The sequence below is a fragment of the Okeania sp. SIO2B3 genome (assembly GCF_010672525.1).
Classification (GTDB): Bacteria; Cyanobacteriota; Cyanobacteriia; order Cyanobacteriales; family Microcoleaceae; genus Okeania.
The window spans coordinates 1-57,671 of sequence record NZ_JAAHGH010000001.1 but is presented as its reverse complement, the minus strand read 5'-3'; the positions used below and the strand labels follow the sequence as shown (position 1 = coordinate 57,671).

The following is a 57,671-nucleotide window of genomic DNA, read 5'->3' as shown; positions in this document are numbered from 1 at the left end:
AATACCTCAATTATCACATCTGATTCCTGATTGCTATACTTCTCAGAAAAAGTATTGATTTGTAATTGTTTTAGGATTTTGTAATACAAATTACCAAAAATAATATACTTCCAATGGGACTTCATTTATTAAGTAATAATCATAATAATTCAGTAATGTTTGTAAGGATTATCGGCATTAATCCAAAATATATTATGTCTTTAAAGCCTACTCCCTACTCCCAAGGAAATGTAGCAAAACTTTTGAAAAATGGTATAATTGGTTAGTTATTTCTGGCATCCTGTACTCGGCTATTTATTAGAAGTCAGAGTGAATAGCTTGAATACCATTTTTTAGGTCGGAAATTATCTTTTTTGTCAAAGAAAAATCTGCTTTCAAGGGTGAATAGTCATTTGCCCCTACTACCTTTATTATTCATAATATTCCTTTTTACTCTTAGTATAAGAACTGATAATATCATGTTCGGTTGAAGACTTATAAATAACTTTTGTGAGGAGTTAGGATTCAGGAGGAAAAGAGAAAATATCGGAGGAAAGTAAAGATAATCTTAGTATTTATTTGGTACTATTGGTACTATCGGTACTGTTAGTCCTTAAATTTGATTTATAACTGATAACTGATAACTAATAACTGATAACTGTTTAAGTATGTCTACTAATATATTTAATACTGAACGTTTACTCTTCACTCCAGCAATACCTGAATCTAATGCTATTCCGATTATTTTTGCTTTTCCTAATGAATATACTGTAGGAATAACTAGCCTTGGTTATCAGATTGTTTGGGCAACTTTAGCAATGCGTTCCGATCTACAAGTTAGTCGTTTATTTACTGATATTAATGAACCTCTTCCACCAGAAGTAGAATTATTTGGTTTTTCTATTTCTTGGGAACTTGATTATGTGAATATTTTCAATATTCTGGAGTCTTTAGAAATTCCTATTAGAGCTAAAAATCGTTGGGCAACAAATTATCCAATAGTATTTGGTGGGGGACCTGTTTTAACGGCAAACCCTGAACCTTTTGCTGATTTTTTTGATGTAATTTTATTGGGAGATGGAGAGAATTTATTAGGGGATTTTATTGAAGCTTATAAAGAAATTAGGGGTGCTGAAAAACAGGTACAATTAAAACATTTATCTCAAGTACCTGGGGTTTATATTCCTAGTCTTTATGAAGTAACTTATGAAAGTGTTGATGGTGCTATTAAATCTATTGAACCTATAGATAAAGATATTTCTACTGTGGTGCAAAAACAAACTTATCGGGGTAATACTTTATCTGCTTCTACTGTCGTGACTGAAAAGGCAGCTTGGGAAAATATTTTTATGGTAGAAGTGGTGAGAAGTTGCCCGGAAATGTGTCGTTTTTGTTTGGCAAGTTATCTGACTTTACCATTTAGAAGTGCTAGTTTAGAAGGGTCTCTAATTCCTGCTATTGAAAAGGGATTAACTGTTACAAAACGTTTGGGTTTATTGGGAGCTTCGGTAACTCAACATCCTGAATTTGATAGTTTATTGGATTATTTGAATCAGCCAAAATATGATGATATTCGGTTGAGTATTGCATCGGTAAGAACAAATACGGTGACGGAAAAATTAGCAAAAATTTTAAGTAATAGAGATACAAAATCAATTACTATTGCTGTAGAAAGTGGGAGCGATCGCCTGCGAAAAGTTATAAATAAAAAGTTGGAAAATGAGGAAATTATTGCAGCTGCTGTTAATGCTAAAGCTGGTGGTTTAAAAGCAATTAAATTTTATGGAATGGTGGGGTTGCCGGGAGAAGAAGTAGAAGATTTGGATGCTACTATAGAAATGATGTTGGCTTTGAAAAAAGCTACTCCTGGTTTAAGATTAAGTTTGGGATGTAGCACTTTTGTACCGAAATCTCACACTCCTTTTCAATGGTTTGGAGTTAATTCTCAATCAGAAAAAAGACTGAAGTTTTTGGAGAAACAACTACGGTCAAAAGGGATAGATTTTCGCCCAGAAAGTTATAAATGGTCGATGATACAAGGGTTAATTTCTAGGGGAGATAGAAGGTTATCTAAATTATTAGAATTGGTAAGAAATTATGGGGATTCTTTGGGAAGTTATAAGAGAGCTTTTAAAGAGTTGCGTGGGGAGTTACCAGAGTTGGATTTTTATGTTTTTAATGATTGGAAGTTAGAGCAAATTTTGCCTTGGAATCATATTCAAGGTCCTCTACCAATAACAACTTTAAAGAAACATTTAGCAGAGGCAATAGGGGAAGTCAGAAGTCAGAAGTCAGAAGTCATAAATTAGAAGTTAGAAGTCATTTGCAAGTTCTTGGAAGCAGACTATTCATTATCCCTCAAAAGCTGGAGAAGGTCTTGAAGAATTTGAAAATGAAGAAATTATAGCAGCAATTGTTAATAGTATCTAATAAGTTTCTGTTTGTTACAGTAATAACTAAGATTGTAGTAACTTAATATTACTACCACATATTTTTTAACTTAGAAGTATCTAACAACAAGGAAAAAACATATCTAGTTTCATGGGTAAAGACTGATGGATCAAGATAAAATTATAGTTATCAGCAAATTTGAGTTTTCATAAGAAAGGTTTGTTTTGGCTTGTACTGGTGGATGTTTTCAGTATTTACCTGCTCCTTGGGAGTTTGAAAAACTTTTGCTAAAAACTTTAATAGAATCTAATTCCAAGGAAAAATGGCAAAAGTCACTAACTAATTTTTATCAAGATAATCAGCATGATGATGTTAATCTTTTGGTTTTGGTTTGTTCATTAGGAAAGAATGAGCTAGATTTTCAATATTTTCATAGTGCTTACCAGTCACGTTTAGAACATCTAGATAAAAATTATAATATTCAAAGTAAAAGTAGGCGTAAAGATGCAACAGAAGTCAAAGAAAAAATCAAATCAAGCAAAATTAGAAAAAAAATCAAAGTAGAGGTTATCAGCAATGGCAAAAAAGAAAAAACTAAAGCAATTCTAGAGCCTTATCTTATACCTGAAAATTAACCAAATCTTCTAGGAAAATCCCCTTCATTTTAAATCTAATGAAATTACTTTTTGTTTGCAATTACTCAATCAAAACTATAGCTTATTTTATCCTAGTAAAAACAAGCTATGACCTTGTAGCTTTGCCCCTATTTTTAGAAGCAAAGCGATATGTATTAAAGTTTGAGAATGAATTATCTAGGACAATCACTACCTATAAATATTTAATTGTATTATCTATTATCTCTATTAGGAAATAGGTGTCAAAAGAAAAGCACAACAACTTTGACCTTTAGTTCCCCATCCCACAATTTGCCCATGACTATTAATAGAGCGCGCTTCTGTCAGAACCCAACCGGAGGACGGATCGATCAAATCATTTAGGTCTTGCATCTTATTAACACTATCCCAAATAAAAGCTCTTTGAGCAAATTCTTCTTGCTCCGTATTTATTAGCTTGTCAGAAGAACCAACTATTACACCAGAATCATTAATACTATGAGCTTCACTGTCAAAAAATTGTAAGTTGGCATTATTAGAAATAGTACCAAGGTCTTGAAATTCTTCAGTGTTATTCCACAAAAAAGCTCGGTTATTGTGTTGAGGTACAGAATAAAAACCAATAACCTGACCAGACATATTAAGATCTGAACCTAAAAAACCTGGTAATTCTTGGATATCTTTGTCACCATTCCATATAAAAGTTTTTACGATTAAATCTGAAGAGACAGAATACCCTACTACTTGACCAGAATAGTTAATTGCGTAGGCACTACTTTCTATATCATCAGAAATACTAAGATTTTGTATGCCTTTTGTCTCATCCCAAATAAAAGCTTTTCTTTGACCATTATTGGTGACAGAAAAACCTACTACTTGACCAGAATTATTAATACCATAAGCCTCACTCAAATTATTACTTTTGGCATCAAGGCAATGTATGCCTTTTATCTTATCCCAAATAAAAGCTCTCCGTTGACCACAATCAGATACAGAATAGCCGACTACTTGGCCATAGTCATTAATACTATAGGCACAGCTAGAATCATTGCCAATAGTACCAATATCTTGCATACCTTCTTTAAGGTTCCATACAAAGGCTTGTTTTTGACCTATATCGTTAATTGAATAACCGACTATTTGAGCAGAATCGTTAATATCTTTAGCTACACTTATACCACCTCCAAGTGTTCCTAAGTTAGTCAGATCGTAGTAAGAAGCAGCAGTAGGATTTAATGGTTTTACACGTGGCATCAGTACTTGTACTGAGGCTGGGGATGGTTTGATTTTCAGATTTATAGATTGAGGTAAAATCATAGTCATTTGTTTTGTAATTTATTAGGGGTCATCTACATTTTCGTTTCACTACTTAATTAATCAAGAATCAAATAAGTAATTACGTTCAATTTCATAATAAATCAGCCATTTATGTTAGTCTTTTTTGAGACATTTTTTTGCTCCCATGAAGATTTTTTACTTGAAAGTTTAATCACTTAACTTAAACAACATCATAAATTAATAAGGCTTTTATAGCTATACTTAACTGAATATCTTTATTCCATCTTCATAAAACTAGCAATTATTTTAAATTTGCTTTACCAAATCTTTATAAGATAAATTTGTCAAAAGTATATAATTCTATATCAATTCCAAGTCTGCAATATCTCTAACTTTCTACTGGTCATGTTCGACTTTACTCAAATTGCTATGTTGCTAACTATACATTGTTTTTCTATACAATATTTTTCCGTAAACCCGTAAATTGAATTAGTAGGTTGTGGATTATTAAAAATATATAAAATTGAATTTTAATTAGCAAAACAACTTGTATAAAAAAGTACAATCCATACTTAATTAATAGACTAATTTGCAGAAAGTAAAATTTCTTGAAATAAAAAACTCATCTAACTTTAGAGATGTTGTTGTGTCAGATTAAGTATTTTTGATTAGTTTTTGACATTAGCTTCTACTTCTAGTCTGAGACTAGAGTACTAACCACCAAAAAGCCAAGTAGAGCTGTAACTTCAGGGACAGTTAAAATAGCAATTTGGTAATCGCCTTACAGAGAAGTAGCTCTTACAGTAATACCAATAATGGGTAAAATCAGTGACTATCAAGTGCTGTACTGATAAGCAGAAGGAAGAAGGCTTTACTTTAGTTATCTATGAGAGAAGGAAGAAGGAAAAATCTGGCGTTGTCTGAGCTTTAAGCTTTTGATATCTCCTTAACCTCTCCTTCGACTGCTATATAGCATTACGCAATTATGTTAGGATATTGTTGAAGGCCGAAACTTATGAGAAGTCAACTTTTGAATACATGACTGTCTTGAGTTCGTCTTACCCAACTGTTGGCATAGTCTTTGCGGAAGCAACGGAGACCGACAAATTACGCACTCGATGCATGACTTTTGACTAAAGTCCAGTTTCATTTATTTCACTAATTATTCCTGTTTCTACAATATATCCATTAATATTGTCTAAGTTGAAGAATGCTGCCAAAGCATTAGGAGCAGCAAGAATACCCAAAGTAGACAATACAGTAGTGATCGCTAGATAGCTTTTCATAGAATACATATTTTGGAATACAGTTCTAACCTGAGTTTTTGACTAATATTATGTGCTAACTCCGGGGGAGCTACGCTATTGGATAATTACTGATATACATGATCGCGATCGGCAGTATAAAAAAACACGCTCATACAGTAGATTCCTCGCATAAGAAGTACAGAGATTAACAATTGAATTAATGCAAGTGCGGGCATCTTGCCCGCGATGGGTGTACCTCACCCTTAGTGGAATCTGTATATATTTTCCCTTGTCTCCCATCTCTAAAAATTACTTAAACTCTCTAATCAAGAATCATATACCTTGAATATGGTTCTTGAATATTATTATGGAATAAAATCAGTAATATTGCTGTACTCTCAGGGCCAACTTTACCAAATCTTCATAATTTTATAGTCAAATACACTTAAATTTTAAAGATTTAGTAAAGTTTGGAATAAAAATAGTTCAGAAAACAATAATTGTGATAACTCTTGAGGATTAAGAATGTTGCACTTTCGGTATTCAACGTTAATCAATGCACCAGTTGAAGTTGTTTGGGAATTTCACGAACGTTCCGATATTCTGCAAATTCTGACACCGCCTTGGCAACCAGTCCAAATCATCCGTCGTCAAGGTGGACTGGAAATAGGGGCCATATCAGAATTTCAGATTTGGCTCGGTCCAATTCCTGTGAAGTGGGTGGCCGTACATACAGAGTGTGAAAAATATCGTCTGTTTACTGATGAACAGAAAGAAGGGCCAATGGCTAGTTGGACTCATCGTCATCAGTTTAGTGAAGAAGATGGTAAGACGAGGTTAACTGATGCGATCGCTTTTTCTTTGCCTGGAGATTGGTTAGCGGAATCTTTTTTAGGTTGGTGGGTAGATTCTCGACTAGAGGATATGTTTCGGTATAGACATGATATGACAAAACGGGAATGCGAGTAGGGGAGTGAGGGAGTGGGGGAGTGGGGGAGTGAGGGAGTAGGAGAGCTAGAATATAAGTGCGAATGGTATGGTTCTGGGCTAGTGGTAGTTGATAGATTTTTTCCGTCATCAAAAACTTGCTCTAACTGTGGTCATGTCCAAGATATGCCCTTGGATATGAGAACTTATGATTGCCCAGAATGTGGGTTGTCAATCTTATTGAGATTTAAACGCCAGTATTAATTTGAGAGAGCGAGTGCGTAATTCTGAGGTCTCCTCAGAATTACGCACTCAAGAAATGCGGTCGGGCAAGACCCGTCAATGCCTGTGGATGAGTAACCGCCGACGGCCTCAGTAGAAGCAGGAAGTAAACATTAAAATGTCAATTGTTATGACGTTTTATATCGGTTTTATGAAGCAGCTTTTATTCTGGATTGATATCAAATCCGGTAGCATTGGTATAATTCAAGATTAGGGGAAAATAGTCAATATTGTAGGGGCGTTAACGATAGTTATGCGAAGCAAACGGCCGTTCGCCTATATTTCAATGTTTTTAGATTTAATCAGCAAACCCATTATTAATTATTAATTATTAATTATTAATTATTAATTATTAATTGTTGAATGTAGCTTCTTGTTGATTTGATATTGTAGAGGCATCTGCTGCTAATAGAGGTGAACGTACAGACAAATAAATTAATGGACCTAAAAGTGGAACTAATGCTATCCAATACCACGGATATTTTTTCATTCCTCGCCTGCTCATATCATCTCCTAATAAAGTGGGAAATAATAGACACAATAGACAAAAATCTAGACTCATTACATGAATAAATCTACTACTTTGCCACTGTTGAATAAAATCTTCCCAGTCGCCATTTGTTAAACCGTATATTAGTAATAAAATTGTAGCTAATGTTAAAGAAATTCCTAAAATTCGAGAATCTAAAATATTTAAAAATAAGTTCTTTTTTCCTGAAAAATTTGGATTAGGTTGACGCCATCCTAGATAGGGTAAAATAGCAAATGCTCCGACTCCAAATGATAATGTTGAAAATAACCAAGCTGGTGTTTTTTGTCCTCTGCCATCAAAGAACATTAAACAACTGTAAATCAATGGCCATATTCCCATAATATTAAATAGAGATACAATCAACGGATTGATATTTTCCCATTGACCTGTTGACAATTTTTGAATTAATTCAAAAGTATCTGGTTGGTCAGGAGGTGCTAGCATAAATGCGTAAATGCTAAAACCAATCCAAAGTAACCACAAAGCTATTTTTTTTAACATAAGTTGTTTAATGAAATCTTTTTCTTGCTTTGCTAAAAAGTCAAATTATTTGATGGAATATGATGAAATTTACTGTTGATTTTGCAGCTAATCGATAACTGAATTTTCTAGTCAAACCATTGATTTAATTTTAGTGGATAAAGGTAAAAAATTATCATTTTCCTTATAGGTTTAATACCCCACCGTCAACGGGGGTGCTTAAAATTGTTTGGGGGAGCGAATCGATAAGAAATTTTCTCTCCTGACTCCTGACTCCTGACTCCTGACTCCTTCTTCAATTAAGGTAAAAATCTATCTAAAGCTGACTTTAAAGCTGCCATCTCAACATCAATATCTCCATCTTGAGTTGCCCGGGCAATACAATCAGATAAATGGTTATCTAAAACCATACGAGCTACTCGGTCTAAAGCACCACGAACAGCAGCTATTTGTACTAAGACATCAGGACAAGGACGACTATCTTTGATCATAGTTTTAATTCCTCTAACGTGCCCTTCAATTCTTGATAATCTATTCACAAGACGTTGTAGGGATTCTTCACTATGAACATGAGGATGAGCAGAACAGTTGTGGTTATGTTCCGAATTTGACTCTGCTTTGGCTTGATTATGAGGTAGCTGTTCTTTTTGTTGTTCCTGAGATAACACCATGGATTTTTAGTATAATATAGTTAGGATTAGGATTATTATAACACTAATCCCACTCAGTTAGTCAATCAAACTTTAATGCTATGAAATTGCAGAAATTTTCTCAAATAACTACCAAAATAGCTTCTCAATTATTGGCCATTCTTGTTGTTTTTACTTTAATAGTTACTTGTCTGCCTACCCTTCCAGCAATGGCAGCTTCAAGACTATTCCAAGGATTATCAAATCCTCAGTTATTAGCATTGCAAACTTCACCAGAAAATCTAAATACTAGAAGTAGTAATAGTTTTGTGACAGAGGCAGTCAATAAAGTTGGTTCAGCTGTGGTGAGAATTGACACAGAAAGATTAATTACTCGCCCAACCAATTCTTTTTTTGAAGACCCTTTTTTTGAACGTTTTTTTGGTAGTGAGTTACCAATAGAACCTCCTTCACAAGAATTGTTAAAAGGTCAAGGTTCTGGTTTTATTGTTGACTCGAAAGGCATAATTTTAACCAATGCTCATGTAGTAGATCAAGCTGACAAAGTTACTGTGAGTTTAAATGATGGGAGACAGTTTATTGGAGAGGTAAAAGGAACAGATGAAGTTACAGATTTAGCAGTAGTTAAAGTTGAGACAAAAGGTGAAACTTTACCAGTAGCAACTTTAGGTGATTCTGACTCAGTACAGGTAGGAGATTGGGCAATAGCAGTAGGAAATCCTTTGGGATTTAATAACACTGTTACTTTAGGAATTATTAGTACCTTAAAACGTCCTAGTTCAGCAGTAGGAATTCCTGATAAAAGATTAGATTTTATTCAAACAGATGCAGCGATTAATCCTGGAAATTCTGGGGGCCCTTTGTTAAATGGAATAGGTGAAGTAATTGGGATTAATACTGCAATTAGAGCTGATGCTATGGGTATTGGTTTTGCTATTCCCATCAATAAAGCGAAAGAAATTAAAGATGTATTAGCTCGTGGAGAACAAGTACCTCATCCTTTTGTTGGTATTCAGATGATTACTTTAACTCCAGAAATTGCCAAAGAAAATAATACTGACCCCAATTCTTTTTTAATTTTGCCAGAGGTAAATGGAGTTTTAGTGACAAAAGTATTGTCTGGTACTGCGGCAGAAAAAGCAGGCATTCGCAGAGGAGATGTAATTCTAGAAATTGACAATCAACCAATAGTTAGTGCAGAACAATTACAGAGGAAAGTTGAAGCTGGTGGTGTAGGTCAAAAATTACAGTTCAAAATTCTGAGAAATGGTAGAGAAAAACAGTTATTTGTTGTAAGTGGACAAATGATTTCTTCTGCTCATGTAGTAGATAAAGTTGACACAGTAACTGTGAGTTTGAATGATGTTAGACAGTTTATTGGGGAAGTAAAAGGAACAGATGAAGTTACAGATTTAAAAGAAATCAAATATATACTAGCTCGTGGAGAACAACTACCCTATCCTTCTGTTGGTATTCAGATGATTTCTCTAACACCAGAAATTGCCAAAGAAAATAATGCTGACCCCAATTCTATTTTAATTTTGCCAGAGGTAAATGGAGTTTTAGTAACGAAAGTATTGTCTGGTACTGCGGCAGAAAAAGCAGGCATTCGGAGAGGAGATGTCATTGTAGAAATTGACAATCAATCAATTGTTAATGCAGAACAATTACAGAGAAAAGTTGAAGCTGGTGGTGTAGGTCAAAAATTGCAATTTAACATTCTACGAAATGGTAGAGAAAAACAGCTATTTGTTGTAAGTGGACAAATGATTTCTTAGAATGTAGTAATACAGCAGATTCCAAGTATATGAAGTACAGATATTAATAATTGAATGTTCCCAGTGCGAGCATCTTGCTCGCGTGGGTGTACCTCACCAAGATGGCATCCGTTGTATCTGTTAAGGCAAGAATAGTTAGGGAGCAAGATGCTCCCACTTTTTCTTTGATTTATATATTTATTTATCCATTCTACAAAAAGAATTATAGCAGTCGCCACTATAGTTAGGACATCAGGTAATTATGATGATTTATGACGCGAGCAAGATGCTCGCACTCATTGTTCTAACCCCCTTGGCAGTTGCTATAATGTCAGCTAAAGACTTCGATCACTATACGTTCAACAATTATTAATTATTAATTATTATAAACGTCCCTATTTAATTATTCGTCGGTATCTTTTAAGCTGATTAGTAAAACAGATATACTAGATGTCATAGTTACTCCACTTTCAATAGCTTGACTAATTTTTTTGGTATTTTGATTAGTGCTAATTGATAGGATGCTGAAAACACCTCCAGCAAGAACTGAGATTAATAATTTTTTCTTCGATTTATACATTTTATCTTGTTAAATTATTCAGTTCAAATTTGACATTTTTAATCTAACAAAATTAGCACTCACTGAGAAGTGAAAAAAGTCGAATAATGTAGAAGTAGAAAAATGTAGAAATAAGTAGAAAAAACTGTTTTAAATATCTATTTCCATGGCATTGATATTAAATAATTTGCTAGGGTATAACTGTACTAAAAATTTAGGGAAAATTAAAATTATGGTCAGTTCAGACTATAAAGATAATGAAAAAGAATTTCTCAGGGCTATGGCAGTTAAGTTTTGCTTTTCTGGTAATACGGAACTAGCTTTTTTTGAACGTCTCTACAATACAAATGTGCAAACTTGGGAACAACTGGCGGAGGATTTGAAGCCACAACTGATAGAAAATGCTAAAAAAACAAAAAATGTTGTGCAATTACTGAAAGATTGCTGGAATAACAACATCTACTCATCCCTCACTAAAGAGATGGAAAACGATGGCTATCAATTTAATGGGAAAAACAAGTGGCAGTTTGTTAGAAAATGGTTAGTTGAAGTTAAGTATCCAGAGTGGTTGAAGGAAAAACAAAAGTTGGAAGGACTTTTACAAAGACTACAGTTATTAACAATTTCTGGCCTCTGGGAAGAGTTAAGATTTCGGGCTGTTTCAACTAATAAAATGGGTCCTGTTATCCCAAAGGTTAGCGACATGAATATGTATACACCTGATTCTAATTATCGTAATACTATACCTCCGGGCACTGAGATTAAATTTGAGGTACAGTTGGAACGTCCAGGATATTTAACTCTATTAGAAAAAGGTACTACTGGCGAATTTTTCTGTTTGTCTCCATCATCGCTTTTTGCACCTTATCCTAATTTTAAAAAGGCGAGTAAAGTATTGTTACCAATGGAGGGAGCACCTATAGAATTTTTTGAACTGAGTCTTCAACCTGGGGTTGAGGAGATAATAGTGGCGATCGCTCCTGAACGTCCAAAGTTAGATTGGTTGCCGAAACCAGATCAAGAACCTTTGCAGTTACAGGGAAAGCATTTACAGGAATTTTTGGTATATTTTGAGTGCGAGTCAGACTGTACCTTGTGGTATATGAATTATAAAGTAGCGTAGATGTAGGGTGTGTTTAAGCGAAGCGTAACGCACTAGCAGAGTTTATTGTGATTTCTGACAATGGGAGCTAGACACTGATTTGGCCACGGATGTACGGATTTATTGTTGCTACTGAAAGGTTTAAAACCTGAACTTTGAAGTTTTAAACCTCAACTGATTTAAACTTTTTTATCTATTACATAAAAAATCTGTAAAATCTATAAAATCAACTCATTAAAGTCTGAAAACCAGCTTGTCTGAAATGGCGATCGCAGGTTAAAGCTTGGGTAATATTTGCCTCACGCATAACTACAAAAGAAATACAATCTACTAATCCCCAAGATTGATCTTGGTAACTTTTGTACAAAGTAAATCCTTTGTCAAATAATTGAGGAGTTAACCGAACAATTTCTATTTCTTGGGAACTCAAAAAGTGTTCGATTATTTCAATCGCTTTATCTTTATAATTTCGTGCCAGAGCATTACCAATTTCTAGCAAAATGGCATCGGTACTTAATAAAGGATAGCCATCAAAGCGATCGGCTAATTCCCTAGCTTGTTGGTGGTATTGGTCTCGCTTATTGATTAAAGCTATTACAAATGAGGTATCTACAAATGTTTTATTCGACACTTTTCTCTCCGTTTAGATACAAATCTAAATTAGCAGCAAAATCTTCTGGACCGTCTATTTGTATACTTTTCAATTTAGACATAAATGTAGATTTTTTTTTAATCGGTTTTGCCTCTGCAAACTTTTTAATTAACCAGTAGAGTTCCTCGAAATATTCTTCTGAAATACTCTCTATTTCTGCGTAAATTTTTTCTTTATTGGTCATTGTTTTACTCCATTTAAAAAACGATCGCCTCTATTTCCCGAAAAAGGAATTGAGGGAAAAAATTGCCTTAGATGGGTATTATACCAAATTAAGCTTATGTTAGTAGAAGTTAAGTAACTGTAGGTTGGGTTGAGGGAACGTTAGCGGAGCTTATCCGTAGGATAAACCCAACAACAATAACATTTTGTAACTATTTTGTTGTGCCACTTCTCATAATACTTTTCCAATAAAAGGAGCAAATTAATATGTACAAAATTCTACAAGCAACTTGTCAAAATGGCAATCTGATATTTAGCGAACAACTCAGTCCAGAATTAGAAGGAAAAAAACTTAAGGTGATTTTGGTAGAAGCAGATGCTATTCAGGATAACAAGGAAAGTTTAGTTAGCAGTTGGTCTGGTATTGAAAAGACTCCCGGTGTTTGTGGTGGTGATGCTTGTATTGTCGGTACTCGCATTCCTGTGTGGGTATTAGTGAATTATCGAAATTTGCAAGTAAGCGATGCTGAACTGCTCAAGTGTTATCCTAGTCTGCGTATTTCCGATTTAGAAAATGCTTGGATTTATGCTGAAGCTAATACGGAGGAAATCAAACGCGCTATTCAAGAAAATGAGGAAGCTTGAGCTATGGCACGTTTATATGCGGATGAACAATACCCGCTGCCAGTTAATGTTTAATCAAACATAATACAATTATGTAAATAAGGAGAAACTAATATGAACGAAGAACAACTCGCAGAAGCTTATCTAAATTTAATTTGCCAACTACTAACTTGCCCTAATGGCGAGGTGCATGCAACTTTACACGCTAATTCTCAGTTATTAGACGATGCTTTTGTGAAAGTAATGAAATTGGTGGCAGCTAAAATGGCAGAATATAGGGACAGTAATGCAGAATGGTTGCAAAGCTTTGCTGAACTATTAGGAGAAATGATGGAGGAGTGTAAACAGCTAAATGACCAGGTGATTGAACTCTACAACGCAGGTAAATACAATGAAGCAATACCCGTTGCGAAACAAGTGGCAGCATTAGCACTAGCACTCTGGGGAGAAAGCCATGCCAAGATAGCAACTTCCCTCAATAACCTAGCAGAATTATATAGTTCTCAAGGGAGATACTCGGAAGCGGAGCCATTGTACCAACAAGCCATAGAAATCGACAAGATTGCCTTACCTGCTAATCATACAGACTTTGCTAGAGATATCAATAACCTAGCAGGATTATATAAATCTCAAGGGAGATACTCGGAAGCGGAACCTTTGTTACAAGAAGCTATAGAAATTGGTAAAATTGCTCTGCCTGCCAATCATCCATCCTTCGCAACCTACCTCAGTAACCTGGCAGAATTATATAGTTCTCAAGGGAGATACTCGGAAGCGGAACCTTTGTTACAAGAAGCTATAGAAATCGACAAAATTGCCCTACCAGCCAATCATCCATCCCTTGCTAGAGACCTCAATAACCTAGCAGAATTATATAAATCTCAAGGGAGATACTCGGAAGCGGAACCTTTGTTACAAGAAGCTATAGAAATCGACAAAATTGCCCTACCAGCCAATCATCCATCCCTTGCCAGAGACCTCAATAACCTAGCAGGATTATATAAATCTCAAGAGAGATACTCGGAAGCAGAACCTTTGTTACAAGAAGCTATAGAAATCTTCAAAATTACCCTACCAGCCAATCATCCTGATGTTGGCAAAAGCCTGAACAACCTAGCAGAATTATATCGTTCTCAAGTGAGATACTCAGAAGCGGAGTCATTGTACCAACAAGCTATAGAAATCGACAAAATTGCCCTACCAGCCAATCATCCATCCCTTGCCACTCACCTCATCAACCTAGCAGAATTATATCGTTCTCAAGGGAGATACTCAGAAGCGGAGCCATTGTACCAACAAGCTATAGAAATCTACAAAATAGCCCTACCAGCCAATCATCCATTCCTTGCCACCGATCTCAACAACCTGGCTTTACTATATGAGTCTCAAGGGAGATACTCAGATGCAGAACCATTGTTCCAACAAGCTATAGAAATCTACAAAATAGCCATGCCTGCTAATCATCCTTATCTTGGCAACAACCTGAACAACCTAGCAAAATTATATCGTTCTCAAGGGAGATACTCGGAAGCGGAACCTTTGTTCAAACAAGCTATACAAATCCTCAACAAAATCTGCCTGCCTGCCAATCGTCCTTATTTTGCCAGCAACCTGAACAACTTGGCAGAATTATATCATTCTCAAGGAAGATACTCGGAAGCAGAACCTTTGTTCAAAAAAGCTATAGAAATCGACAAAATCGCCCTACCTGCCAATCATCCATCCCTTGCTATCGATCTCAATAACCTGGCAGGATTATATAAATCTCAAGGGAGATACTCGGAAGCGGAGCCATTGTACCAACAAGCCATAGAAATCGCCAAAATATCCCTACCTGCTAATCATCCAGAATGTGCCACCTACCTCAACAACCTAGCTTTGTTACTAGAAAAAACCGATCGCCCTAAAGAAGCATTCAAACTGATGCTCAAAGCCAGCAAAATCCAAGATAAAACTATCCAGGTTATCTTTGCTTCTAGTTCCGAAGGCGATCGCCTTGCCCATATCCAGCAAGAAGTCAGACCTAGTCTTGAGTATTTCCTCTCCTTTGTTTACAAATATTTCTCCCACTCCCAAGCAGCAAAACAAGCAGCATTAAATCTCGTCCTCAAAAGGAAAGCTCTAACTGCAGCTGCTCTTGCTGCTCAAAACCAAGCAGTATTCAGCGAGCGTTATCCCCAACTCCAAGAGATTTTCCCACAGTGGCGACAAAAGTGCAACCAACTTTTAGCATTTACCTATCAAGTACCCCCACCAGAAAAACTGGAAGCTCACAAACAACATTTAGCTCAACTGCAAAAAGAATGTAATGAGTTAGAAAGACAGTTAACGCGAGAAGTGCCAGAAATTGCCATACAGCAACAAATGGGCGATAGACGGGCAGTAGCTTCAGAGTTACCAGAGGGGGCGAAGTTGTTGGAACTCGTGCGATTTCGAGTCGTTGATTTTCAGAATGATAGTGTGCAGGAGGCGCGGTATCTAGCGTTTGTTTTAACTGCGGGAAAACCTTCTGAGGTGGAAATGATTGATTTAGGAGAGGCAAAAAATATTGATCGCCTAATTTCTACTTACCGAAACTCAGTAATAGAGTTACCATTACCACAAAAGATGATGTGGAATCGCAACTCTACCAAAACACCCGCAAAACATTATGTCTACGACTCCCAACCAGGTAAGCAACTACGAGAGGCAGTTTTTGATAAATTGCGGGATAAATTGGCAGGTTGCAGTCATTTAGTAATAGCTCCCGATGGGGATTTAAACTTGGTGCCATTTCAGATATTGCCAGAGGATGATGAGACAACATTGCAAGATGAGTACAACATTAGTTATGTCAGCGTCGGGCGAGAGTTATTGCGCCGTCGCATCAAAACAAAGGGTAAAGCAAACGAACCATTAATTATCGCCGATCCTAATTTTGATTGGTCTCAGGGCGATCCAGGTATTGCACAACCAGAGTCAAATATGGCTGTTTCTAGTCTGAATGTTAGCCAAATGTTCGGAACTCTTGCCAGTGTAAAATTTGAACGAGTGAAAGCAACCGCTGATTTTGCTCTTACTATTGGACAACAGTTAGGAGTTAAACCTTTCTTGCAAAATGAAGCAACAGGCGATCGCCTACTCAATTGTAAATCTCCCAAACTGCTCATCGTTGCTACTCACGGTTATTACTCCCAGAGAAACGAAGAATATTGGCGTTTGTTGAGAGAGTTGCTGAAATGCTCCCAGGAAAAAGAAGCAGAGATATTAGCAAAAAATTATGGTTTCGTTGATGAAGAGTTTCTGGAATATATTGAAGTGTGGCGAAACGTGGAAGATTTTGATAATGAAATCAGAGAATGGTTGGGAGCGATATATGCTTTGGTGAAACAACAGATAACCGCCACTCCAGTAAAACCCCCAGTTAATAACATCGAATTTGAAACCTTCAAACTAAACCGCCACCAAGCAAAAGTCGAAAACCCGATGATGCGTTCGGCGATCGCTTTTACTGGAGCCAACACCTGGTTTTCAGGCGGCCAATTACCCCCAGATTTCCCAACAATGGTATTTGCTCAAGATATTGCGGGTATTGACCTCTGGTCAACAGACCTCACGATTTTAATTGCCTGTCAAAGCGGGTTAGGAGACGTGCAAACGGGAGAAGGAGTTTTCGGGTTGCGTCGTGCATTTGCCGTCGCTGGCAGTAAAACATTAATAATGAGTTTGTGGAGCGTACCAACATTAGCAACTATGTTATTAATGGAGCAATTTTTAGATTATTTAAAAGCAGGTATTAGTCGTGCGGAAGCATTGAAAAAAGCACAGCAATATATCATTAATATCACCGTTGGAGAGTTACAAAAAAGCCAATTAGGTAGCGATATTTTAGCCGAATTAAAGTTAGGAAATAATCTAAAAATTGACATTCAACCATTAGCTCATCCGTATTTTTGGGGAGCGTGGGTGTGTCAGGGAGAGTAAATTCAGTTATCAGTTATCAGTTATCAGTTATCAGTTTTTAGTAGGGATGTTGTATGCAACATCTAAGCCCCCTAAATCCCCCAATTCTGGGGGACTAGAGCAAGCAAATTGACTCTTGTTACCTTTTTAGTAGGGACGTTGTATGCAACATCCAAGCCCCCTAAATCCCCCAATTCTGGGGGACTTTGAGAAGCAAATTGACTCTTGTTCCCTCCAAAATTTGGGGGCTAGGGGGGCAAATTTCAGTCCTCAAAATTGGGGGACTAGAGCAAGCAAATTGACTCTTGTTCCCCCCAAAGTTGGGGGTTAGGGGGGCAAATTTCAGTCTCCAAAATTGGGGGGCTAGGGGGGCAAATTTCAGTCCTCAAAATTGGGGGACTAGAGCAAGCAAATTGACTATTGTTCCCCCCAAAATTGGGGGGTTAGGGGGGCAAATTTCAGATATCATCTAAATATAATGAGATTTTGTACATGAATCAAATAGGATTGTTATATTAATAACTGGACTTAGGCAAATTCTTAGATAACACGCTATTTGTAGAGGACAAATGCCGTTCGCCCCTACTAGATATCACTGTTTTGCGTAAGTTCTGAATAAAAACAGACTTTCTTTTATAGAAGGTCTCTACTTGAAAAATAGCGGTAAAAATGATGAAGAAAAATCCTACTATCAAAGGCATTTACGAAGTTTGTATAGGTATAACTGAAACCTTATCAATGATTCAATATTGGCAACAATTTGGCTATCGCATCGGGCAAACAGGAGAATTAACTGCTCCCATAGTGAAAAATTTATATGGAGTAAATTCTAATCTGCGCTCAATTCGACTCGAACACCAAAATATAGATCATGGTATAATTCGCCTCATGGCTTGGGAAAACCCCACTAATGAAGGTTTAGAAATGACATCAATGAAAGTTTTGGGCAACCGTTGGGGTACGACCTTAACTGCAGATGTTTTGAATATTCTTAACCATGCTGAGGATGCTCAGTTAGCAGGTTTGCCAATTAAATATACTTTTCCTCAGTGGGAAATGATTTTCAAAATGGAGAAAGGTCGCCCGTTTATCGATCCGGTAGTGGGAGTGCGGGAAATGATGTTACTGCAACCATTAACACGTCAGGTATTGTTTCAACGTTTCAATTATACAGTTCCCGAATATGGCAAAATTAATCATCACTCTACTCTCAAAACCAGTCAATTTACCCATGCGGGTATGGTGGTGCAAGATGATAGCAAAGAAACATTGATGTTTTACGAGGATGTGTTAGGTTTGTTGCGATCGCGGGATGACTCAGAAACTACTTATGAAAGTTCAGAAGCAGGCAGGCAAATTTTTGATTTGCAACCGGGGGAAAAGTTTATAGTTACAACTTTTGACGATCCACGGTCCTCAATAAATTGGCAGGAGGCACGCTCTGGCAGAATGTATATTATTCGATTTCCTGAAGCAATGAAGTTGGAAAGCTGTTTTGAATATTCGCGGCCAGGTTGTTTAGGAATGTCTTTGTATACTTATCGGGTAGAGAATATAAAATATTATTTTGACCGAGTTAAAAATTCAGCAGCAACGGAAGTAACAGATATTGTTGATAACGAGTTTGGCGAACAAAGTTTTTCTTTTGTCGCCCCTGATGGTTATTTCTGGAATTTAGTTAGTAAGTAGGAGGAGTCAGGAGTCATATCATGTCCGGTAGCATCGGTATTGTATAGTGAAGTAAGGAAGAAGGAAGAGGGAAGAGGGAAGAAGGCTTAAAAGCTGAAAAAACGTAAATTTCCTGTAGATATTCACCCTTAGTTTTACACAAACGATACCAGCGGACATTATATCAGGAGGGAAGAAGGGAGAGGAAAAAGTTTTTTGATCGCTCTCTTATGCGGACATGATATAACACACCAAAACCCTATATCTATTGTCAATGCCTAAGTCCTGATGATATTACAGCACTTTTTAGGATAGTGAGGTACAGTTTATTAATTCTCTGTTGCCTGTTGCCTAAAGTCCTAAAATTTTGTACCTCAATAACTCCGAAACTACTGTAAGTTCTGATAGTAATAGTAGGTGGAGACAAAAATCATTAGAACGGGAGCAAGATGCTCCCACTAGACTATACGGTGACAAAAATCATTAGAACTTTACCATTTCAACGCACCACTACCACCACTGTAGGACATTCCATGGAACGTCCCTACAACATTTTGCTTGTGAAGATGTGGTTCATCAATGCGACTATAAACCTCTCCCCATCTCCCCATCTCCCCCACTCCCCATCTCCCTTCAGTATTATTAGTGAGGTATCTCAATTTGAGAAAAGATATACTAGAGTTAATAATAATTATATTTGTGAGTTTTACCGTTAACTCTCAGTTCATAATATGAAACTAATCACATTACATCTTTGTCCTCTGATAAGCTTCGTGTCTCTATTGGGAACAGTTGCTCTTCCTGCTCATAGTCAACCTATTACTCCGGCAAATGACGGTACAGGAACGACTGTAAATCAAAACGGCAATCAATTTAATATTCAAGGCGGTACTCATAACGGCACTAACCTCTTTCACAGCTTCGGTAAATTTAACCTCAACTCCGGTCAAACCGCCAACTTCATCTCCACCCCAGATACCCGTAATATTCTTGGCAGAATTACAGGTGGAGACCCTTCTATAATTAATGGCTTAATTCAAGTTATAGGTGGTAACTCCAACCTTTTCTTAATGAACCCTGCCGGAGTCATGTTTGGCCCTAATGCGAGTCTCAATATTCCCGCTTCCTTCAGCGTTACTACTGCCACAGGTATAGGTTTCAACAGTAATAATTTCTGGTTTCAGGCAATGGGAACAAATGACTACTCAAATTTAGTAGGCAACCCCAGTGGCTACAATTTTAATGTCTCAAACCCAGGCGTAATAGTTAACGAAGGAAATTTAAGTTTAAATCCTGGACAAGATTTAACTTTAGCAGGTGGTACGGTTATCAACACAGGTGAATTATCTACGGTAGGAGGTAATATCACCATCGCTGCAGTTAATGGTGGAGATACATTAAGAATATCTCAACCAGGCCATCTGTTGAGTTTAGATGTATCACCTACTTCTAATAATTTATCAGGACAGTCTATTACACCAACGTCATTACCAGAATTATTAACAGGTGGTGACATACATCACGCCTCATCTGTGGTTATGAATGCTCAGGGTAATTTGGAATTGACCGATACAGCAGGAGTAGCGATAGCCTCTGGTAATATTAATGTATCAGATACCTCCAATGGAAGTATTGGGGGACAGGTGAATGTATTGGGCGATCGCGTGGCAGTTATCGATGCTAATATTAGTGCCAATGGTCTCAATGGAGGGGGCAAAATATTAATTGGAGGCGACTTTCAAGGTAATGGAATTGTTCCCAATTCTCAGCAAACTTTTGTTAACAATAACTCAACTATTTCTGCTGATGCTATTAATAATGGAGATGGCGGTCAAGTCATAATTTGGTCGGATAAGACGACTAATTTTGCCGGGAATATTAGTGCTAAAGGCGGAAACTTTTCTGGTGATGGAGGCTTTGTTGAAATCTCTGGAAAAGAACAATTAATATTTGATGGAAATGTTAATGTTGCGGCAGCATTTGGAGAAACAGGAACAATATTATTTGACCCTAAAAATATTAATATAGGAGAATCAGAAAGTAGCAACGAACCACCGGAGCAAAATGAAGATGATAATGTCACATTTTCTGTAGAAGAAATAGAAGAATTAGAGGGTGAAATAATTCTTCAAGCGGATAATGATATAACAGTTAATGAACCAATAGAAACTTCAGATGCAATAGAATTAAAAGCCGGACGAAATATTAATATAAATGCAGATATAGATACATCTCAAAGCAATAGTAATATTTCTCTATTTGGTAACGACAATAGTGCAAATATTAATAATCGCGACCAAGGAGCAGGTTCAATTAATCAAAGAGAAGGTACAACATTAAATTCTGGTAGTGGCGATATTACAATTAGACTAGGAAATTTAGGTACAAATGGCGATATAAATCTGGCTAATTTAACTACTACTGGTCAACTATTCATCAATGCTGACCAAGGCAATATTAGACAAGTTTCTCCTAATTCTTTAATTACTGCTAATAGAGCAATATTTGAAACTCAAAATTCTGGTGGAGTAGGTTTAGCTGAAACACCTTTGCGAATAGATGTAAATAATTTAGAAGTATTGACAGGGGAACAAGGAATATTTATTGACTCAATAAGTGATTTAACCATTGGTGGAGTTAGCGAAGAAGTAACAGGAATTTCTACTAGAGAAGGCGGTAATATTGAACTAAATATTGATGGGAATTTCACTGCGAATGAAGAAATATCTACATCAGTTCCTGACAGGCAACCAGGAAAAATTACTATTTCTAGTACTGGGAATATTGATACTACTCAAACCACACTTAAGTCAAATTCTGAATCAACTACAGGTGGCGATATTTCGCTCACTGCTGATGGCAATATTCAAACAGGAGATATTAATGCTTCTACCATGGGTAATGATAGAGGTGGAAATATTACCATAAATAGTGGTGGTGAAGTTGATGCAACTGCGGGGGAAATATTTTCTGCTTCTTTTGATGGTGATGGTGGAAATGTAACAATTACCAGTGAGAACGATTTAAAAACTGGCTATATTGACTCTCGTTCAGAGGGTAGTGGTAATGGAGGGAATATTACTCTCGAAAGCACAGGTGGTAATGTTGATACCAGTAGCGAAGAATTAGCGTCTTTTTCAGTTAGAGGAAATGCAGGAAATGTCAGTATTACCAGTAATGGCGATATCAAAACAGCAGATATCTTTTCTTCCGCAGGTGAACCATTAGATGCAGACGGAGACTTAACAAATTCATCACCATTCGAGACAAATAACACTGACTCAAATCAAACTCAGAGTGCAAACGGTAGTGGAGGAGATATTACCCTGACAGCAGAAGGTATTATTGATACTAGCGCAGGAGTCCTGGAATCATTTTCTAGTCTAGGCAATGGAGGTAATATCAGCATCACCAGCAAAGGCGATCTTACTACAGGGGCAGTTTTTTCCACTGCTGGCGACCCTGATGTAGGCGACTCTGCAAATAATAACACTACCAGAACAACACAGACAGAAATAAATAGTGGCAATAGTGGTAATATCAGTATTGAAAGCACAGAAGGGGCAGTAACTATCACCGCAGAAATAGATACTGTTGGCGAGGCAGGAAATGCTGGAGATATTACTATCAAGGCTTTTGGAGATATTAAGACTGAAAGTATTGAATCAAGGACAGGTGGTGGTGAAGGAGGAGATATAACTATTGAAAGTAGAAGTGGTACTGTTGATACTAGGGTTGCTACTATTAATACTATGGGAACTGAGGTAGAAGCAGATGCAGGAATATTTTCTGCTTCTGAGAAAGGAAATGCAGGAAATATTACTATCAATAGTCAAGGAGATGTGAGTACAGGTAATATTAACTCCAGTTCACTGAATGGTCGAGGTGGAAATATTACTCTAGAAAGTACAGGTGGAATTGATACAAGTAGTGGTGAAATATCTTCTTTATCACAAACAGGAGATGCTGGAAATGTTACCCTCGGCAGTAATGGGGATTTGATTACAGGTAATATTAACTCCACTTCACAAAATGGTCAGGGAGGGAATATTACTCTTTTAAGTACCAATGGAAATATTGATACAACTGGCGTTACTGTCGATACCATGGGGAATGAGGAAGTTGCAGGAATATTTTCTGCTTCTGAAGAAGGAAATGCAGGAAACATTACCATCACCAGTAATGAGAACTTGACCACAGGTAATATTGACTCCAATTCAATGAATGGCAATGGTGGGAATATTGCTCTCGAAAGTATAAGTGGAAATATTAATACAACGGGTGGTGAATTAGCTTCTTTGTCACAAACAGGAAATGCAGGAAATGTGACGATCGCCAGTAATAGAGATTTGAGTACAGGTAATATTGACTCCCGTTCAAAAGGTAGTGGTCAAGGTGGGAATATTACTCTAGAAAGTACAGGGGGAAATATTGATACAACAGGTGGTGAAATAGCTTCTTTTTCAGAATTAGGAGATGCAGGAGATGTGACTATCACCAGTAATGGTGATTTAAGTACAGGTAATATTGACTCTCGTTCCAACGGTAGTGGTCAAGGTGGGAATATTACCCTCGAAAGTACAGGGGGAAATATTGATACAACAGGTGGTGAAATAGCTTCTTTGTCACAAACAGGAAATGATGAAGATGTTGAGACAAGTAACGATGATACAGGCAGTGAATTATCTTCTTTTTCAGAATTAGGAGATGCAGGAGATGTCACTATCATCAGTAGTGGCGATCTGAAAACAGCAAATATCAACTCCCGTTCAAAAGGCAGTGGTCAAGGTGGCAATATTACTCTCGAAAGTACAAATGGAAGTGTTGATACAACGGTTGGTGAAATAGTGTCTAGGTCACAAACAGGAAATGCTGGAAGTGTAACTATCAAAAGTCTGAGCGATATTCAGACAGGTAATATTGATTCCCAGACACAAGCAGGTCAGGGTGGAGATATTACTATTGAAAGTACAGGTGGCAGTATTGAAACCTTGGGAACAGACCAAGATGTAGCAGGAATATTTGCTGCTTCTGAGGAGGGGAATGCAGGAAACGTTGCCATCACAAGTAACGGAAATTTGATTACAGGTAATATTGACTCCCGTTCAACTAATAGTCAAGGTGGGAATATTACTTTAGAAAGTATAGGTGCAAATATTGATACCAGTGCTGGTGAAGTCAGGTCTTCTTCCCGTAGGGGTGATGCGGGAACTGTGAGTCTTACCAGTCAGGGTGATATCAAAACAGGAAGTATCCTTTCTTTCGCAGGTCGCGGAACAGATGAAGTCGAAGAATCAGAAGATTCTCAAAACCAGAGTGGCAGCAGTAATGGGGGAGATATTACCCTGAAAGCAGGGGGAGATATTGATACTACCGCAGGAACTAACGATCAATCTAAGTTAGAGTCATTTTCTCGAGAAGGTTCAGGTGGTAATATTAGTCTGGAAGCTAAAGGTGACATTACAACAGGACAAATTCTTTCTACCGCTGGCGACCCCCAAGCAGGTAACCCCGAAGATAATAGTAATATCACACCCCTAACACAAACAGAAATAAATGAGCGGAGCAGTGGTAATATCAGCATTGAAAGTACGGAAGGTGCAGTAACTACAACAGAAGAAATAAATAGCTTTGCCACTTCTGGTAATGGTGGCAGTGTAACTATTAAAAGTCGTGGCAATTTGACCACAGGTGATATTAACTCCCGTTCAGATGTTAATGGTAATGGTGGAAATATTACCCTCGAAAGTACAGATGGAAATATTGATACCACTAACGGCGATCGGGGAATATCTTCTTTTTCAGAATTAGGAAATGCTGGAGATGTTACTATTACCAGTAATGGGAATTTGACTACAGGTGATATTGACTCTCGTTCAGACGGTAATGGTCAGGGTGGCAATATTACCCTCGAAAGTATCACCAGAAATGTTAATACCAGTCAGGGTAGATTATTTTCTTTTTCAGAATTAGGAGATGCTGGAGATGTTACTATTACCAGTAATGGCGATCTGACCACAGGTAGTATTGACTCTCGTTCAGACGGTAATGGTCAGGGTGGCAACATTACCCTCGAAAGTATCACAGGAAAAGTTAATACAACAGGTGGTGAATTATCTTTCTTTTCAGAATCAGGAGATGCTGGAGAAGTCAATGTTACCATCACTTTTGACAATAGTGAATTATCTTCTTTCTCAGAATTAGGAACTGCTGGAGATGTCACTATTACCAGTAGTGGCGATCTGACTACAGCAAGTATTAACTCCCGTTCAAAAGGTAATGGTCGAGGTGGGAATATTACTCTAGAAAGTACAGGGGGAAATATTGATACAACTGGTGGTGAATTATCTTCTTTGTCAGAATCAGGAAATGGTGGAAATGTGACTATTACCAGTAGTGGCGATCTGATAACAGGTGAGATATTTTCCTCAAGTGGCAACCCACGAGGTTCAAATAACAACCCATCCATCTTACCTAGTGAAAACCAACAACAAACAGATAATTCTAATACGGTCGAAAATAGCGGACGTCGCGGGGGTAACATTACTCTAATAGCTGAAGGTGAAATAAATACTACAGCAGGAGTCATAGAGTCATTTTCTCGTCAAGGAGAAGGAGGTGATATTAGCATCGAAGCTAAAGGTAATATTACCACAAGTGAAATCATTTCTTTAGCAGGAGACCCAGAAAATATTCCACCCTCAAGAGACAATACAGAAAACGCCACCATTACTCAGTCTCAGGTTGAGTCAGAAACAGGTAGTCCTGGGGGCGATATTAGCATCCAGAGTTTGGAGGGTAACGTAACAACTCAAGGGGAACTCATTTCTTATAGTAATCAAGGAAATGGAGGTAATGTTAGTATTATCAGTAACGGCGATATTAATATTGCTGGTATTGACTCCCGCGCTGATAATAGAGGTCGTGGTGGTAATATTTTAATCCAAAGTCAAACAGGTAGTATTGACACTATCAATGGTGAGTTAGCTTCTTCTTCCAGAACAGGTGACGGCGGTAATATAGAGATTATCGGTACAGGTAATATTCTAGTAGAAACGATTTTTTCAGAATCAGAAGGTAATGGTAATGGTGGAGATGTGACTATTACAGGTAATAGCAATATCAAAACAGCAAATATTGAATCATTTGCCGGAGGTAGTGGTACAGGCGGAAATATATCTATTACTACTACAGATGGTGCAATAGATACCAGTGTTGGCGAGTTAGTCTCTAGTTCCCAAACAGGGGAAGGTGGAAATGTTATTCTCAGCGCCACAGGAGATATTATTACAGGTTTTATCGAAAGCTTTAGCGGTGCGGGAGCAAGAGGTGGTAATATTACTTTGGAAACAATTAATGGCAATATTGATACTACTGTTGGGTTTTTAGGTGAAGAGGCAAATATTCCCACTGATGCGGATGTATCTTCAGAAGATGTTGCGACTACCTTCGAGCAGGAACGCGCAAACCTGAGTTCCTACGCTCCAGAAGGTACTGGAGGCAATATTGTGATTATTCAGCGGGGTCAAGGAGAGATTACCACTAGCAATATTAGTTCTTTTGGCGGGGAAAGTAGCGGAGCTGTTAATATCACCAACAATGACGGCAATATTAACACGGGTGTAATTTTTTCCACTGCTATTAACGGTGCAGGCGATCGAATATCTATCGAAACTCTGAATAACGGCGACTTAAATATTAATCATATTGCTACTTATTCTACTGCTGAGGATGGTACTGGGGGTGAGATAAAATTGAATGCTAGTGGTGTTGTCAATATTAATAACGTAGCATCTTTTGGCAATGCAGGTAGTGGAGATGTAAGTATTGAAAGTAATAGCGGTAGTATTAATACCGGGACTATTCAGACTCGCGCCCCCAATGGCACCAGTGGTAATATTACTTTAAATACTTTTAGCACTCAAGGGGATATTAGAACTGCAAATGTTAGCACTGAAGGGGGAGAAGCGGCTGGAACAGTTGAAATTCTTGCTCCCGATGGTTCGGTTACTACTGAAGATTTGGAATCTATTTCTGAGTCTGGAAATGCTGGAGGTATTGATGTTCAGGCAGGGGAGGATATTGAAACTGGAGACCAAACTGTTGATAGTGCGACTGGTGATAGTAATATTAATAACGAAGCTGGTGGCGATATTACTACTGGAGACCAAACTGCTACTACTGAAGAAGGTAATGCCAGTATTAATAATCAAGCAACAGGTAATATTACTACTGGAGACCAAACGGCAGTAACCAACCAAGGTAATGCCAGTATTAATAATCAAGCAGGAGCTAATATTACCACTGGAAACCAAACAGCGATAACCAACCAAGGTAATGCCAGTATTAATAATCAAGCAACAGGTAATATTACCACTGGAAACCAAACAGCGCTAACCAACCAAGGTAATGCCAATATTAATAATCAAGCAACAGGTAATATTACCACTGGAAACCAAACAGCGATAACCAACCAAGGTAATGCCAATATTAATAATCAAGCAACAGGTAATATTACCACTGGAAACCAAACAGCGATAACAAACCAAGGTAATGCCAGTATTAATAATCAAGCAACAGGTAATATTACCACTGGAAACCAAACAGCGATAACAAACCAAGGTAATGCCAGTATTAATAATCAAGCAACAGGTAATATTACTACCCAAGACCAAATAGCAATAGGTAATACAACAAATATCATTAACCTACCAGGTGGAGAACTTAATACTGGTGAAGTCATTCAAATTAGTCCACCTCCATCAATACCAATAAGCAATACTTTGCCACAACAATTACCTCAGATACAAGCAACTCCAGTCATCCCACCAGCAGCAAACCCAGTGCAACCAACAACAACTCCAGTCATCCCACCAGCAGCAAACCCAGTGCAACCAACAACAACTCCAGTCATCCCAACAAATAACATTTTGCCAAACAACCCAATCTCAAATCCGATCGCCACTAACATTATCCAGTCAGTACAGAGTAACAGTACCATCAGCACAACAAACAATCCTAATCTGCCAAACAAAAATAGCGATCACCAACAAATCAACATCAATACCGACACCAAAACAGCTTTAAAAAACATCAATATTATTAACAATACTCCCTTAACTGTTGCTGCTAACTCCCAGATGTTGATAACCTTAGAGCAAAATCGGAACAATGAATTTACCGACCACCTTGGAGAAGACCCATCAACTCAAAATATATCCATCAAAAATATCCGGGAAGTGCTGACAGATATCGCCCGTGAAACAGGCAAAAACTCAGCAATTATCTATGTCACAGCTTACCAAGAAGAACTGCAACTGGTATTATATACATCAGACAGCGACCCCATCCTCAAAACTATTCCGGCAGCTAATCGCCAACAACTCATGGAAGTTGTCCTACAATTACGAGTTCAAGTCACAAATCCCTCACGTCGCAAAACTCAAAGCTATTTGCCACCAGCACAAAAATTGTACAATTGGCTCATTAGACCCATATCAGCAGAATTAGAAGCAGCTAATATCGATACCTTACTATTCAGTATGGATGAAGGTCTACGGACATTACCTGTAGCAGCATTACACGATGGCGAACAATTCCTCGTCGAAAAATACAGCCTCAGTTTAATTCCCAGTATCAGCTTAATGGACATCAACTACCGCCCAATTCAAGATACCCGAGTATTAGCAATGGGAGCAAGTGAGTTTATCGAACACAATTCCTTACCAGCAGTGCCAGTAGAATTAAAAACTATTTCCCAACAGTTGTGGAAAGGTACTCAATTTCTCAATCAAGACTTCACCCGTAATAACCTGCTAAACCAACGACAAAATTATCCCTATCCGATCATTCACCTAGCAACTCATGCAGAATTTAGACCTGGTGCTATCAGCAATTCCTATATTCAACTGTGGGGTAACCAACAACTACAGTTAGACGAAATACGGGAATTAGGTTGGAACGATCCTCCAGTAGAATTATTAGTATTGTCAGCTTGTCGTACCGCTGTTGGTGACAAAAATGCTGAGTTAGGTTTTGCCGGGTTAGCAGTCGCAGCAGGAGCAAAGTCTGCCTTAGCGAGTGTGTGGTATGTGAGTGATGAAGGTACGTTAGGATTGATGACAGAATTTTACACCCAACTAAATAATGCCAAGATTAAAGCAGAAGCTTTACGACAAGCACAGTTAGCAATGTTACGAGGAGAGGTAGTTATTACAGAAGGTCAGTTAAGGGGAACAGCAGCTCGTGGTGCAGTGGTATTACCGTCAGAGTTAGGAAAGTTTGAAAATCAAAATTTATCTCATCCCTATTATTGGGCAGGGTTTACTATGGTGGGTAGTCCTTGGTAGTTTTTGGTAGTAGGGGAGTGGTTCACACCGATTATGCCACGGATACACGGATACGGAAGGGAGTGGGGGAGCGGGGGAGTAGGGGAGTAGGGGAGTAGAGGAGTAGGGGAGAAATTAAAAAATAGGCGTTGGTGATTTGAGGTATGATATCGTATCTAGAGCAGAGTGCCATAGAAGGCGTTGCTGATTCTGGGTATGATGCAAGCCCCCCTTTCCCCCCAATTTTGGGGGGAATAAAACTCTAAAAGTTCCCCCTTATTAATCCCCCTCCCGTCCCCCTTGGGAAGGGGGAAAGCCAGAGGATGCTGCGCATTTGAAGGATGGGAAGCCAGAGGATGCTGCGCTTTTTGTTGAATGGGGGATGCGCGGGGGCGAAGGCGAGAACCAAACAATCGCGCATTCATACTTCAATTCAGCAACGCCCCATAGAACTCTGTTCCGCTGAAGCGACCAAAAAACTTTCTCTTTCTTCTTCTTTCTTTCCTCCTGAGTTCTGAGTTCTGAGTAATTAAGATTAATATCATACACGCGCTTCACCAACGCCAAAAAATATACAGCAGAGATCAGGAGTCATATCATGTCCGTTGGTATTGTTTGTGTAAAACCAAGGGTGAATATCTACAAAAAATTTACGTTTGTTTTTTCCAGCTTTTAAGCCTTCTTCCCTCTTCCTTCTTCCCTCTTCCTTCTTCCTTCTTCCTTACCTTCGCTATACAATACCGATGCTACCGGACATGATATCAGGAGGAGAGAGAATCACAAAGATGAGCGTAGTTATGACGATTGAAGAACTTTTTTATGTCCAATTAAACGGATTTGATATTATAAAATATTTGGTTGATAATTAAAAAAAGTTTACTTTAAATACTTAAGGTACAGTATAACAATAAATACTACTTTTTGCAATACTTGTGACACGAAAACTTTAACCAGACCTGGTTGATTAAGTCTAAAACCTTTATCTGTAAATACTTTAGGCTTTTTTCACAACAAAAAGTGCAAGGTTGTAGAGGCGAAAAGCTAAAAATGTGAAGATATTGAACAGACAAAGGCGAAAAAAATTCCGACAACTTTTCCTTCTAAATACTCTGTAATTCTCATGTATACTGGCTTATAAATTCTGATCGCTAACTTCTTAACACCTGAATCTTAACTTCCACTTTCACCAAAAGACTTTTTCAGTAAAGCCTAACTATTGTATTTTATCAAGATTTCTGCTATTGAATTACCAATATAAGCACCTCTTCCAAAAAATAGAAAATTAAAGCATAGTTCTCAGGGGACGAGGGTTTGAAGGATGAAAGTAGTCTTTTAGACTTTAGCTAAATTAGAAAAAAAGTAGTATAAAAATGAGAATAGGGAAAAAATATTATGAGCAAGCAACACTGGTTAGATATAAGTGAATATGTCTGCCTAGCAGGTTCAGTTTTAGGAACCATTGCTTCAGCTACTTATGGGCAGGCAATATACGCAGCAGCACCTTTGACTTTGGCCTTATCTGCAAGTGTAGCTAATAGAAAGCGGCTAGATAAATTGCAACAACAAGAACAAAGAGTGGCGCTTACAGATATTCAGAAAACCTTCTTAGAAGATGTGGATAGAGTTGATAGTCAAACATCTCAGTTGCAAGAAAAACTGAATCTTCAAACTGAGGAACAACAAAAGAAATTAGAAGTAATAACAGAACAGCTGAATCAAAAATTAGTCGCTGAAAGGGAAACCTTAGAGCAGCAAACTCAGCAACAAAGGCATAAATTACAAGAAGCTATAGAGTCAATACCAACTGAACTACAACAATTCATTCAACGTTTAGATCCATTAGAACGCCAGCAGAAAGAAATCATTAGTCAACGCTTACCTTGGGCAGTTTCAGCGATTGAGGAGCTACAAGATAGAGCTGCTGCCATCGCACCCTTAGAAAGTAACTTTGGTCATATTAGTAGAAATCTGCAAATTTTGAATAATCGTGTTGAGAGTCTGCCTCAACCAGAGTTTTTTGGTAAAATTGAAACAGCTATTACTTCAGTGCAAAAGCGACTTGATTTGAATCCTGTCAATTTTCAAGATGCAGTGCTGACAGATGCTAACCTCAGTGGTATTTATCTCAAGAATGCAAAACTAACAGATGCTAACCTCAGTGGTGTTGACTTGGGTGGTGCTTGTTTAAATAATGCCAATCTCACAGATGTTAACCTTAGCAATGCTAATTTAACAGGTGCAGATTTGGCAGTTGCTAATCTATCCTACGCAAACTTGAATCATGCTGAACTGGGTCAGGTTGATTTGTCTGGTGCTAACCTCAGTGGAGTAGATTTATCCTCAGCTAACCTTAGTGATGTTAATCTTTCGTCTGCTAATCTCACAGATGCAGATTTAAGTAATGCTAACCTAAATGGTGCTAACCTAACTAACGCTAACCTCAGTGGAGTTATTCTCAGTGATGCAGATTTAAGTAATGCTAACCTAAATGGTGCTAACTTGTCTCATGCCGGTTTAAATAATACTAATCTCAGTAATGCAAATCTTTGTGCTGCACAATTGTGGTGTACTGATATAAGTGATGCTGACTTAACTGGCATATTCATAGATCAAAACACTAAATTAGACGAAAAAACTCAAGAGCAATTGCAAAAAGCAAGTCATAAAACAAAGAATCAAAATCTTCATGGTTATAGCAGGAAAGTAACTGATATTAATCACAATAGGGTTCATCTGATGAGTCCTAATTTTTTGGAAGGAAAATCAGGCGTTGCTGAATAAATGTATGATTTCACAGTCCTCAGGAGGAACGTGTCAGGAAGAGTGAGTCAACAGAGTAGGTAGAAAGGAGTTTTTCGGTGATTAAATAGGTATAATTTGCACTATTGTTTTGGCGGAAAATTGATATTCCTGTAGATATAGTGATATTTATAGAACCCCTGATCGTCTCTTTGCAGGGGGTATATACTTCTGACTGCGGTCTTCAGTCCTCACAAGTTGTGGAAATTCAGGAACGAGAATAGGGGAAAAAGCGGATGCGACCCCGCAACAACGTTAGTCGTAAGGGGTCATATCATGTCCGGATAAGAGCGTGATAGAACTACGTTCCTCTTACGCGTTAACAAAGTTTTGCGCCAGCAATCAAAAAACTTTCTCCTTCTCCTCCTCTTTACTTCTTCTTTATTTCCTCCTGACTCATGAGGACTGTACATTGCCAATCCGACGGCTCCCCTACCTGACTCCTCCGTCGTTTATTTATAGTCGAAGGAAAGAGCACGGACATATCAAAATTTTAAAACTCAGACAACGCCAGATTTTTTGCTCTTTCGATTCTTCGGTTCTTCTTTCTTCCTTCTGCTATAACTACTGAAGTTAAATAATTGGAAAAAAGTGACATGATTAGACATTGCTTGGTACTATCAGGTGTCTAAATGTGCCCTCAAATCATATTTTTGAGAGATTTCTATATATACTTCTGCAATAATAATTTCAACTTCTCCTTCGTCTGAGTAGGTACCCTATCCAAAGGAGTTAAGATGGCATTTTTCAAAGCTGAATGAGAATCAGAAACAAACTGTTCTTGACTCAATCTCCGCACCGTTTCCTGAATAACTTTTTGGGCATTCACAACATTCTTCTTTAAATTATTAATCACCATATCGACAGTCACGCTATCATGTTCTTCATGCCAACAATCGTAATCTGTAGATAAAGCTAAAGTTGCATAAGCTATTTCCGCTTCCCTTGCCAACTTCGCTTCTGGTAAGTTTGTCATCCCGATAACTGTTGCGCCCCAACTGCGATATAAATTCGACTCCGCTTTAGTGGAAAAAGCTGGCCCTTCCATACATAAATAAGTGCCAGTGCGATGCACATTTACATCGGGCAAATTTAAACTTTCCGCAGCATCCGCCAGCATTTTTGCTAGTTGAGGACAAGTAGGATTTTCAAAAGTAATGTGTGCTGTTATACCTTCACCGAAAAAAGTAGATATCCGACCTTTTGTCCGGTCAATGAACTGGTCTACTACTACTAAGTCTAGTGGTTTGACTTCTTCTTTGAGAGAACCAACTGCAGAAGCAGAGATTAAATATTCCACACCTAGACTTTTCATACCATAGATATTGGCGCGAAATGGTAATTCAGATGGTAATAAAGCGTGGTTGCGATCGTGTCTGGGGAGAAATGCTACTCGTGTTCCTTCTAAAGTACCAACAATAATACTATCAGAGGGAGACCCAAAGGGGGTATCTACCCGTATCTCCTCCAAATCTGTGAGTGCCTCCATTTTGTACAGACCACTACCACCAATAATTCCTATTTTTACTTTGGTCATCCTGAGGTTAGCTAATATGTTTGATTTTTTAGGTATTCTACCTGATTTCTGGTGAAATTATTTGAGATTGTATAGGTTTAAATACTTATTGAAGGAAGTGACTAAGAATACGGCCTGTGGGGGGTATTACCCCACCAACAGCATTGGTACCGCAGGTCACAGTGGGGTGGGGTATTAGACCCATTACAGATAAAGATAAATAACTAGCAATAGGGGACTATAGAGAACAGGGCACAGAGTCAAGTAAGTGTTTATCATTAATACTTATGTATTAATGATACTATATATCTAAGTCTTTTTCATCGCCAAATGTATAAAAAAAAATTAATTTTTCAAAATATTCAATGTTAATGCTTAATCTTTACCAAATTTTCATAAAACAAACTATACTTTTGTAATATTGTAGGAAAATAAGAATTAATCAATTTTCTGTCTTGCCCTTTCTTGATTCTGCTAAGCAATTCTCCTACCCAGATATTTTTTCTATTTTCTGCGGGTAGCCAATATTTTTGGAATATTTCTCTTTTGTCGGACAATTATCTGATTTATTAGGAAAAATGAACAAATCCCAAGCTAAAGCTAAAACAACTTCCCTAGAATTAGTTGTCAGTAATATTTTTGCCGCTCGTAAAATTTCGGCTAGCGATCGCCAGTTTTTAAGAGCAGCATTGTTTTTGCCTAATCTTTTAAGTATCACAGAACAAAACCAGATTAAACAAGTTTATGAAGAATTAATGGCTGGACGAATTAGTGTTGTCAAATAGGAATTGTATGAACTTTTTAAAATTTCTCTGAAGTTATGACTTTTGAATGTTGCTTCAGAGTCTAGAGTCAATTCGTGATGATTTCCTTCTAATTCCTCATCATATCAAGTCCGGTTGAACAACCTTAATTTAATTTAGTAGTCAGTAGAGCTAAATCCTGAAATGTTTAGTATTGCTAGACATTTTACTGTTTCCTATGACCTATCGGTCTCGCAAAGGAGCAGGGAGAATACAGATATAGCACTGTCCAACTTTCCGGAGGTACAATCTATTTTGGGCAGCAGTGGAGCAGGGAGTAGGGAGAATGGAGTAGGGAGAATGGAGCAGGGAGTAGGAAAGATAGATTACAGCGCTTTTCAAATTGATGAACCACACATATTCACAAGCAAAACCTTGTAGGGACATTCCATGGAATGTCCCTACAGTGGTCTACCCAAATGAAAACCACTGTAATGTTGAACTGTACCTCAGCATCTTTAAAAATGCTGTATTTGCGGTTGAAGTGAGAGGGTCGGTTTTTTCAGGTCTCAATTAAACTGACATGATGTTACTTACTTTTTCCTCAAATTAGCTTCAATAGACTTCCCTTAGGTGACAACCTATACAGATAAACAATTGGAAAACCTTTAATCATGTTTCCTAGCTTGACCATGAGTTATAGCAGTCGCCATTACTTTTAGAACATATCAAAAGCTTAAAACTCAGACAACGCAAGATTTTTCCTTCTTCGTTCTTCCTTCTTCCTTCTGCTATAAATTAATTTTTTTGGCGTTGGTGAAAAGAAATGTGATGTCATATCATGTCCGGTTGAATAATTAGACTTTGGTGGAAGGAAGGCAGGAGGCAGGAGGCAGGAGGCAGGAGGTTTTCTCAAGAGTGTCACCTTAATTTTATACACGCTCCGATGCTACCGGACATGATATCATGTCCGGATAAGAGCGCGAACAAAAAACTTTCTCTTCTACTACTCTTTCTTCTTATTTCTTCCCTCCTGACTTCCCCTCCACGGTCGGGACCCGCGGGTGGGTTTACTCCTGACTCCTGAGTCCTCAGTAATTAAGATGAATATCATACACGTGCTTCAGCAACGCCATTTTTTTTATTGTAAAAGCCAAAATCCACTATAAGTCATCCCAGAATCATCTGGTTGTACTAACAGAAAATGTAACCCCTGACTATATTGTTTTCTCTGTTGATAAACTTGAGCTGCTAGTGACACTTCCTGGTCTGAAAAAGTAGCAACTACCCACCGATCTACTAATCCCGCTTCTAAAATTAACCCGTCAGGATCGCCAGAAACATACTTTAAAAAGTATGGTTGCGCTGCTTCTAACCATTGAGCTAATCTCATAGACTGACGACCTCCATCTATAACAACCCCTGGTATAGGAAGTGTTGAAGATAATCCTAAATTCAAGGGTAAAAGAAATTCAGGTACTGCCAAAATAGGAATTGGGCGCTCAATAATATCCTTAATATTACCTGCAGGTAATGTAGCAAATCTCCAGCGATCGCCCCAAAGATTTTCAGCTAATGGCACGGGTGGAGGAGAATCTAATTTTAAGGGATCGTAAGATTCCTCAGTATATGTTTCCATTTTCTGATATTCTTGCACCCTCTCCAGTAACCATTGTTTTAAAGCAGTAGTACGTCTAGTCGCTTCCACTTTTACCCCCAACATTTGAGCTGCGGTTTCAATTAAACCCAAAGATTGAGGTCGAAATACTTGAATTGTATCTGGTACATCCTGGCCTTGACCCACTTTTCTAAGTTGCTCCACTAGCCAATGGGCATTAACTTCTGACTGGGGACAAATAGCCGTAAATTCTAGGCTACGAGTGGGAGTACAAATTAATAATTCCCATAATTGTTGGCCTTGTTTATCCTTGAGTGGACGGCGATAATAATCTGCTTGCCAAATACTATTGTTCATTTATTTTTGAAGGAAGAAGGAAGAAGGAAGAAGGAAGAAGGACAGTTGCCTGCTAGAATTACTCTTGGCTACAATTAAAAAATTGTCAATATATTTATATTTGATTAGATGCTATGGTCAATCCTGCCTTAAGTGAATTTGGTACAACTATGTCCCGCCTCACAGGTGTGCGGGCAATTATGGCAGATATTATTGCTACCCTACAAGTAGGCCAGGGACAGAAGTTTCTCAACTTCAGTTCAGGAAATCCCTTGGTTTTGCCAGAATTAGAAAAGTTGTGGCGGGATTGTACCACAAAATTATTGGCCAGTCCAGAATATGGGGAAGTTGTGGGGCGTTACGGTTCATCTCAGGGTTATCAACCGTTGATTGATGCAGTTATTAATGATTTTAATCGTCGCTATGGCCTGAATTTAAGCGATCGCAATATTTTAATTACTCCTGGTTCTCAGTCTATATATTTCTATGCTGCTAATGCTTTTGGTGGATATACTAGCAGTCAAACTCTGAAAAAAATTGTTCTGCCTCTCAGTCCAGATTATACAGGTTATGGCGGAGTGAGTTTAGTGCCAGAAGCGGTGGTTGCTTATAAACCGACTCTGGAAATAGATGCTGAGTCTCATCGCTTCAAATATTGTCCAGACTTTAGTCAACTGGTCATTGATGAAAATACTGGCTGTGTCATTTTCTCACGCCCCTGTAATCCTACTGGTAATGTGATTAGTGCTGATGAGGTTAAGAAAATTGCAGATCATGCCGCTGTTTATGATGTGCCAGTATTTGTGGATGCGGCTTATGCTCCCCCATATCCAGGATTAAATTTTGTGGAGATGGAGCCAATATTTGGGGACAATATCTGTCATTGTATGAGTTTATCGAAAGCTGGACTTCCTGGAGAAAGAATCGGCATTGCGATTGGGGATGAAAGAATAATTCAGGTTTTGCAGGCTTTCCAGACTAATATGTGTATTCATTCTCCTCGTTATGGACAAGCGATCGCTACTTATGCAATTAATTCTGGGGCCTTGGCAGCAATTTCTACTGAAGTAATTCGGCCTTTTTACCAAAATAAGTTTTCAATTTTAGAATCAACTTTATCAAAAGCTCTACCAAAAAATTTGCCTTGGTTTCTCCATAGTTTTGAGGGGGCAATTTTTGCTTGGTTATGGTTTCAAGATTTACCGATAACTGACTGGGAACTGTATCAAAAGTTGAAGCAGGTGGGGGTTATTGTTGTGCCTGGCAGTTCTTTTTTCCCTGGTTTGCACGAAGAATGGTCTCATAAACAGGAGTGTATTCGGATTAGTTTAACTGCTTCTGATGAGGATATTAAAGAAGGAATGGAACGTTTAGCTAAGATGATAATTTCTATTTTTTAAAGCACTTGTTAAATACATTATACATCTCCTCCAAAAGAGGGAACAGGGAACAGGAAACAGGGAACCCACCCCTAGCCCTTCCCCCTCCCAGGAGGGGAATAATTGATAATTTATGGATAATAATTGATTTTATTTTTGATTTTTACCAGATGTATATTAGACCTCTTGCAAAAGTTTTAATTAAATTAATTTAAGAACTGAAATCAACAATTTAATCTCCCTCTTCCCTATTTATTATTCCCTATTACCTGACTTCTGCAAGCAGTCTATTAAGCAATTTGCAATAGCATAGACTTTAAAAAATACAGATAAATAAAAGGAGTATAAAATATATGAGTACCTCAATTTATAGTATTGCAATTGAACCCACTGCTGGAATTGCTAGACATTATTTTATTTCGTCTGATGGAACATTTAAAAATTCAATTGGATGGGGTCCTCAAGGAATTGAATATCGGGGAAAAGGGGCAGAATTAACAGTTGAACAAGAACAGCGAGCTTGTGAATATTTACACAAGTTTGGCAAATACAATATTCATACTAATAATTGTGAAATGTTTGCTTGGTATATTATTACTGGAAGACGTTATTCTGGGCAAACTCAAGAAAAAATTCACACTGCCATTGGAGCTAAAATGGTTTCTCTTATACAACCTGTTTTGACACCTGGAGAAATAGTGAATTATCAGTATGAACAAGCAATAGTTTGTAAATTTAATGAAGACCTGGAAAAAGCAAAACTTGCTCGCTTAAAATCAGAGCAAACTATGCGTGATGATTTTTGGAAAAAAAGAGATGCCAAGGTAAATGAGATTTGAGAGTAAATTAAGTTCCTTACGCATCCTAATTGTTCTTTTCAGGATTTAATTTTTTGAAGTTTAAAGATTATCCTCCTATAGAATATGCTAAAAATATAAAGATCCTACATATAAAAAAAAAGCCACTGTAACCATGATAACTGTCAAAGAAGCAAGAGAAAAAGCATTATCTTTTCTTAGTCAACAAGGACTTGAAAGAGAATTTATTGAAAATGCTTCAGTCAAACTTGATGATGCAGAAAAATTGATTAATATCAGCCGTCAAAAAAATCCTCAAAAGATATTAGAAATTGGCACATTTGTCGGAGTTTCCACTGCTATATTAGGATTGTGTCTGCCAGAGTCAAAAATTGTTTGTGTGGATGCCGACCTTCCTGTAGAACTTCTAAATCTTCTTTGTGTTAAACAATTTGAAATTAAAAATAAACAAACTCATTTATATTTTGTTGAAAAAGTCCTTAAACACTTTGATATTTTGACAAGATTTACCTTAAAACGAGGTTTTTTTTCTTGCGGTTTTCCTAACAAAGAAGATTTAGAGAAAGTAGTAAATTATGGGATTAATCTTGAGGACAGAGAAATTATTGGTCGAGAGCTATGTGAAGAATATGGACCATTCGACCTAGCATTTCTGGATGCAGACCATCGAACGGAAGCGGTCAAACAAGACCTAACACTACTTTCTAGTTATATTAAACCAGAAGGAACAATTATTCTTCATGATGTTGGTTTAGATTATTGGGGACAACAAGTACGACAAGGGGTGGAATTGTTCTTAAAAGAACATCCTCAAAAAAAATTTAATATTGAAGGTGAAATAGGCTTGATCTCTTAAGGTTTTGTCAGCAACAAATGATTCTTAAAACTTAAAATTGGGTCAAAAATTCCACATACCGAGTTTCTACACTGCTTTAGTCAGAGACTCGGTTAATTTTTTATATCTTACAGCAGTTATCTTGTTGATGAGGTACAAAGTTTATTGCTCTAGGGAACAGAGAACAGGGAATAGGGAATAGTAAACTGTTAAAGGGTTTGAGGGTTTAGAAATGTCCTGACTTTAATGCATAGCGCTATAAACCTACATATATATATAGCTAGCAGAAGAAAGAAGGAAAAATATTACGTTGTCTGAGTTTTAAGCTTGATTAAAATTTGTAAATCTTAGTCATCGATACAAAGCGAAAATTCTCTTGCTCAAAGTGAAGTTTTAAATAAAATGAAAATTCTCCTGAGCAACGCAAAGTTCTAAAGAATAAGCTATAAGTAATAATATGGTGAGGGGTCTCACCCCTCGACGCGATTACCAATTTATCAAGGATGTCCAATGCTAAAGACTTTTCCGATTGATACAACTAAAAACATCAATCCTCTAACTAATAACTTCAGGGTCAACAATTTCAACAATGGATATACATTCGTAGCTACTCCTGGCTATGAAAATACTGAATTAGAATTCTTACAACTCTCAACAATGCCTAGTTGTATTCGCCTTGGCCTAGAAAACTTAAAATCCTTTGAAGTAGTAGACCATCAATTTAAAAATTGGGGCCTCACTTTCTCTAATGCAATTGCAATTGAACCCTCAAACCCTGCTTTTGCAGTTCCTCCAGGTGTCAAAGTATTAATGGGAGCGCCAAAAAGTGGCCTAATAGAAATTTACTTTAAATCTCCAGTCAAGTTTGTCAGTGCAGTGGTCACCAGTTCTCGCCGAACAGTCTTGTCAGCCTATAATAAAAATGAAGAACTTCTGGCCAAAGACGAAATGTCCGCCTCAAATTTGCTTGACTCTAATTCAAATATTCCTCCAAATGCTCAATTAACTGTGAATGCCGAGAACATTCACAAAGTTAGTTTCTATGCTTTTGACGGTCAACTAATAATTGTAGATTTGAACTTTGGCTTCTGAAACTCCCCAAAAGTTCGATCGAGCTTCAAGATTTGAGAACTTTTCCTAACTTTTCTTAATAGTGCTATAAGTAATAAATCCATGAATAGTTTAGTACCAGGAAGAGTGTCAGAACGTGTCAAGTCCCAATTCTCTGTCTATATTTGTCCCCTGGTTACATTTTCATCAACCTCCGATTTGGAATAATGGTCAACTACAGGGCAACTTAGAAAAAATGCTTGGTGGTGAAGAAAACTCTGAAGAGCATTGGAATGCTCAATGGTTTGCTCAAGCATACAAAAATCCGGCCCGTTATGCGAAACAACTTACACAAGAAGGTTATCAACCCCGGATGATGGTAGATTACTCTGGAGTATTGCTGGAAGAAATGGCCAAGCTTTCGACCAATGGTATTTTTTCTCATCTTCACGTTGATAACGAACCAGTAGGAGATGTCATTGGTCTTTGGCGAGAAGTTCTCACAGAATATTCAGACACGATAGAATTTACTGGTAGTGCATATAGTCATTGCTATTTTCCGGCCACTCCTGAACGAGACCACGAAGCTCAAATTATGGAATGGCGACGAGTCTTTGCCGATTTATTTGGGACAGAGGCACTATCACGGATAAGAGGGTTTTGGTTACCGGAGATGGGTATGACAGGAGACTCTGCTGAAGCATTGAGATTTATACGTCTGTTGAAGAAGTGTGGTTATGAATGGATTATTTTACCTAATGCAGCATTGGAACATCCTGAAGGTTGGAGTACGCCAGAGTTAGAAAACCGAGTGCATTGGTTGGTGGTAGAGTCAGATGGTGAGTCGGAACGTATTCTCTGTGTGCTTAGGGATACGGATATGGGTATTCGACAGCAAAGTGGTCAAAATGCTGATGGTTGTATTAGTGATGTGCGATATCGTGGGCAAGAAGTGGGAATGAAACCGCCTGCTTTGGTAGTGCCGACTTCTGATGGGGAAAATGGTAATGTGATGATGTTTGAATATTTTAAGAATTCTTTTGTTCCTCTGTTTCGGGAGAGCGATCGTTGGTCTGATGTAGGTTTTCTGACTGTAAGTCAATATATCGATACATATTTATCAGAGGGTTCAGCGACAGAGGTAAGACTGAAGTCAACCGGGGGTTCGTGGATAGGGGGTCATCAGCAATGGCAAGAAGGAGACTTAAGACAAGAGGTATTGGCAGCAGTTGAAAAGTTGAGTCAAGATTATGCCAAGGTTGTAGAGTCTGGTAAGGGGTCTGTTGAAAAAACTAGAGCGTTATTGTTGTGTGAAACCAGTTGTTTTGTTTATTGGGGTTCTGATTTTTGGGCGGAACAGGCAAAGTTATGTATTGAGTGGGCAAGAAATATGTTGGATATCTAGTTTTTCTTTATGATGGCAAGTTAGGGATGAGGAAGTTGCGATCGCCTACATTGTATAGATATCAAATGAATTCTATCCATATTATATAGTTAGGGAAGGGAGTAGGGGAGTGGGGGAGTGGGGGAGATGGGAGGATTTTTCGGTGGTGGTGCATTATCATTATTTTGTGACGTAAGGCAGTGGGAACATTTTGCTCCTTTGCCAGGCACCCCTTGTTCTTGTATACAACCCATTTGATATCTATATAATTATGCTAGTCAAGTCTTTTCGCGCATCAATTTTGAAGAAAAATCTTGGTGTTGGTGTGTTGAATTTTTTGTATTATTTCTCCCCACATCTTCCCTCTTCCCTCTTCCTTCTTCCCCTCCTGGGAGGGGTTAGGGGTGGGTTGTCTCCTGTCTCCTGTATAGCTGTCTCCTGTCTCAAGGCTAAAAAAACGCGCATATTTATGAAGATACGCTTAGGGGTTCTATACCATTACGGCTGCAAGACTGCCCATGTTTCTTTTTCCCCTATTCTCTAACTGCATCTCCTGAGTTCTGACTTCTGAGTCTTGCAGCCAAAAGCACATACTGCAAAAAAACTTAAATTTCCAGATATTCACCCTTGGGTTTACACAAACGCGCCCCAACGGACATGATATAAATAAACTTTTGAGAAAAATCAAAACTGAAATTATCGGAGTTGAAATTTGCAGAAGACACAGGGAATATCCCCATAGTTAGAGCAGATGTACTTAGGGTTTGCGCTTCACTAGTCTTTTAGTAGGGGTAGGAGAAACCCACCCGCGGACCCCTCCCAGTAGGGGAAGGACCGAGACAGGAGAAATGGGAATGAGCGAGGAGGTAGGAGCGGGCGTTTTGTCCCTTAATTTTTCTGCCCAACTATACGCCTAAAATACGCTCCATGCATGAGCATCAATAGCTGAAAACCAGGCACTTTTGAAAAGCCCCAAAAAGGCTAAATTCTTTATATGTCAATGCTTTTAGATTTAATCAGCAAGCCCTACTTAAGGTAATGCTTATGGAAACAACTGAATTCATTGCCACAAACTGAATCTTTGATTCCATATTCAGAGCTTGACTATTACTATGGAAGACTACCGAATAATTTACAAACTTATATCATGTCCGGATAATTAGACTTCTCCAGAAAAGAGGCAACAGCTCATCTGGCAACAGGCAACAGGGGGAAATAATTGATAATTTATGGATAAGAATTGATTCTATTTTTGATTTTTGGAGATGTCTATTAGTGATAAAAAAACCTTCTCCTTCTCCTCCTGTTCTTCTTCCTTCTTCTTTCTTCCCTCCTGACTCCTGACTTCCCCTCCACCGGAGGGGTTAGGGGTGGGTTGACTCCTGAGGACTCCGTCGTTATTTATTTATAACTGTTCAACCGGACATGATATTACTCAGAAGCCAAATTTAACTTTGACAAAATAGCAAAATTATAGTATAATTAAAAATTTATAATCCTTCCTAATTCTTAAGATATTTTCTGCATAATTCAAATAGGACTGCTAGGGATAAATATAAGTTTAATCAGTAATATTAGCCTCTGGAGTAAAACTATGTATCATCAGAAATGGAAAAAAAGAATTATTTTTTGTTTATTATTTATCTTAATTTTTTTTAGTACCATTATCTTAAATATTTTGCTGGTAAAACAATCAGCGATCGCTGTTAAAGAAGAGGACTGGGATAGATTTTTAGAGCAGAAAGATTTTATTGAAGCAGTAAATCAAGTTGAACAACATTGGGAAAGAGACTATGAAAAATATTTTGATGAAAATCTAGGTGACTTTTCAGTAACGGCTGAAGATATTGCTGAAACTCTTTCAAATATATCTCAACAAACTGGTACAAAACCTGCTGTTATTTGGGTTTGGTCACGAGCCGAACAATTGCAGCTAGTATTAATAACTCCAGGCAAAAAACCAGAAATTTATAGTGTTAGTGATGCAGATAAACCACAGTTAATTAATACAGTTAGAAGGCTAAATGTAGAAATTACAAATCCTAGAAAACGCAATACTAAATCATATTTAGAATCAGCACAAAAGTTGCATAAATGGATTGTAAAGCCATTAGAGCCAGCTTTAGAACAGGAGGGAATAGATACTATTATGTTCTGTTTAGGGATGGGATTACGAACTTTACCATTAGCAGCATTACATGATGGAGAAAACTTTTTGATAGAAAAGTATGCTCTTACTAGAATTCCCGCATTTAATCTGATAGATACTAACTATAATAAAATTAAAAATGCTGAAATATTAGCAATGGGAGCATCAGAATTTAAAGAACTAGAACCTTTACCAGCAGTACCAGTAGAAATTAACAAAATCACACGATTTACATGGCAAGGTAATGCTTTGATGAATCAAGATTTCACAGTTAACAATTTACAAGAACAACGACAAAAAAAATCTTATGACATAGTTCATTTGGCTACCCATGCAGAGTTTAGACCAGGAAAACCAGAACGGTCTTATATACAGTTTTGGAATGATGAAAAAATTGGATTAGATGAAATAGAAAAGTTGAAACTGAATGACCCTCCAGTAGAATTATTAGTATTAAGTGCTTGTCGCACTGCTTTGGGGGATAGACAAGCAGAATTGGGTTTTGCGGGGTTAACAGTGAAGTCAGGAGTTAGATCAGCATTAGCAAGTTTGTGGAATGTCAGCGATATTGGAACATTGGCATTAATGACAGAATTTTATCAACACTTGCAAAAAACACTACTGAGAGCAGAAGCGCTCCGACAAGCTCAAATTGCAATGATACGAGGGGAAGTAGGTATAAATATGGGTGAGTTAAGTGGAACTAGGGGAGAGTTACAACTACCACCAGAGTTGTCAGAGTTTGGCGATGAAATTTTTTCCCACCCTTATTATTGGTCAGCTTTTACATTAATTGGTAATCCTTGGTAAGTTTTCTGGGTGTTGGTAATTTAGACCCTAGATCGATATATCTTCATCGACCTTATGTAATAATATATAGATTGTTTAACTGTAAAAATAAATTTAGGGCTTACCCACCTGCAACGTATTTTCGCCCGAAACGACCGACAGGGTTTACGGAGGAGTCCGGAACAGCTATCTCAAATCCTAGTTTCCCGGACCTGATGGGTAAGTTCTGAAACAAATATTCCATTGCACTAAAATTAGCAAAGTAGGAAGTAGGGAGTAGGGAGTAGGGAGTAGGAGAGTCCAAAAATTGGATAATTTAGTTTTTGCTATTCCTTAACCCTAAAAGTAAACAAATAAATTGGGAGAGACCAAAAGCATCCAAACAATGACTCAAATATATCATCCTCGCCAAAAGCAACTTCAATCTCTAATAGAAAAGTTATCCATACCTCAACAAGCAGCAATAAAATGGAATTTACTAGATTTGGCTTTAACCCATTCTACAGTTTCCTCAACACATAATTATGAACAATTAGAGTTTGTAGGTGATGCAGTAGTACGACTGGTAGCTGCCGAGTTACTATTTGAAAAATATTCAAATTACCCAGTAGGAGAATTTGCTGCCATTCGTTCTATTTTGGTGAGCGATCGCTCTCTAGCACAAATTGCTAATAAATATGGGTGGAGTCGTTATTTACTGGTATCTAAAAGTGCGGCAGGAGATCGAGCTGGGGAAGAGTCACGAATAGCAGATTCTTTTGAAGCTGTTTTAGCTGCTCTTTATTTAAGCACCAATAGCTTAGAATTAATTCGCCCCTGGTTAGACTCTCACTTTGAAATCTTGATTGCAGAAATTCGCAGTGACCCAGCTAGGCAAAATTATAAAGCAGCTCTCCAAGAATGGACTCAAGGTCATTACAAAACACTGCCAAATTATCAAGTTCAGGAAACTAATAAGATTCATGGCGATCGCGGACGTTTCTTTGCAGAAGTTTGGTTTAAAGGCAAGAAACTTGGCATGGGTAAGGGACCATCAATTAAAGCTGCGGAACAAGCTGCAGCTAAATCTGCTTTGAATAAATTGAAGGTTCAAAGTTTTGAACAGTTAGACGATCTACTTTAGTACCTGAGAGATAACGTTATATTATGTCTGGTTGAATACTTCGGAGGAGTCAGGAGTTAGGAGGGAATAAAGAAGGAAGTTTTTGGTCGCGTAAGCGGAACGGAGTTCTATCGCGCTATTAAGCAGACATGATATTATTCCCTATTTCCTATACTCGTAAAACTTTGTACTTCATCAACTCCAAAACTGCTGTAGTAAATGAATAATAGAGGGATATCTTCTGTATAGATAGGATCGGCTTTTTGATTGCTCAATTATTGGAACTCGATCTCAATCAAGTTGCATAAGGATAACGCACATTGAATCTATTATAACTACTACTCATGCCATTTGGATGAATATTTGCTATAAATCTTGATTTTGCATATAAATTAACGCAATGCAAAATCAGACCGCAATCTCAAGTCCAAATCTTCCTCTGGATAAATCACGACCACCTCTGCTTTTTCCCGACCCAATAATACTCCAGCTAAAGCACCCAACCCAGCACCAGCTAACACTCTTTCTGTGGCAATTACTTTATCCCCAGTAATGCCAGATAGTAAAGTAGCAGCAGCACCACCCACAGCGGCACCCTTCAAAATATCTCCAGCATCGGCACCCTTTGTGATTTTTTCAGTATCGGTAATTACCCTAGAAATAGCGTCAAAACGAAACCTTCTGCGACCGCGGATAATTAACTGTTCGGCAACAAATTGAGTACCATCTGAAACAGGTTGTAGTTGACCTTCTATGAGACTGCCAAAGGGTATGATTACTCTTCCTTGAACATCTCGAATATCTTGTGCTACTGTTAACGTTAATCTCATAGATTCATCTGGACTTAGGACTACTTTTTCTGCTTCCTCATATTCCACAGGTATAAGTGTTCCTGCTGGTATTCCTGCTACAGAAAATTGTCTTCGTTGGTTGTTTGGAATTTGCCTTTGTTGGTTGTTTGGAAATTGACTTTGTTGGTTCCCAAGAAATGTTCTTCGCCGATAAAATTGAGCCATAGCAGGATTTGAAATTAGAGGTGTTGCTGTGGTTAATGTCATACCTAAAGCTAATAATAAAGATGTTCCAAAACGGCTTTTTTTTGAATTAAACATAGATAATATTCTCCAAATAGAAAATTTCCAGTAGTGTCATAAATATCTGATTAGATATAGCAGTGCAACCTCAGCTATTGAAAGAAGCACCTCAGCAATCAGCAGATTTTTTTTGAGACACCCTCGGAGAGCGGAGCATTCCGGAACGGAAAGGAGATTTCAACTCCTCCGAAGGCCATCCGGTTGCTCAGAAGCTGGGAATTTTTACCCAGAGCTGCTCAAAGCTGAAGCGCTGTTAACGTAGTTCCGACCCAAGAGGCTAGCTAAAAGCTGATAGCTATTTAAATTTTTAAGGTCAGGGAAAATTGCTAAATTTTTTATATAACAAGATTTTTTATTCCCTATTCTTTACCTACATAGCAATAGCTTTCAAGGCTAAAATTCCTGCACCATAAGCAGGTTGATTTCGAGGCCATATGATTTTGGCAGCAGGAGCGACCGCTATGATAGAATCTTCAAATTGACCGCGAAAATTAATCATACTCTTCCAGACATTTCCAATAGTAACAACCTCAAAAGTTTCGTGAGGCTGAAATAAGGTAGATATCACAATTTTTGTAGCTATGCTTAACTCCTCTACAGCATCGTTGATAATTTTCTTAGCAACCTTATCTCCCTTATCTGCGGCTGTGGAGACAATAGGAGCAAGTGCTGCTATCTGTTTTGGACCCCATCCACGACGATAGACTACTTCTATTAGACCTTCAATATTTGTTAGGCCCAGATATGCTTGAAAATCTGTAATTAGAGTCGTGGGTAATTCACGTCCATCATAACTTTTCAAAGCTGCTTGTAAACCCCGAATAGCTATATTATAACCACTACCTTCGTCTCCCAACAGATAGCCCCAACCACCAACTCGTTTAGTTAACCCCTGACTATTCTGTCCAAATATTTGAGAGCCTGTACCTGCCATAGCAACAATACCTACGGAATGACCAGTACCACCGACCAGAGCAATTGGGCTGTCGCTACATATAATTATTGTATTTGGCTGTAATGCCCATTTTATCGGAAGATTGGTAATAATTTCTTGGAGGAAATTTTCTACTACTTGAATATCTTCTGGTCTTCCTACTCCTGCTAAACCAAGACAAATTCCAGAAATTGGTTGATGGCTATTACTATTACTAACTGCTTGACTAATAGCGGTTTGAATCGATTTTTTTGCTACTTCAATTCCTACACTCTGATAATTTGACGGACCGCTTTTACTACTACCAAGAATTTGATAATTCTCATCCATTAAAACGGCTTCTGTTTTGGTGCCACCGCCATCAATTCCTAAAACATTCACTTTTTTCATGTTCTTCTATATATTAGAATTACTATTATTATTAGACATATCCTTAACGAAGTCAGAAGTCATAACTCAGAAATCAAAAGTTATTTTTGTGACGGGGATTTGAGCTTCGCTCCAAAAATATTGCGCTTTAAAAGGCGGGGTTTTAGACCCATATTATTTTGATAAAATAGGGAACAGGAGGGTACATCTCAATGCAAGAATAAAGCCAAAAAATTATCGCTTTTAGGCAACAGGCAACAGCTCCGAAAGACAACAGGGAATATATAGGAAAAAAGTTTTTTTGCACATAAGAGACACACCCTATTTATCCCTATTTATTGAGTAAAATTACTTTTAGATCAATTGAGATGCACCCGAACAGGAAACAATAAATAGTAGAATAAAATTATACTTTATGGATAATAATTGATTTTATTTTTATTTTTATTTTTTTATAATTCTATTTATCTAATTTGGAGGGAGGAAAAACTTTAACATCAAATTATTCTAATCAGACAAAAATTATCACAAGTAGTCATTTCAGTTATCAGTTATAAGTTATTAGTTATCAGTACCTCTGCCTGTTTGCACAGTATGACCTAGGAAAGAAAGTGAATTGAAATATTGAACTTTATTTTTTTCATTCCCTTGAAAGGGGAGCCTTGAAACCTTATTTTTTGGTCAAAATAAATTTATTTTTTATTCAACTTGACAGGAATGAAATGTAAAAGTTAGTATCAAAAGCGATGAAGCAGGTGATATAGGGTTTCTCAGCCCAATGAGGTATACCTATTTTTATTTGTATTCTGTTCCCTATTTGCTGTGCCTTAAAACCAACGAATGACGGTACATCACCAGCATGGGAATTGCTATATAACTAATAGTTGCATAGTTAAAAGTAATATGAATATTTATTTTGGACAAGATCGAACCTTCTGCATTTCAACCATAGATGAAATTAATTTGTACCTCAAAATTCCTATTCTGGAAGGGCGATCTATTATTAATTACTCTAGCAAATTAGGAAAAAAATACAGCGAACAAGGCTTTCATCTGCTACAAACAAAATCACAACTAATAGGTGCTTCCACTGTACCGATAAAATATCCTCTAAACGAATTTGTATACAAAACATATTTAAGTTTGCTAGAGCTGACCCAAGACTGGAATTTATGTCGCATTTGGAATTATGTTCCCTACATTAATAATGAAAGTAGAGGTCTGGAAAACTATAAATCTTTCTGTCAAGGTAGATCCCTGGCATTTGAAAGTTTTTACGGGGCAAACTTTTCTGTAAAATTACCAGCAGGGACAGGTATAGGAATTGCTGATGACACCTATGCAATCTATTTTATTGCAGTTAAGGAAAATATTAGTAATGTGGAAAATCCCGAACAAGTTTCAGCCTACAAATACCCACCCCAGTATGGACCACGTTCGCCAAGTTTTGCGAGAGGAACCGTTATTAAGTGCAATGGTAAACGTATTGGCTATCTGTCAGGAACAGCTAGCATCAAAGGACATGATTCTGTGGGCAAAGGCAATATTGAAAAACAGTTTGAGGTAACTCTAGATAACATGAAACTGGTGTTTGAACGTATGGGTTTTAATCGAGGACTTCCAGACCCAATGCTTTATGATCGCTCCTTCACCATTTACATCCGCCATCCTTCTGATTTGCCTGTTGTTCAACAGATGGTTAAGAAAAATTTCGCTGCTGCCGATAGACTTATCTATTTGCATTCAGATATATGTCGCTCAGAACTAGACATGGAAATTGAAGCCATCATTACTGAAAAGTAGCTACCATAACTGCCCAGCAATTGAGCTACTCGATTTTATTCTTTATCAACTTGAAAAACAAAATGGAATTTGGTTTACAGTTTTTTCCCGATGTTAGCCCTCAACAGAAGTCAGGAGCACAGTATTTTCATGAAGCTCTCCATCTGGTAAGTCTGTGCGACAAACTTAATTATACTAATGTTAGAATTGTCGAACACTACTTCCATCCATACGGCGGATATAGCCCTAATCCTATCGTTTTTCTCACCGCAGCATCCCAACAAACTCGAAAAGCTCGCTTGATTACCGGAGCAGTTTTGCCTGTCTTCAATAATCCACTTAAACTTGCTGGAGAAATTGGGATGTTAGATGCCATTTCCAACGGACGTCTAGAAGTTGGCTTTGCCCGTGCATTTCTACCCCATGAATTTGCTAGATTTGGGATTGATTTGAATGAAAGCCGCGCCCGCTTTGTGGAGGGAATGGAACAGGTACGTTGCCTCCTCGAAGCAGAAAACGTAACGATGGAGGGTAAGTTTCACAGCTTTGATAATGTTACTTCTTTGCCTCGTCCTACTCAAACTCCCCGCCCTCCCTTCTGGGTAGCGTGTCTGGCTACACCAGAATCTTTTGTTACTGCTGGTGAAAAGGGTTATGGAGTAATGGCAATTCCTTTAGCTGGTGGGAAAATGGCCGAGTTAATTAAGCTATATCGAGATGCCTGGAAATCTGCCGGTCATCCAGGCCAAGGTAAGGTAATGTTGGCTTTTCATATGTTCTGTGCGCCAACGGAGGAGCAGGCGATCGCCATTGCTCGTCAACCATTAAATAGCTATTTGAAATCTTTAGTAGAAGCTGCTTCTGATTGGCTAACGGGTACTTGCTCGGTAGATTATCCAGGTTACGATAAAATTATTGCTTCACTACAACAAGAAACCTTTGAATCTCAGATAGAAAAGGGAGCTGCTTGGATTGGTACCCCTGAAAAATTGCGCAAGACAATTGCCAACTACTATGAAAGGGTTGGAGGTTTTGAGGTTGCATCTATGCAGGTGAACTTTAACACTATTTCAGTAGAAAATGCTACGGCTTCTGTAGAATTGTTTGCTGAAGAAGTGATGCCTCACTTGACTGAAAAGCAAGTCGGTGTCAACTAACAGCGCCGTTTGACTATTAGGTGGGGAGCTATCAACAGTATTAAAATAATTAGGGCTTGCTGATTAAATATAAAAGCATTGACAGATAAAGGTTGTAGCATTTTTAGGTCTAAAAAAGTGTTAGCTTTTCCACCGAACAGCTCATGCATGGAGCGTATTTTAGGCTCATAGTTGGGCAGAAAAATCCCAAATTGATAATTGTTACTCCTACCTCCTCGCTCCCGAGCCATTTCTCCTGTCTTCCCCTCCCCTCCACGGTCGGGGCCCGCGGGTGGGTTGGTCGGGACCCGCGGGTGGGTTGTCTCCTACCTCAGCAAAAAGACTTTCCATACGCAAACCCTACATATTAAAGCTATTTTTACCAGAAAATTGGGTTTAAAGCCTCGCCCATAAGCGGGCGACTTTTGAGTTGATTTTATTTCAATAAATATGTTATCATGTTGTTAGTTTAATAATCAGATTATGAAAGCTAGATTTAAGTATCGTATCTATCCAACACCGGGACAAAAATACCGATTAGCCAAACTATTTGGTTGTGTCCGTGTGATTTGGAATGATAGTCTAGCTTGCTGCCAAAAGAAGCATAAATCAGGAGAAAATAAAGCCACTAATTCAGAACTACAAAAGCTTTTTATCACTCAAGCTAAAAAGACTGAGAATAGAGAATGGCTATCAGAAGTTTCTGCTATACCATTGCAGCAATCTTTGAATGATTTAAACCAAGCCTATCAAAACTTTTTCAAAGTACGGACGTTGCATGCAACGTCCCTAGGTAAGAGAAAAGGTAGACCTGTTAAACCTCCTAAATTCAAAACTAGAAAGTCAAAACAAACTGCTAGGTTTACAAGAAGAGGTTTTCAAGTAGGTCAACACAAAGTTTATTTAGCTAAAATTGGGAAACTAAAAATAGTTTCGCCTGTGAGAATTACCTGCTGCTCCATCATCAGTAACTATTATCAAAGACTCTGCTAATAGATATTTTTTAAGTTTTGTAGTAGAAATTTTGCCTGAAGCTTTACCTCAAACTGATAATTCAGTAGGTATAGATTTAGGTATCAAAACTTTTGCTACATTGAGTAATGGAGAAAAAATTGATGCACCAAAACCCTTAAAGAAAAGAATTAATAAGTAGCCTCTTTCAGAGGAGCTTTCCTATCGGAATGCTACGCAAACGCTAACGTAAGTTAAGTAAGTTTTTGTCTAGAAAAACTAGAGGCTCTAAAAGGTACGAAAAAGCTCGGTTGAAAGTGGCTAAATTTTCCTACGGAATGCTACGCAAACATGCCAAGCTAAAGGATACTAGAACAGATTTTCTGCATAAATTGTCTACTGAAATAATTCGTGAAAACCAAACGATTGTTTTAGAGGATTTGAATGTTTCAGGAATGGTGAAAAACCGCAACCCACCCCCATCCCCTCCCAGGAGGGGATGGGGGTGGGTTGGGTATCAGATTTAGGTTGGAGGCAATTTAGAACGCTATTAGAAGGAAAGGCAGAAAAGTACGGTCGTGATTTTAGAGTAATAAGTCGCCCTTGAACCAACGTCCCAAGTATGGTGCGATTCGTTCAGTCGAAACCTAAAAAATAGGGGGATGATTGGCTTGTGTTGAGTAACCAATAAGGTAGAGTTCGCACTTTAATCCTCAACAGATGACAACTAAATAACCATACTGGTGCGAGCAAGTATCAAACGAAAACTCAAGTCCAGTCCTCCAGACACAGGAGTGAAAGCACTTTCCCTCAAGGTAGCGACTAGCCATCAATCTTTGAAGCAGGGATGAAAGGGTAAAGGTAACTCAACCTAGAGTCAATGCCACCTCAGCAAGTTCCCATGGATAGAAATACAAAGATACGTCCGAACCGTCTTGAGTGAAAACCAGTGAAATAGGTTGATACACGCTTAAGTCCCAAAAGGGCAAAGACTAAGGGAATCGGAGAGATCATACCTCAATCTGATATGTGTTTCCCGAATATAGGCGGAGAGTATCGTCCTCAAGGAATAAACCAATGGTTATTTGGAACGAAGTAACCCATTTATTACTCTTAGTCAAGGTCGATTGATTAAGTAGTCAGCTAAGACGGAAAATCTACCACAGGTGTAGGTAATAGATGGGAAAGATTGAGCTCAATTGCCAACGCCTCATTGTAATGATGAGGATATGCAGACGGACTCACGGTAATACGGAATGTAAAGCTACAAGTAGCAATGTCAAGTTATGAACACGGAACCAAAGCCGATGTATAAATGGAGGGACATCAACTGGCGAAAAGCCCAAAGATGTGTCTTTAAGTTGCATTCATCGGATTTACAAAGCGTCACGTCGTGGAGATGTCAGAACAGTTCGTAGACTCCAAAAATTACTAACAAAATCATGGTCTGCAAAATGTTTAGCGGTGCGTCGAGTAACCCAAGACAATCAAGGTAGGAAGACGGCAGGTGTGGATGGCATTAAGTCGCTGACCCCAAAGCAACGTCTCATCCTGGTCAACCAAGTAAAAATAGGCTCAAAGGCAAAACCCACTCGGAGAGTATGGATTCCGAAACCAGGTAAGGATGAAAAAAGACCTTTGGGAATACCGACCATGTACGACCGCGCATTGCAAGGGCTAGTAAAAATGGCCTTAGAACCAGAATGGGAAGCCCGATTTGAACCGTCCTCATACGGCTTCAGGCCAGGGCGCTCATGTCAAGATGCCATCGAAGCAATTTTTATAGCAATCAATCAAAAGGCCAAATATGTGCTTGATGCAGACATTGCCAAATGTTTCGATAATATCAACCATCAACGACTCATAGAAAAATTAAATACCTATCCGACCCTACACCAGACAAATCCGAGCTTGGTTAAAAGCTGGTGTGATGGATGGGAAAGAGTTGTTTCCAACATCTGAGGGTACACCCCAAGGTGGGGTCATCAGCCCCTTACTTGCAAATATAGCCCTCCACGGGATGGAATCTCGAATCAAAGAACTTGCCAAGGATTTTGATATGAGAGAAAAAAGCGGTCGAGGGATGGCGAGGTCCCCTCGCCATATCCAATCGACCAAGACAGCGGACGTAAGGTCAGCCTCCCAAATAGAAGAAAATCCGTAACACTAATTCGATATGCCGATGACTTTGTTATCATCCACGAAAGTCTAACCGTTGTCCAAAGGTGTCAAGAAGTTATTTCTGAATGGTTAAAAGACATGGGTTTAGAATTAAAACCCAGCAAAACCAGATTGATCCATACACTGCAAGAAAACGAAGGACACAAACCAGGATTCGATTTTCTCGGATTCAACATCCGACAGTTTAAAGCAGGAAAATATACATCTGGAAAAGATTCACAAAAACGAATACTAGGTTTTTCCACAATCATCACCCCATCCAAAGAAAGTCAAAAGGAACATTACACCAAAATCACAGAAGTTATTGACAAGCACAAAGCTAAACCGCAAGCTGCACTTATCAAAAACCTCAATTCCATAATCAGAGGATGGTGTAACTATTTTTCCATAGGATGTCCAACAAAGGTATTTTACCGAATGGATTACTTATTATACTGGAAACTCCGAAGATGGGCAATAGAGTTGACACCCCAACAAAGGCGAACACTGGATTAACAAGTATTGGCAAAAAATAGGGAATAGAAATTGGGTCTTTTCTACCTCACGGGAAAATAACCCTTTAACCAAGCGTGGAATATGGCTCATTCAAGAGCCAACAATATATAAAAGTTAAAGGCGATGCCAGTCCTTATGATGGGAACCTAGCTTATTGGAGTACAAGAATGGGTAAACACCCTCAGATGCCGAAGCGAACAGCATCGCTGCTGAAAAAGCAACAAGGGAAGTGTACCCACTGCGGATTGTTCTTTAAAGATGGAGACGTAATAGAATTAGACCATATCATCCCTAAGTCAAAAGGCGGAAAGGACGAATACAAAAACTGGCAACTACTCCATCGGCATTGCCATGATGAAAAGACCAGAACAGACGGAAGTTTGGAAAGGTCTGGCAACAAAACTGGCTGTAATAGTGCCATGCCCAAACAACTATCAGACATCCCATCAAATTACAGATGGATCGAAGATATGTTTGTGGTGACGTACTAATGACAATAGCTGTTTTACTGAGGAGCGCAGTGATGGGAAACTATCATGCTGCGTTCTGGAGAGCAGTGGAGGGGGTGACTTCTTCACTGACTTTAATCTCTAGCTGTGGTTTTCGAGGAGGTAAATTAGAACTTTCAGTGAGAGAATGGTTTTGTCTCAATTGTGGAGCAAAACACGATAGAGACGAGAACGCAGCAATAAAGTGCGATTCGTTTCCCCCAAATCTTAACAAGAGGGACGGGGAGCGTGGCTAAAGTAACCAAATAAAAGGTAAGGTTCGCACTTAAATCCTTTAGCCATGACAACTTCATAACCTTGTAAGTGAGGCCAAATTACTCTAGAAATGGCCAAGTCTTACCCTACAAGCACTGTAGTGAAAACATATTCCCCAGGGAGCGACTAGCCATCAATCTCTGAAGCGGGAATAGAAGCGGAAAGGAGCGGGGAATCTACCCCTAACCCCGTGAGTAAGTTCTTATGGATAGCGTAAGCAAAGGTGCGTGTGAATTACCGTTACTGCGAACCAGCGAAATAGATTGATACGCGCTTGAGTACCAAAAGGTCAACAGTACAGGGTGTCAGAAGAATTTTCGTCGATCTGACAGTGCTACCCATAATCTCGGTAAAAAGTATCGTCATGGAGACATAGCCAAATGCTTCGACCGCATTGACCATCAACAGCTACTCAGAAAATTAAATACCTATCCTACCCTACGCAGACAAATTCGAGCTTGGTTAAAAGCTGGTGTCATGGATGGAAATAAGCTGTTCCCCACATCTGAGGGCACACCGCAAGGAGGAGTAATATCACCCCTCCTAGCCAATATTGCCCTCCACGGAATGGAAGAAAAGATTAAGGAATTTGCAAATACCATAGATATGAAACGTCCCGATGGCACACAATTGAGTCAAAGGGACAAGAGAAAATCCCTTAATTTTATACGATACGCCGATGACTTTGTGCTTCTCCACGAAGACATAACCGTTGTCCAAAGATGTAAAGAGATTATCTCTGAATGGTTAAAAGACATGGGTTGAGAACTAAACAAGAGTAAAACAAGACTTACCCACACACTGAATGAGTATGAGCAAGAAAAACCAGGATTTGATTTCCTGGGGTTTAACATCCGACAATTTAAAGTTGGTAAGTATTCATAAGGATTGGTCAATGGCAAATTATTAGGGTTTAAAACTATCATCACCCCCAGTAAAGAAAGTCAAAAGAGACACTATAGACAACTAGCAGAAATAATTGATAAAAGCAGGGGTATTAACCAATCTCTCTTAATCAAAAGATTGAACCCACTCATCAGAGGATGGTGCAATTATTACTCAACAGTAGTCAGTCAAAAAGTGTTTGAAAAACTATATCACTTGTTGATATGGAAACTAATTAAATGGGGAATACACCGTCATAGAAACAAAGGAAAAAAATGGGTCTATCTCAGATACTTTCATAATATTGACGGTAATAAATGGACATTCGCTACAAGGGAGGAAAAAAAACCCCTTAAAACTAATCAAACATTCGGATATTGAAATAGTTCGATTTGTCAAAGTTAAAGGGGAAGCTTCTCCATATAACGGCGATTTAGTCTACTGGAGTACCAGAATGGGTAAACATCCTGAGATGCCAGTGCGAACGGCATTGCTGCTCAAGAAGCAAAAAGGAAAATGTACTCACTGTGGGCTGTGGTTCAATGAAGAGGATGTTATAGAACTCGACCATATCATTCCTCAAGCCATTGGTGGAAAGAATGAATACAAGAACTGGCAACTTCTTCATCGACATTGCCACGATGAAAAAACCAAGTACGACCTCAGAAAAATTAAGGAACACAACACCCAAAAACGGGGTGAAGAGTTACTAAAAACTTGGGACAATGTTAACTATATCTGGGTTAACGATATTCCATATATGGCAGACAAACAAGGTCAAGTTTGGGGCAGAAATGCTGATGGAAAAGAGTATGTAATATACAAATTTTCCTGATTTGATGTGCCTATGTCAAAAGGCTGTTTCGTTGAGGAGCGGAGTGATACGAAAGTATCACGCTCCGTTTTGAAGAGCAACGGCTTTCGTGAGAGAGTCGTTGACTTTAATTATATTAGTCGCGGGCGGGCAGTCCGAGACAAAAAACGGACGTGGAGGCAAGCGTAACCCACCCCCATCCCCTCCCGGGAGGGGAGCAAGAGGGGTGGGTGCAGCAGCCTATGTTAGCGGAGCTTTGCGGAGCGCAAAACGTCAACCCGCTGAGGAGCTAAAGGCCCGGTAGGAATCCCCGTGCCTTTAGGCCGGGGAGGATGTCAAAAAGAACCTGTAACTGATTATTTTGCTAAATTCCAAAACAATAACTTATATGTTTCAACAGAAAAATATTAATTTTTTGACAACTGATAACTGATAATTGAAATGACTCTGGTTGGGTCGAAGCCTGGTATTACCCAGGGCAACTCCCAGTTAGATCCGGACGTGCCCGTTTCCGTGCATCCGGCTCCCGACAATCTGTACATCACTCAGGGGAGTGAGTATCATTGCTTCATGT

41 protein-coding genes and 2 pseudogenes are annotated in these 57,671 nt (G+C 38.2%); 31 read left to right on the top strand and 12 right to left on the bottom strand.

Features of this window, described 5'->3' with window-relative positions:
• Positions 1–647: 647 nt before the first annotated feature.
• A complete protein-coding gene (locus tag F6K15_RS00205) occupies positions 648–2,288 on the top strand; it encodes a radical SAM protein (RefSeq protein WP_293055560.1) in 1,641 nt (546 codons plus the stop codon).
• Positions 2,289–2,594: 306 nt separating this feature from the next.
• Complete coding sequence (locus F6K15_RS00200; RefSeq protein WP_293055557.1) at positions 2,595–3,005, top strand: hypothetical protein; 411 nt, start codon at positions 2,595–2,597, stop codon at positions 3,003–3,005.
• Between the two features lie 228 nt (positions 3,006–3,233).
• On the opposite strand, the gene F6K15_RS00195 is transcribed toward F6K15_RS00200, so the two are convergent.
• Both F6K15_RS00195 and F6K15_RS00190 read right to left on the bottom strand, forming a co-directional pair.
• Positions 3,234–4,307, bottom strand: coding sequence for a DUF3466 family protein (locus tag F6K15_RS00195; RefSeq protein WP_293055554.1), 1,074 nt, complete (start codon positions 4,305–4,307; stop codon positions 3,234–3,236).
• Positions 4,308–5,395: 1,088 nt separating this feature from the next.
• Complete coding sequence (locus F6K15_RS00190) at positions 5,396–5,548, bottom strand: hypothetical protein (RefSeq protein ID WP_293055552.1); 153 nt, start codon at positions 5,546–5,548, stop codon at positions 5,396–5,398.
• A gap of 486 nt (positions 5,549–6,034) precedes the next feature.
• On the opposite strand from F6K15_RS00190, the gene F6K15_RS00185 reads away from it, so the two are divergent.
• Positions 6,035–6,478, top strand: a complete 444-nt coding sequence (locus F6K15_RS00185) for an SRPBCC family protein (protein ID WP_293055549.1) — start codon at positions 6,035–6,037, stop codon at positions 6,476–6,478.
• A 12-nt stretch (positions 6,479–6,490) separates the two neighbouring features.
• Positions 6,491–6,700 carry a zinc ribbon domain-containing protein gene (locus F6K15_RS00180; protein ID WP_363267002.1) on the top strand — a complete coding sequence of 70 codons (210 nt, stop codon included), beginning with the start codon at positions 6,491–6,493 and terminating at the stop codon, positions 6,698–6,700.
• A 370-nt stretch (positions 6,701–7,070) separates the two neighbouring features.
• Here F6K15_RS00180 and F6K15_RS00175 read toward each other — a convergent pair whose 3' ends face one another.
• Positions 7,071–7,751: a DUF2834 domain-containing protein gene (locus F6K15_RS00175; RefSeq protein WP_293055546.1), complete on the bottom strand. Its 681-nt coding sequence runs from the start codon at positions 7,749–7,751 to the stop codon at positions 7,071–7,073.
• 278 nt (positions 7,752–8,029) lie between these two features.
• Positions 8,030–8,401, bottom strand: a complete 372-nt coding sequence (locus tag F6K15_RS00170) for a metal-sensitive transcriptional regulator (protein ID WP_293055544.1) — start codon at positions 8,399–8,401, stop codon at positions 8,030–8,032.
• Between the two features lie 80 nt (positions 8,402–8,481).
• Here F6K15_RS00170 and F6K15_RS00165 point away from each other — a divergent pair.
• Together F6K15_RS00165 and F6K15_RS00160 are read left to right on the top strand one after the other, a co-directional pair.
• Positions 8,482–9,687 (top strand): annotated as a pseudogene (locus F6K15_RS00165) (HhoA/HhoB/HtrA family serine endopeptidase); the annotation flags it as partial.
• Complete coding sequence (locus tag F6K15_RS00160; protein WP_293056129.1) at positions 9,685–10,158, top strand: PDZ domain-containing protein; 474 nt, start codon at positions 9,685–9,687, stop codon at positions 10,156–10,158. The pseudogene F6K15_RS00165 and the gene F6K15_RS00160, both read left to right, overlap by 3 nt.
• Positions 10,159–10,540: 382 nt before the next feature.
• Here the strand turns inward: F6K15_RS00160 and F6K15_RS00155 are convergent, their stop codons facing one another.
• Positions 10,541–10,717, bottom strand: coding sequence for a hypothetical protein (locus F6K15_RS00155; protein WP_293055541.1), 177 nt, complete (start codon positions 10,715–10,717; stop codon positions 10,541–10,543).
• 211 nt (positions 10,718–10,928) lie between these two features.
• On the opposite strand from F6K15_RS00155, the gene F6K15_RS00150 reads away from it, so the two are divergent.
• Positions 10,929–11,819: a DUF4384 domain-containing protein gene (locus tag F6K15_RS00150; protein ID WP_293055538.1), complete on the top strand. Its 891-nt coding sequence runs from the start codon at positions 10,929–10,931 to the stop codon at positions 11,817–11,819.
• A 205-nt stretch (positions 11,820–12,024) separates the two neighbouring features.
• Here the strand turns inward: F6K15_RS00150 and F6K15_RS00145 are convergent, their stop codons facing one another.
• Complete coding sequence (locus F6K15_RS00145; RefSeq protein ID WP_293055535.1) at positions 12,025–12,429, bottom strand: type II toxin-antitoxin system VapC family toxin; 405 nt, start codon at positions 12,427–12,429, stop codon at positions 12,025–12,027.
• Positions 12,419–12,634 (bottom strand): hypothetical protein, encoded by a 216-nt coding sequence (locus F6K15_RS00140; RefSeq protein ID WP_293055532.1) that lies wholly within the window; start codon positions 12,632–12,634, stop codon positions 12,419–12,421. The genes F6K15_RS00145 and F6K15_RS00140 overlap by 11 nt, the downstream gene beginning before the upstream one ends.
• A gap of 245 nt (positions 12,635–12,879) precedes the next feature.
• Here F6K15_RS00140 and F6K15_RS00135 point away from each other — a divergent pair, with 245 nt between their 5' ends.
• The 3 genes from F6K15_RS00135 (at position 12,880) to F6K15_RS00125 (ending at position 18,867) form a co-directional block, all read left to right on the top strand.
• On the top strand, positions 12,880–13,257 hold the full coding sequence (locus F6K15_RS00135; RefSeq protein WP_293055529.1) for a DUF433 domain-containing protein: 378 nt from the start codon (positions 12,880–12,882) through the stop codon (positions 13,255–13,257).
• 93 nt (positions 13,258–13,350) lie between these two features.
• Positions 13,351–17,199 carry a CHAT domain-containing tetratricopeptide repeat protein gene (locus tag F6K15_RS00130; RefSeq protein ID WP_293055526.1) on the top strand — a complete coding sequence of 1,283 codons (3,849 nt, stop codon included), beginning with the start codon at positions 13,351–13,353 and terminating at the stop codon, positions 17,197–17,199.
• 648 nt (positions 17,200–17,847) lie between these two features.
• A complete protein-coding gene (locus F6K15_RS00125) occupies positions 17,848–18,867 on the top strand; it encodes a VOC family protein (RefSeq protein ID WP_293055523.1) in 1,020 nt (339 codons plus the stop codon).
• A 470-nt stretch (positions 18,868–19,337) separates the two neighbouring features.
• Here the strand turns inward: F6K15_RS00125 and F6K15_RS00120 are convergent, their stop codons facing one another.
• On the bottom strand, positions 19,338–19,505 hold the full coding sequence (locus tag F6K15_RS00120) for a hypothetical protein (protein WP_293055520.1): 168 nt from the start codon (positions 19,503–19,505) through the stop codon (positions 19,338–19,340).
• 72 nt (positions 19,506–19,577) lie between these two features.
• Between F6K15_RS00120 and F6K15_RS00115 the strand changes: the two genes are divergently transcribed.
• Positions 19,578–29,195: a CHAT domain-containing protein gene (locus tag F6K15_RS00115; RefSeq protein ID WP_293055517.1), complete on the top strand. Its 9,618-nt coding sequence runs from the start codon at positions 19,578–19,580 to the stop codon at positions 29,193–29,195.
• Between the two features lie 1,371 nt (positions 29,196–30,566).
• Complete coding sequence (locus tag F6K15_RS00110; RefSeq protein WP_293055514.1) at positions 30,567–31,955, top strand: pentapeptide repeat-containing protein; 1,389 nt, start codon at positions 30,567–30,569, stop codon at positions 31,953–31,955.
• Positions 31,956–32,637: 682 nt separating this feature from the next.
• Here F6K15_RS00110 and F6K15_RS00105 read toward each other — a convergent pair.
• On the bottom strand, positions 32,638–33,510 hold the full coding sequence (locus F6K15_RS00105; RefSeq protein WP_293055511.1) for an S-methyl-5'-thioadenosine phosphorylase: 873 nt from the start codon (positions 33,508–33,510) through the stop codon (positions 32,638–32,640).
• A 557-nt stretch (positions 33,511–34,067) separates the two neighbouring features.
• Between F6K15_RS00105 and F6K15_RS00100 the strand changes: the two genes are divergently transcribed.
• Entirely contained in the window at positions 34,068–34,274 is a 207-nt protein-coding gene (locus tag F6K15_RS00100; protein WP_293055508.1) for a hypothetical protein, read from the top strand.
• A 1,099-nt stretch (positions 34,275–35,373) separates the two neighbouring features.
• Here the strand turns inward: F6K15_RS00100 and F6K15_RS00095 are convergent.
• Positions 35,374–36,207: a Tab2/Atab2 family RNA-binding protein gene (locus F6K15_RS00095; protein WP_293055505.1), complete on the bottom strand. Its 834-nt coding sequence runs from the start codon at positions 36,205–36,207 to the stop codon at positions 35,374–35,376.
• 113 nt (positions 36,208–36,320) lie between these two features.
• Between F6K15_RS00095 and F6K15_RS00090 the strand changes: the two genes are divergently transcribed.
• From F6K15_RS00090 to rnc, 7 genes are all read left to right on the top strand, one after another.
• Complete coding sequence (locus F6K15_RS00090) at positions 36,321–37,586, top strand: valine--pyruvate transaminase (RefSeq protein ID WP_293055502.1); 1,266 nt, start codon at positions 36,321–36,323, stop codon at positions 37,584–37,586.
• A 332-nt stretch (positions 37,587–37,918) separates the two neighbouring features.
• Entirely contained in the window at positions 37,919–38,404 is a 486-nt protein-coding gene (locus F6K15_RS00085; RefSeq protein ID WP_293055499.1) for an NC domain-containing protein, read from the top strand.
• Positions 38,405–38,537: 133 nt separating this feature from the next.
• A complete protein-coding gene (locus tag F6K15_RS00080) occupies positions 38,538–39,239 on the top strand; it encodes a class I SAM-dependent methyltransferase (RefSeq protein ID WP_293055496.1) in 702 nt (233 codons plus the stop codon).
• A gap of 489 nt (positions 39,240–39,728) precedes the next feature.
• Entirely contained in the window at positions 39,729–40,310 is a 582-nt protein-coding gene (locus F6K15_RS00075) for a hypothetical protein (protein WP_293055494.1), read from the top strand.
• A gap of 115 nt (positions 40,311–40,425) precedes the next feature.
• Positions 40,426–41,673, top strand: coding sequence for a glycoside hydrolase (locus F6K15_RS00070; RefSeq protein WP_293055492.1), 1,248 nt, complete (start codon positions 40,426–40,428; stop codon positions 41,671–41,673).
• 1,573 nt (positions 41,674–43,246) lie between these two features.
• Complete coding sequence (locus F6K15_RS00065; RefSeq protein WP_293055490.1) at positions 43,247–44,611, top strand: CHAT domain-containing protein; 1,365 nt, start codon at positions 43,247–43,249, stop codon at positions 44,609–44,611.
• A gap of 364 nt (positions 44,612–44,975) precedes the next feature.
• Positions 44,976–45,713 (top strand): ribonuclease III, encoded by a 738-nt coding sequence (gene rnc / locus F6K15_RS00060; RefSeq protein ID WP_293055487.1) that lies wholly within the window; start codon positions 44,976–44,978, stop codon positions 45,711–45,713.
• 371 nt (positions 45,714–46,084) lie between these two features.
• On the opposite strand, the gene F6K15_RS00055 is transcribed toward rnc, so the two are convergent.
• Both F6K15_RS00055 and F6K15_RS00050 read right to left on the bottom strand, forming a co-directional pair.
• Positions 46,085–46,804, bottom strand: a complete 720-nt coding sequence (locus F6K15_RS00055) for a hypothetical protein (protein WP_293055484.1) — start codon at positions 46,802–46,804, stop codon at positions 46,085–46,087.
• Positions 46,805–47,156: 352 nt separating this feature from the next.
• A complete protein-coding gene (locus F6K15_RS00050; RefSeq protein ID WP_293055481.1) occupies positions 47,157–48,110 on the bottom strand; it encodes an N-acetylglucosamine kinase in 954 nt (317 codons plus the stop codon).
• Positions 48,111–48,992: 882 nt separating this feature from the next.
• On the opposite strand from F6K15_RS00050, the gene F6K15_RS00045 reads away from it, so the two are divergent.
• The 11 genes and pseudogenes from F6K15_RS00045 to F6K15_RS00005 all read left to right on the top strand — a co-directional run bounded on the left by F6K15_RS00045 (position 48,993) and on the right by F6K15_RS00005 (position 57,401).
• Entirely contained in the window at positions 48,993–49,892 is a 900-nt protein-coding gene (locus tag F6K15_RS00045) for a hypothetical protein (RefSeq protein WP_293055478.1), read from the top strand.
• 62 nt (positions 49,893–49,954) lie between these two features.
• Positions 49,955–51,028, top strand: a complete 1,074-nt coding sequence (locus F6K15_RS00040; RefSeq protein WP_293055475.1) for an LLM class flavin-dependent oxidoreductase — start codon at positions 49,955–49,957, stop codon at positions 51,026–51,028.
• 462 nt (positions 51,029–51,490) lie between these two features.
• The gene (locus F6K15_RS00035) at positions 51,491–52,000 is read left to right on the top strand and encodes a helix-turn-helix domain-containing protein (RefSeq protein ID WP_293055472.1); all 510 of its coding nucleotides are present in this window, start codon (positions 51,491–51,493) and stop codon (positions 51,998–52,000) included.
• A 31-nt stretch (positions 52,001–52,031) separates the two neighbouring features.
• On the top strand, positions 52,032–52,160 hold the full coding sequence (locus F6K15_RS00030) for a transposase (RefSeq protein ID WP_293055469.1): 129 nt from the start codon (positions 52,032–52,034) through the stop codon (positions 52,158–52,160).
• Positions 52,161–52,224: 64 nt separating this feature from the next.
• Positions 52,225–52,485 (top strand): transposase, encoded by a 261-nt coding sequence (locus tag F6K15_RS00025; protein ID WP_363266993.1) that lies wholly within the window; start codon positions 52,225–52,227, stop codon positions 52,483–52,485.
• An 823-nt stretch (positions 52,486–53,308) separates the two neighbouring features.
• Positions 53,309–53,920 carry a reverse transcriptase N-terminal domain-containing protein gene (locus F6K15_RS38005; RefSeq protein ID WP_363266991.1) on the top strand — a complete coding sequence of 204 codons (612 nt, stop codon included), beginning with the start codon at positions 53,309–53,311 and terminating at the stop codon, positions 53,918–53,920.
• Between the two features lie 147 nt (positions 53,921–54,067).
• A complete protein-coding gene (locus F6K15_RS38000; protein WP_363267066.1) occupies positions 54,068–54,634 on the top strand; it encodes a group II intron maturase-specific domain-containing protein in 567 nt (188 codons plus the stop codon).
• 167 nt (positions 54,635–54,801) lie between these two features.
• Positions 54,802–55,125, top strand: coding sequence for an HNH endonuclease signature motif containing protein (locus F6K15_RS37995; protein ID WP_363266989.1), 324 nt, complete (start codon positions 54,802–54,804; stop codon positions 55,123–55,125).
• The gene (locus F6K15_RS00015) at positions 55,092–55,379 is read left to right on the top strand and encodes a zinc ribbon domain-containing protein (RefSeq protein ID WP_363266987.1); all 288 of its coding nucleotides are present in this window, start codon (positions 55,092–55,094) and stop codon (positions 55,377–55,379) included. Before F6K15_RS37995 ends, F6K15_RS00015 begins: the two co-directional genes overlap by 34 nt.
• Positions 55,380–55,764: 385 nt before the next feature.
• Positions 55,765–57,118 (top strand): annotated as a pseudogene (locus F6K15_RS00010) (group II intron reverse transcriptase); the annotation flags it as partial.
• 100 nt (positions 57,119–57,218) lie between these two features.
• Positions 57,219–57,401 (top strand): hypothetical protein, encoded by a 183-nt coding sequence (locus tag F6K15_RS00005; protein WP_293055463.1) that lies wholly within the window; start codon positions 57,219–57,221, stop codon positions 57,399–57,401.
• Positions 57,402–57,671: the final 270 nt, after the last annotated feature.

Coding starts and splice junctions, on each gene's coding strand:
- F6K15_RS00205 (WP_293055560.1), top strand. CDS start 648: ATGTCTACTAATATATTTAATACTGAACGTTTACTCTTCACTCCAGCA.
- F6K15_RS00195 (WP_293055554.1), bottom strand. CDS start 4,307: ATGACTATGATTTTACCTCAATCTATAAATCTGAAAATCAAACCATCC.
- F6K15_RS00190 (WP_293055552.1), bottom strand. CDS start 5,548: ATGAAAAGCTATCTAGCGATCACTACTGTATTGTCTACTTTGGGTATT.
- F6K15_RS00185 (WP_293055549.1), top strand. CDS start 6,035: ATGTTGCACTTTCGGTATTCAACGTTAATCAATGCACCAGTTGAAGTT.
- F6K15_RS00175 (WP_293055546.1), bottom strand. CDS start 7,751: ATGTTAAAAAAAATAGCTTTGTGGTTACTTTGGATTGGTTTTAGCATT.
- F6K15_RS00170 (WP_293055544.1), bottom strand. CDS start 8,401: ATGGTGTTATCTCAGGAACAACAAAAAGAACAGCTACCTCATAATCAA.
- F6K15_RS00160 (WP_293056129.1), top strand. CDS start 9,685: ATGATTTCTTCTGCTCATGTAGTAGATAAAGTTGACACAGTAACTGTG.
- F6K15_RS00155 (WP_293055541.1), bottom strand. CDS start 10,717: ATGTATAAATCGAAGAAAAAATTATTAATCTCAGTTCTTGCTGGAGGT.
- F6K15_RS00150 (WP_293055538.1), top strand. CDS start 10,929: ATGGTCAGTTCAGACTATAAAGATAATGAAAAAGAATTTCTCAGGGCT.
- F6K15_RS00140 (WP_293055532.1), bottom strand. CDS start 12,634: ATGACCAATAAAGAAAAAATTTACGCAGAAATAGAGAGTATTTCAGAA.
- F6K15_RS00135 (WP_293055529.1), top strand. CDS start 12,880: ATGTACAAAATTCTACAAGCAACTTGTCAAAATGGCAATCTGATATTT.
- F6K15_RS00130 (WP_293055526.1), top strand. CDS start 13,351: ATGAACGAAGAACAACTCGCAGAAGCTTATCTAAATTTAATTTGCCAA.
- F6K15_RS00125 (WP_293055523.1), top strand. CDS start 17,848: ATGATGAAGAAAAATCCTACTATCAAAGGCATTTACGAAGTTTGTATA.
- F6K15_RS00115 (WP_293055517.1), top strand. CDS start 19,578: ATGAAACTAATCACATTACATCTTTGTCCTCTGATAAGCTTCGTGTCT.
- F6K15_RS00110 (WP_293055514.1), top strand. CDS start 30,567: ATGAGCAAGCAACACTGGTTAGATATAAGTGAATATGTCTGCCTAGCA.
- F6K15_RS00105 (WP_293055511.1), bottom strand. CDS start 33,510: ATGACCAAAGTAAAAATAGGAATTATTGGTGGTAGTGGTCTGTACAAA.
- F6K15_RS00100 (WP_293055508.1), top strand. CDS start 34,068: ATGAACAAATCCCAAGCTAAAGCTAAAACAACTTCCCTAGAATTAGTT.
- F6K15_RS00095 (WP_293055505.1), bottom strand. CDS start 36,207: ATGAACAATAGTATTTGGCAAGCAGATTATTATCGCCGTCCACTCAAG.
- F6K15_RS00090 (WP_293055502.1), top strand. CDS start 36,321: ATGGTCAATCCTGCCTTAAGTGAATTTGGTACAACTATGTCCCGCCTC.
- F6K15_RS00085 (WP_293055499.1), top strand. CDS start 37,919: ATGAGTACCTCAATTTATAGTATTGCAATTGAACCCACTGCTGGAATT.
- F6K15_RS00080 (WP_293055496.1), top strand. CDS start 38,538: ATGATAACTGTCAAAGAAGCAAGAGAAAAAGCATTATCTTTTCTTAGT.
- F6K15_RS00075 (WP_293055494.1), top strand. CDS start 39,729: ATGCTAAAGACTTTTCCGATTGATACAACTAAAAACATCAATCCTCTA.
- F6K15_RS00065 (WP_293055490.1), top strand. CDS start 43,247: ATGTATCATCAGAAATGGAAAAAAAGAATTATTTTTTGTTTATTATTT.
- rnc (WP_293055487.1), top strand. CDS start 44,976: ATGACTCAAATATATCATCCTCGCCAAAAGCAACTTCAATCTCTAATA.
- F6K15_RS00055 (WP_293055484.1), bottom strand. CDS start 46,804: ATGTTTAATTCAAAAAAAAGCCGTTTTGGAACATCTTTATTATTAGCT.
- F6K15_RS00050 (WP_293055481.1), bottom strand. CDS start 48,110: ATGAAAAAAGTGAATGTTTTAGGAATTGATGGCGGTGGCACCAAAACA.
- F6K15_RS00045 (WP_293055478.1), top strand. CDS start 48,993: ATGAATATTTATTTTGGACAAGATCGAACCTTCTGCATTTCAACCATA.
- F6K15_RS00040 (WP_293055475.1), top strand. CDS start 49,955: ATGGAATTTGGTTTACAGTTTTTTCCCGATGTTAGCCCTCAACAGAAG.
- F6K15_RS00035 (WP_293055472.1), top strand. CDS start 51,491: ATGAAAGCTAGATTTAAGTATCGTATCTATCCAACACCGGGACAAAAA.
- F6K15_RS37995 (WP_363266989.1), top strand. CDS start 54,802: ATGGGTAAACACCCTCAGATGCCGAAGCGAACAGCATCGCTGCTGAAA.
- F6K15_RS00015 (WP_363266987.1), top strand. CDS start 55,092: ATGGATCGAAGATATGTTTGTGGTGACGTACTAATGACAATAGCTGTT.